Genomic DNA, 56,270 nt, shown 5'->3' with positions numbered 1-56,270 from the left:
GCCATGAGTCGGCGCACCTCACACCCGAGCTGGCCGCATTGGAACCGTTCCGGCCCGAACTCCCGGCCGGTCCGGCCGTGACCCCGGCACCGGTCGTCCGACCGGTCCCGGTCACCGACTGACGCTCTCATCTGCTCAGTCCTCGGTCGGCGTGACTTCTCGCGCCACGTCCCTACCCCGTCATGCCCGATTCCGGAAGGAGCCGCGTCATGCGTGCTCACCTGGCCCGTGTCGACGCGGTGCTCGTCCAAGCGCTCATCGCGGCGGCGCTGTCCTTCGCCCACCTGCACGACGTCGCCTCGGCCGCTGGGCAAGCCGGGTGGAAGGCATGGGCCTACCCCGTCTCCGTCGACCTCCTGCTCGTCGCCGCCTGGCGCCGACTGCGGTCAGGCGACGCGAAAGCATCCGGGTGGTGCTGGTTCGTGATCGCCCTCGCCGCCTCGCTCGGCGCCAACGTGGCCACCGCCGGTCTGCTCAACCTGCACCAGGTGCCGGCCTGGCTGCGCATCCTCGTCGCCGGATGGCCCGCGGTCGCCTTCCTCGGCGGGACGCTGCTCGCCCACACCACACACGAAACGGCCGAAGAGTCCACACCGGCTGCTCCGGAGCCGACCGCGACGGCCCCGGAGCCCGAACAACGACCGGCCGTCGCCCCTCGCCCGGTATCGGTCCCGGCCGCGCTCGTCGCTCACGCCCGCAAGGTCGCCGACGAACACCACGCCCGGACCGGATCGGCCATCGACACCTCAACCCTTCGCGCTCGGCTCGGCATCCCGGCACCACTGGCCGAAGCCATCGCCGCACAGCTCTGAGAGGAGCACACATGCCTGCCAACCGCCGATTCCGTCGAGTCATCCGCATCGGTCCCGTCCAGGTCGGCACGTACTACGACGGCCGGGGCCGCGAGAAGCACGCCGCCGTCTGCACAGCCCCGCGCTGCGGCTTCTCCGCCGACTACGACAGCCGCGCCGCCGCCGAACTGGCTGCCCGCACCCATCGCTGCCACGTCCGCTGATCCGCCCAGGGAGCTCCCGTGACCGTCTCGCTGCCGCTCGTCTTCGTCCTGGGCGTCATCGCTTGGGCCGCGATCAAGTTTCTCGGGGTCCGGCTTTGGGCCGCCGTCGTGATCGCGCTGTTCGGCTTCTTGCTCTCGCACACCTTCCTCGCTCCCGCCATCGAATCCGGCACCCGTTCCGGGGTCGGCGTCGTCAATGGCACCCACAAGTGACAAGGAGGTCCGCCGTGCTCCGCCCGAAGCTGCCCGACGTCCCGACTCTGCCGACGACAACCGTTACGCCTCAGCAGACGCAGGCTCCAGAATTCTCCGCCGGCCGCACGGTCGCTCCGTACGTGGGTGTCGGTGTCGGCGCGGTCGCCGCCGTGGTCGTGGTCGGAATCGTGCTCACCGCGCTCCTGGCGGCGGTCGCCGTTTCGGCCGTGTCCGTGGCGATCGCCGCCGTGGTCCTGCGCTCCCTCCTCAGCAGCGCGAACAAGCGCTGACCGGCCGCCGGGGCGGCAACAAGCCGCCAAGCATCCCGCCGCCCCGGGGCCGTCCCTCCCAACCGTCGCACCAGCCGAAAGGAACTGCCATCATCACCCGGCAGACTCCGCCCCCGCTGGCGGAACTCTCCATGTTGGCCTCCCTCGGCACCATGCCCGAGCTGGCCCACCAACTGTCCGGACGGGGCGGCTGCACCCACCCCGTCCGCCTCGACGGCCACCGCACTGAATACGCGGTGGACCAGACGACCGGTGAGATCGGCCGCGTCCTGCATCACCTGGACTCGTCGGCCCTGCCCGCCGGTCAGCTCCTCGTCCGCTGCAACAACCGTCGCGCCACCCGGTGCGCGGCCTGCGCCGAGACGTACCGCCGCGATACCTACCACCTGATCACCGCCGGACTCCGCGGTGGCAAAGGCACCCCGGAGAGGGTCGGCACGCACCCGCGTGTCTTCGCCACTTTCACCGCCCCGAGCTTCGGCCCGGTCCACAACCGACCCTCCGGCGGCCGGAACTGCCGTTGCGGCGTCCGGCACGAGGAAGGTGACGCTGTCCTGGGGACGCCACTGGACCCGGACTCCTACGACTACGAAGCGGCCGTGCTGTGGAACGCGCACGCTGGGGCGTTGTGGCGGCGCTTCTCGATCTATCTCCGCCGCGAGGTCGCCAAGCGGGCCGGCCTCACTCAGCGAGCATTCCGGCACCACGCCCGGATCTCCTTCGCGAAGGTGGCCGAGTACCAGAAGAGGGGTGCCGTCCACTTCCACGCAGTGATCCGCCTCGACGGCCCCGAGGGTGGCGACTCCGCTCCTCCCTCCTGGGCCACCGCCGAGCTGCTGACCGATGCCGTTCGGGCAGCTGCCACTACGGCGCGGGCCGGCGGCCCGGTGGTCGACGGGCGGCCTCATACCTTCGTCTTCGGCCGTCAGCTCGACGTCCGCACGATCCGATCCGCCGACTTCGACGACGGCCAGGAGCTGACCGAGCGGGCCGTAGCGGCGTACATCGCCAAGTACGCCACCAAGGGAGCAGAGACCGCGACCGGCACTCTGGACCGGCCTATCAAACTCCTGGCTGAGCTGGCGCAGGTCCAGATCAGCGAACACGCCCGGCGGATGATCCGAACCGCTTGGACCTTGGGCGCCCGTGCCGAGCTGGCAGAGCTCCGCCTGCGAGCCTGGGCTCACATGCTCGGCTTCCGCGGTCACTTCTCCACGAAGTCCCGCCGCTACTCCACCACCCTCGGCGCCCTCCGCGACGCCCGCGCCGACTGGCGCCGGGCCCAAGCTGCACCGCCCGTCCCGCAGGACGGTGAGACCACGCTCGTCCTCGCGCACTGGGTCTTCGCCGGCACCGGCCTGTCGAGCGCCGAAGCCTGGCTTGCCGAATCTCTCGAGCCCGCCCCCGGAACGGAAGGAGAACCGACATGGACGCCCGCCGCGACGAACTGATGACTGTTCGCCAAGTCCTGGCCGAGCTGGGCGGCGTTTCTCGGCGGACGTTTTACCGCTGGCGCGAGCTGGGACAGGGGCCGGCCGCGTTCAAGCTCCCCAACGGCGAGCTTCGGGTCTGGCGTAGTGACTTCGCCTCGTGGCTCCGACAGCTAGAGGAGGCTGCGTGAAGTCTCTCGACGTCAAGGTCTGGGGCGTACGTAAGCGGGACACCAAGACGCCGTCGTACGGAGTGCGCTGGTCTGTCGCGGGCAACGTCTTCTCGGACTCGTTCCGTACCAAGGCGCTCGCTGATCACTACCGAGCGAAGCTCATGAGTGCCATGCGGGGCGGCGAAGAATTCGATACGGAGACTGGTCTTCCGGCTTCGATGGAACAGAAGAAGTCGCCGTTGTCCTGGTACGACTTCGCCCTCAAGTACCTCGCGATGAAGTGGCCCCATGCTGCGCCCAATACGCGCGACGGCATCAACGAATCTCTTACGAGCGTGACTATGGAACTCCTCCTGGAGCGGCCAGGGCGGCCGTCCGACGAGGAGATCCGTAAGGCCTTACGCAACTGGGCCTTCGTGCTGCCAGGGCCCAACGAGCGGGAGGTCCCGGATAAAGTTCGGAACATTCTGCACTGGGTGGCAAAGGCCTGCCGACCGCTTGCGGATCTCGCTGAACCGGCAACGGCCCGTGCGGTGCTCGACGGGCTGAAGCTGAAGCTCGACGGCACTGCGGCGGCGGCCGAGACCGTGCGGCGGAAGCGACGGACTCTCGTCAACGCTGCGAACTATGCGGTTGACCTGGGGGAGCTGCGTGAGAATCCGATTACGGCGGTTCGCTGGCAGAAGCCGAAGGTCTCGAACCAGGTTGATCCGCGCGTTGTCGCCAACCCGGAGCAGGCTCGCAATCTCCTGGCAGCGGTGTCCTACGTGGGCGGCTACCGGCGTGCTCGCGGCCGGCGCCTCGTCGGGCTGTTCGCGGCGATGTACTTCGGTGGCTTGCGGCCCGCTGAGGCGGTCGGTCTGGTCGAGACTGACCTCGTCCTCCCCGAGCAGGGTTGGGGATCGGCGCTGCTCCACCGAACCCGTCCTTCGGTTGGCAAGCAGTGGACGGACTCGGGGGAGACCCACGACGACCGCGGGCTCAAGAATCGACCGACCGAGGACGTTCGGCGTGTGCCCATCCCGCCCCAGCTCGTCGCCGTGCTGCGCGAACACCTGGCCACGTTCGGCACGGCAGAAGACGGGCGGCTCTTCTTCAGTGAGAAGGGTTCGGTCGTCCCGTCCTCGACCTACTACCGCGTGTGGCAGGAGGCTCGTCTCCTGGCGCTTCCGCCGGCCGTCGCGGCCTCGCCGCTCGCGAGTAGGCCGTATGACCTTCGGCACTCGGCGCTGTCGACGTGGCTCAATGCCGGGGTGGATCCCACCGAGGTGGCCGAGCGCGCTGGCAACAGCGTTGAGGTCCTGCTGACCCGGTACGCGAAGTGCCTCGACGGACGGCAGGACGTCGCCAACCGGCGCATCGAGGACCTGCTTCGTGAGTACGAGTGAATTTCGCTTGAACGAGTCTGAGGCCCTTGGCACTGCCAGGGGCCTCGTCGTTTGTGCTACGCGTCAACGTGAACTGGCGCCCCGGGTGCGTTCTGCGGCGAGTAGGCGCTCAAGATTTCCCCTCGCGCTATTTAGCGCCGTCAGCATCTGCCTGCGAGTCTGCTCGAAGTGGGGGTCGACCTCTACGCCGAGATCATGTCGCAGGGTGACCCGTAGCAGCCACACACCATCGGACAGCGGGCCGCTGAACCACGCCTTCGCCCGCTTATAGGCTTCGTTGTGGTCAGGACTGCTAGGCAACTGCTTGACGACTGAGTACCCGACTCCAAGTGCCCTGTTTAGCTTCGAGGCTACTTCCAGGACGTCCTTCGTCAGCGCCATCTGCGCGTGAGAGTACTGGTCGGCCCAGGCTTCCTTGGCAGCGTCGAGAACCGCCGGGTCGCTGCTTTCACCGCGCTCGGCTGCCTGGACGGCGTCTCGGGCAGCGATACGGTACGCGCGCGCCGTCGTATTCAAATCGGCGTAGAGATCGCGCTTGGTTTGCAGTACCTGCTCGCGGCGTTCCCGTTCCCGTTCGCGATCAGCACGCTCGTCTTGCTCCCGGCTAGCGCGCTGGCTGAGCACTGCCCCACCCAGAGTTCCGCCTAGCGTTCCTCCGACGCTGATGAGCGTGACTGCAAGCGTGGTCACATCCACGAGGTCCCCCAACTCGTCCATTCGCTGACACACTGGCCGCTGGCTGCGACTGTAGAGAGCACGACATCCCGTCGGTCATGGTCGCCGTCCACGGCATGGTCTGAGGCCGGGACGAAGATAGCGAGGGGCAGGCCTGTCTGGCTTCAGCGGGTGGCTTCACCTGCGGCAACGCTCCAAGATCCCGTCCACGCCTCGTCCACAGACCCCGGCATACGGCCGCTCCGGGCCGCATACGGCTGCACATACGCGAAGACCCCGGCCTCAGCGTTTCCGCTGGTGACGGGGTCTTTGGGCACCTCATTCTGGGTGCCCCCGGCAGGATTCGAACCTGCGCACACGGCTCCGGAGGCCGTTGCTCTATCCCCTGAGCTACGGGGGCGTGTCGGGCGCTGAGCTTCTCGCTCGCGGCGACGTGTAGAACCCTAGCAGGTCTTCGGGGGTGATCAGGAACGGGTTTCCCGGGTGTGGCCGGGGTGGTTCCCTCGCAGGGGTGGAAGTGGGGAAAAGCCGGACGCGGTGGCCGGTCCGGACCTACCCTCGAGTTGTGCCAGGCGCTTCGGGTCGGGTGCTTGTTGTGGACGACAACAAGGTCATCCGGCAGCTGATCAGGGTCAACCTCGAGCTGGAGGGGCTTGAGGTCGTGACCGCGGCCGATGGTGCCGAGTGTCTCGATGTGGTTCATCAGGTGCGGCCCGATGTCGTGACCCTCGATGTCGTCATGCCCCGTCTCGACGGGCTCCGGACCGCCGCACGGCTTCGGGCCGACCCCCGGACGCATGATCTTCCTCTCGCCATCATCAGCGCGTGCACGCAGTACGAGGTCGAGAGCGGCCTCGACGTCGGCGTCGACGCCTTCCTCGCCAAGCCCTTCGAACCCGCCGAACTCGTCCGGCTCGTCAAGCACCTCATCGACCGCAGGCCCGAGGGCGGGGAGGAAGCGGGGGCGAGGAAGGGCGACAGTGGCGGTGGCGGTGGCGGTGACGGCGGCGGTGACGGCGACAGCGACGGTGGTGAGAGTGACGGGGATGGTCAGGGCGGCGGGGTAAGCGGAGATGTAGACGTTCCCAGCGGCGTCCCCTTCGGCGGATAAAGAACCTTCCCCCGGAACCTTCCCTCTCGGGCCCTTGAACCTTCTCTCTCGGCCCCCCGGAACCTTCTCCCTCGCCCCCGAACCTTCTCCCTCGCCCCCCGAACCTTCTCCTTCGGCAAGCTGCCTCCCCTTCGGTACACAGCCGGCACTCGGCCATGCAGCGTTCCCTTCGGCAGATCGTCGGCTGCCGCTCACCGCAGAGCGCCGCCCGCCACAAGCCCCCCTCCCCACAAGCCCCCCTCCCCAAAAGCTCCCATCTCGCCGCCAAAAACAGCTCCCCGTCCCGCCCCCCAAAAAAGCCCCCCATCTCACCCCCCAAAACCACCTCGCACACCCACCCCCCACCTCCCCTACGCTTGTCCCGTGACCCCCGTCGAGCTGTCCCGCACCGTGTTGTTCGCGGTGCGTCGTGCTGTCGAGCGGGGGGAGCTGCTGGTGAGCGTGCCGGAGCGGGTTGTGGTGACCGAGCCGGGGCCCGGGGGGTGTGGGGACTACGCCACGAACGTCGCTCTGCAGCTCGCCCGGCCCGCCGGGCAGACTCCGCAGCGGGTGGCCGGGATTCTGCGGGCCCATCTCGTCGAGGCGGACGGGATAGAGGACGTCGTCGTCACCGGGCCCGGGTTCCTCAACATCAGCCTCGGCGCGCAGGCCGACCCCGCCGTCGCGCTCGTGCGCGAGATCCGGGAGCGCGGGGCGGCGTACGGGCACGGTGACGCGCTCGCCGGGCAGGTCGTCGTGCTGCGCGTGCCGTTCGAGGCGCGGGCCGAGGTCGTCGCCGACGCCGTCGTACGGATCGTCGCGACCCAGGGCGGCCGGTGCGAGGTCGAGCACGGCGAGCCCGTGAACCTGCGGCCCGTTCCCGCTCCGGAGGATCCCGCGCCGCTCGGGGCCGACGCCGCCCAGTGGGCGCTGCTGCATCCCGCGCCGCACGACCGGCCCCGGATCACCGCCGACCACCTGGTGCAGCGGGAGAGCAATCCGCTGTTCCGGGTGCGTTACGCGCACGCCCGCATCCGGTCCGTCGCGCGGGGCGCCGGCCGTCTCGGGTTCGCCGCCGAGCCCGGACCCGTGGCGGACCGCGCCCTCCTCACCTCCCTCGCCGATCACCCCCGTGTCCTGACCGCGGCCGCCACCCATCGCGCCCCGGACCGGCTTGCCCGGCATCTCGTCACCGTCGCCGATGCCGTCCTGCCCTTCGTGCCGACCGTGCTTCCGCGCGGCGAGGAGAAACCCTCGGCCGCCCACCGTGCCCGGCTCGCCCTCGCCGAAGCCGCCGGGACGGTGCTGGCCGGTGGCCTGTCCCTGCTCGGCATCGACGCACCCGAACACCTCTGAGGGCCGAAGAAGACATGGGCCCCGGAGAGAGACAGAGAGTCTGAGAGTCACGTCATGAGCCGTTCCGCCCATCCCGCCGGGCCCCGTCACGCCGACGTCCTTCCCGAGGGGCACTACTCCGCCCCGCCCACCGACCTCAACGCCCTCGACCCCAAGGTGTGGGCCGAGACCGTCAGCCGGAACGAGGACGGCGTCCTCACCGTGGGCGGGATTCCGGCGACCCGGCTCGCCGAGGAGTTCGGTACGCCCGCCTACATCCTTGACGAGGCCGACTTCCGGGCCCGGGCGCGGGCCTGGCGGACCGCCTTCGGTGCCGACGCCGACGTGTTCTACGCCGGCAAGGCCTTCCTGTCCCGTGCCGTCGTGCGCTGGCTCGAGGAAGAGGGGCTCAACCTGGACGTCTGCTCCGGCGGGGAACTGGCCACCGCGCTGTCCGCCGGCATGCCCGGCGAGCGGATCGCCTTCCACGGCAACAACAAGTCGGTCGCGGAGATCACCCGGGCCGTGGAGGCCGGCGTCGGGCGGATCGTCCTCGACTCGTTCCAGGAGATCGTGCGCGTCGCCCACATCGCGCAGTCCCTCGGCAAGCGGCAGAAGGTCCAGATCCGGATCACCGTGGGCGTGGAGGCCCACACGCACGAGTTCATCGCCACCGCCCACGAGGACCAGAAGTTCGGGATCCCGCTGGCCGGCGGGCAGGCGGCGGAAGCCGTGCGGCGCGCCCTCCAGCTCGAAGGGCTCGAACTCATCGGCATCCACAGCCACATCGGCTCGCAGATCTTCGACATGTCCGGTTTCGAGGTCGCCGCCCATCGCGTGGTCGGGCTGCTGAAGGACATCCGGGACGAGCACGGCGTCGAGCTGCCCGAGATCGACCTCGGCGGCGGGCTCGGGATCGCGTACACGAGTGACGACGATCCCCGTGAGCCGCACGAGATCGCCAAGGCGCTGACCGAGATCGTCACGCGTGAGTGCGAGTCCGCCCGGCTGCGTACGCCCCGTATCTCCGTCGAGCCCGGGCGCGCCATCGTCGGGCCCACGGCCTTCACGCTCTACGAGGTCGGCACCGTCAAGCCGCTGGACGGGCTGCGGACGTACGTCTCCGTCGACGGCGGCATGTCGGACAACATCCGCACCGCGCTGTACGACGCCGAGTACAGCGTCGCTCTCGTCTCCCGGACGAGCGACGCCGAGCCGATGCTCGCCCGTGTCGTCGGCAAGCACTGCGAGAGCGGGGACATCGTGGTGAAGGACGCGTTCCTGCCCGCGGACCTGGCACCGGGCGACCTCCTGGCCGTGCCCGCCACCGGCGCCTACTGCCGCTCCATGGCCAGCAACTACAACCATGTGCTCCGGCCGCCGGTGGTCGCCGTGAAGGACGGCGAGGCCCGGGTGATCGTGCGGCGCGAGACGGAGGAGGACCTCCTGCGCCTCGACGTCGGGTGAGGGGCCGGCGCACCGCCGCTGAACAGCGGGAAACCGGGCCGGAAGATCTTCGGTCCACCCGTCCCGCCAGAATGAAATAGATGTCTCACGATCCGGACGAAGGGTAGAAACTCCCGTCCGGTGAGTGAGACTGGTCGAACCGTAGACGGTAAGAGGAAACGAGGTCGGATGATGCGTACGCGTCCGCTGAAGGTGGCGCTGCTGGGCTGTGGAGTGGTCGGCTCAGAGGTGGCGCGCATCATGACGACGCACGCCGACGACCTCGCCGCCAGGATCGGGGCCCCCGTCGAGCTCGCGGGCGTCGCGGTCCGGCGGCCCTCCAAGGTCCGCGAGGGCATCGACCCCGCGCTCGTCACCACCGACGCCACCGCGCTCGTCAAACGCGGGGACATCGACGTCGTGGTCGAGGTCATCGGTGGCATCGAGCCCGCCCGGACCCTCATCACCGCCGCCTTCGAGCACGGGGCGTCCGTGGTCTCCGCCAACAAGGCGCTGCTCGCCCAGGACGGCGCCGCCCTGCACGCCGTCGCCGAGGAGCACGGCCGGGACCTCTACTACGAGGCCGCCGTCGCCGGCGCCATCCCGCTGATCCGGCCGCTGCGCGAGTCCCTCGCCGGCGACAAGGTCAACCGGGTGCTCGGCATCGTCAACGGCACCACCAACTTCATCCTCGACAAGATGGACTCCACGGGTGCCGGGTACCAGGAGGCCCTGGACGAGGCCACCGCGCTCGGGTACGCGGAGGCCGACCCCACCGCCGACGTCGAGGGCTTCGACGCCGCCGCCAAGGCCGCCATCCTGGCCGGCATCGCCTTCCACACGCGGGTCCGCCTGGACGACGTCTACCGCGAGGGCATGACCGAGGTCACCGCGTCGGACTTCCGCTCGGCCACGGAGATGGGCTGCACCATCAAGTTGCTCGCCATCTGCGAGCGGGCCGCGGACGGCGGGTCGGTGACCGCCCGCGTGCATCCCGCCATGATCCCGCTGAGCCACCCGCTCGCCTCCGTGCGCGGCGCGTACAACGCCGTCTTCGTGGAGTCCGACGCGGCCGGGCAGCTCATGTTCTACGGCCCCGGCGCCGGCGGTTCCCCGACCGCCTCCGCCGTGCTCGGCGACCTGGTCGCCGTCTGCCGCAACCGGCTCAACGGCGCAACGGGGCCCGGTGAGTCGGCGTATGCCGCCCTGCCGGTCTCGCCCATGGGCGAGGTCGTCACCCGCTACCACATCAGCCTCGACGTCGCGGACAAACCGGGTGTACTCGCCCAGGTCGCGACCGTCTTCGCCGAGCACGGGGTGTCGATCGATACCGTTCGGCAGCAGGGCAAGGACGGCGAGGCCTCCCTCGTCGTCGTCACCCATCGCGCGTCCGACGCCTCCCTGTCCGGGACCGTCGAGGCGCTGCGCAAGCTCGACACCGTGCGGGGTGTCGCCAGCATCATGCGGGTTGAAGGAGAGTAACCAGCAATGACCCACCAGTGGCGCGGAATCATCGAGGAGTACCGGGACAGGCTGCCGGTATCCGACACCACGCCGGTCGTGACGCTCCGCGAGGGCGGCACGCCCCTCGTGCCCGCGCAGGTGCTCTCCGAGCGCACGGGCTGTGAGGTCCACCTCAAGGTGGAGGGAGCCAACCCCACCGGGTCCTTCAAGGACCGCGGCATGACCATGGCCATCTCCAAGGCCAAGGAGGAGGGTGCGAAGGCCGTGATCTGCGCCTCCACCGGCAACACCTCCGCCTCGGCGGCCGCCTACGCCGTCCGCGCGGGCATGGTCTCCGCCGTGCTCGTGCCGCAGGGCAAGATCGCCCTCGGCAAGATGGGCCAGGCCCTCGTGCACGGCGCGAAGATCCTCCAGGTCGACGGCAACTTCGACGACTGCCTCACCCTCGCCCGGGAGCTGTCCGACAACTACCCGGTGGCGCTGGTCAATTCGGTCAACCCGGTGCGTATCGAGGGTCAGAAGACCGCGGCCTTCGAGATCGTGGACATGCTGGGCGACGCGCCCGACATCCACGTCCTGCCGGTGGGCAACGCGGGCAACATCACGGCCTACTGGAAGGGCTACAAGGAGTACGCCGCCGACGGCATCGCCACCAGGACGCCTCGGATGTGGGGCTTCCAGGCCTCCGGCAGTGCCCCGATCGTGCGCGGCGAGGTCGTCAAGGACCCGTCGACCATCGCCACCGCGATCCGCATCGGCAACCCCGCCTCCTGGCAGTACGCGCTCGCCGCGCGGGACGAGTCCGGCGGTGCCATCGACGAGGTGACGGACCGTGAGATCCTGCGCGCCTACCGTCTGTTGGCCGCGCAGGAGGGCGTCTTCGTGGAGCCCGCCTCCGCCGCCTCCGTGGCCGGTCTGCTCAAGGCCGCCGAGCAGGGCAGGGTCGACCCGGGCCAGCGCATCGTGTGCACCGTCACCGGCAACGGTCTGAAGGACCCCGACTGGGCCGTCGCCGGCGCCCCGCAGCCGGTCACCGTGCCGGTCGACGCGGCCACCGCGGCCGAGCGCCTCGGCCTGGCCTGAGCAGGGCGAACCGTGGCAGGGTGCACGGGGGGCCTACGACACGCATCGTGCGCCTCCTGTGCGCCCTATGTCGCCACAGAACCTTCCTTCGATACGCTGTACTGAACCCGCCTACCGCATATGCCCCCGCGTGTGGGCACGGGCCGCGTCGTCTCCGCGACCCGACGGGTCTTCGTACGTCGTCGAATGTCCATCGAATCGGTCGGATGACATTCGAGTCCCTCGGATGTCATCGACAGTCACGCAGCTCAAGGAGAGTCTTCCAGCGATGGCCGGTCCAGCCTTCCGCGCCGCCGCCGTCCGGGTGCGCGTTCCCGCCACCAGCGCCAACCTCGGTCCGGGCTTCGACGCCCTGGGCCTCGCGCTGGGGCTGTACGACGACGTCGTCGTCCGGGTGGCCGACTCCGGGCTGCACATCGACATCGCGGGCGAGGGCGGTGAGACCCTGCCGCGTGACGAAAGCCACCTCCTCGTCCGCTCCCTGCGCACCGCCTTCGATCTGCTGGGCGGGCAGCCCCGCGGCCTGGAGATCGTCTGCGCCAACCGCATTCCGCACGGCCGTGGTCTGGGCTCCTCCTCCGCCGCCATCTGCGCCGGCATCGTCGCCGCCCGCGCGGTGACCATAGGCGGCGAGGCCCGCCTGGACGACGCCGCGCTGCTGGAGCTGGCCACCGAGATCGAGGGTCATCCGGACAACGTGGCGGCCTGTCTGCTCGGCGGTTTCACCCTGTCCTGGATGGAGGCCGGCGCCGCCCGGGCGATCAGGATGGAGCCCAACGATTCCATCGTTCCGGTGGTTTTCGTGCCCGGAAAGCCGGTACTGACCGAGACCGCGCGTGGCCTGCTCCCGCGCACCGTGCCGCATGTCGACGCCGCCGCCAACGCGGGCCGTGCCGCCCTGCTCGTCGAGGCCCTCACCCGGCGCCCCGAGCTGCTGCTGCCCGCCACCGAGGACCGTCTCCACCAGGAGTACCGCGCGCCGGCCATGCCGGAGAGCGCGGCGCTGGTGGAGCGGCTGCGGGCCGACGGGATCCCGGCCGTCATCTCGGGCGCCGGGCCCACCGTCATGGCCCTGGCAGACGTGGGCACCGCCGACAAGGTGGAGGCCCTGGCCGGCACCGACTGGGCCGCCAACCGGCTGAGCCTGGACGTCCAGGGAGCGAGCGTGCTGCCGCTTGCGACCTGACACACGGTTGCCGGATTTGGAGAGGGGGAATGTTTGTTGGATCCGGTAGTGTTAACCTCAAGTCTGCACCCGACCCCACCATGGCGAGGTGCTTCGTGTCCCCGTCCGGGACAGACATTCTTCCGGGAGCCTCCCACACCACTCCGTGTTCCGTGCGCCGTACCTGGGCAGTACGTCGTATGCGGGCACTGAGCGGGACACCGGGCACGCTCCGGAATCGGTGCTACCACGCCACGTGACACTGGGTGCCACGACTCGCGGAAGCGCCATCACCAGCAAATTCTCTTCCGCCGCGTTGGCGGACCACCGCCCCGGCACGGTTCAGAGACAGGACCGTAGCCGGACAGCACAACCGGTCGCCGAGCCAGACAGGCCGACGTCCGCTCCAGGGAAGGACCCTTCGTGAGCGACACCACCGATCTGATGGGCGCACGTGTCGAGGAGACCGCTGCCGCGCCCGCCACGGACGCCTCCGCGCCTGCCACCGGTGCCGGCTCCCGGCGGCGCCGCGGTACCGGCCTCGAGGGCATGGTGCTGGCCGAGCTGCAGCAGGTCGCCTCGGGCCTCGGCATCAGGGGCACCGCGCGCATGCGCAAGAGCCAGCTGATCGAGGTCATCAAGGAGGCCCAGGCCGCCGGGGGCGCCGCCCCCAAGGCCGAGGCCGCCACCGAGACCAAGCCCAAGCGCCGGACCACCTCGAAGGCCCGTACGGGCGAGGACGCGGAGAAGAAGGCCGAGGCCAAGAGCGAGGCCCCCGCCGAGAAGGCCGTGGCCCAGCAGCAGATCGAGATCCCCGGCCAGCCGGCCAGCGACGATGTCCCGACCGAGCGCCGTCGCCGGCGGGCCACCGCCGAGGCGGGCAGCCCGACCGCGACCGGTGCCGAGACCGTCGCCGCGGAGGCGAAGACCGAGACCAAGGCCGAGGCGCCCGCGCAGCAGGGCGAGGCCAAGGGCGACGCCGGTGACGGCGAGGGCCGTGGCCGCCGCGACCGCCGTGAGCGCGGGCGTGACCGTGACCGCGACCGCGACCGTGACCGCCGCGGCAAGGGCGACGACCAGCAGGGCGGCCAGGGCGGCCAGGGCGGCCAGCGGCAGCAGCAGGGCCAGCAGCAGGGCGGCGGCCGACAGGACCGCCAGCAGGACGACGACGACTTCGAGGGCGGCCGCCGGGGCCGTCGCGGCCGCTACCGCGACCGCCGTGGCCGCCGTGGCCGCGACGACATCGCCGAGCCGCAGCTGGCCGAGGACGACGTCCTGATCCCCGTCGCGGGCATCCTGGACATCCTGGACAACTACGCGTTCATCCGGACCTCCGGCTACCTGCCCGGCCCGAACGACGTGTACGTCTCCCTCGCCCAGGTCCGCAAGAACGGTCTGCGCAAGGGCGACCACATCACCGGTGCGGTCCGTCAGCCGAAGGAGGGCGAGCGCCGCGAGAAGTTCAACGCGCTGGTCCGCCTCGACTCCGTCAACGGCATGGCGCCCGAACACGGCCGTGGCCGCCCGGAGTTCAACAAGCTGACCCCGCTCTACCCGCAGGACCGGCTCCGCCTGGAGACCGACCCGGGCGTGCTGACCACCCGCATCATCGACCTCGTGTCGCCGATCGGTAAGGGCCAGCGCGGTCTGATCGTGGCCCCGCCGAAGACCGGCAAGACCATGATCATGCAGGCGATCGCCAACGCGATCACCCACAACAACCCCGAGTGCCACCTGATGGTCGTCCTCGTCGACGAGCGTCCGGAAGAGGTCACCGACATGCAGCGGTCGGTCAAGGGCGAGGTCATCTCCTCGACCTTCGACCGCCCGGCCGAGGACCACACCACGGTCGCCGAGCTGGCCATCGAGCGCGCCAAGCGCCTGGTGGAGCTGGGCCACGACGTCGTCGTGCTGCTCGACTCGATCACGCGTCTGGGCCGTGCGTACAACCTGGCGGCGCCGGCCTCCGGCCGCATCCTGTCCGGTGGTGTCGACTCGACCGCCCTGTACCCGCCGAAGCGGTTCTTCGGTGCGGCCCGCAACATCGAGGACGGCGGCTCGCTGACCATCCTCGCCACCGCCCTGGTGGACACCGGGTCCCGCATGGACGAGGTGATCTTCGAGGAGTTCAAGGGAACCGGCAACGCCGAGCTCAAGCTCGACCGGAAGCTCGCCGACAAGCGCATCTTCCCGGCGGTGGACGTCGACGCGTCCGGCACCCGTAAGGAAGAGATCCTGCTCGCCAGCGACGAACTCGCCATCGTCTGGAAGCTGCGCCGGGTGCTGCACGCCCTCGACCAGCAGCAGGCGGTCGAACTGCTCCTCGACAAGATGAAGCAGACGAAGTCGAACGCCGAGTTCCTGATGCAGATTCAGAAGACGACGCCGACGCCGGGCAACGGCGACTAGTCGGTAAGGACTCGGCAAGAAGCAGGGGCCGCCCCCCGTCACCAAGTGACGGGGGGCGGCCCTTTGGCGCTGAGAGGTATGGGACGCACCACGCGTCCCTCCCAGCTCACCTCTCCCGGGGGGAACTTCCTTGCCCACGCCCCAGCCCGGGCGGCACAGACGTCGAATACGTCTCGCCCTGCCCCTTGCCGCCGCCGGTGTCGCCGCCGCGGTCGCCGCCGCGGTCATGACGTCGTCGGCCGGCGCGGCCACCGCGCTGCCGAAGCCGACCACCGTGCCCGCGGTCGGCCAGCCCTCCCAGGCCACCCTGCAGCAGCGCATCGCGGGCGCCGCCGCCACCGACCCGAGCGACGCGTCGGAGAAGACCGGCAGCAGCCCCTCCGCGGTATCGCCGAAGATCATCGGCGGCAGCGAGACGACCGTGTCCGCGGCGCCCTGGATGGCCCAGCTCTGGTACTACGACGACAAGGGCACCAGCACCACCAGCGACGACATCGGCTTCTTCTGCGGCGGCTCGGTCGTCTCGCCGACGAAGATCCTCACCGCCGCGCACTGCGTCTGGGACGAGGAGCACAACAAGTCCTACGACTGGAAGGCCAACGGTGCCGTCGTCACCGGCACCGACCAGCTGCCCACCACCGACACCTCGGGCAACACCGACCTGCACGGTGGCCAGGCCACGGGCGTCCTGCGCCAGTGGAAGAACCCGTCCTACGACCCGGCCGCCATCAACAACGACATCGCCGTGCTCACCCTGGCCGTCCCGGTCAAGGCCACGCCGATCCGCATGGTCACCTCGGGCGACACCGCCTCCTACGCCGCCGGCACCAGCGCCAAGGTGTACGGCTGGGGCCGTACCAGCTCCACCAGCCAGGACATCTCCCAGACGCTGAAGACGGCCACGCTGCCGATCCAGTCGGACACCACCTGCGCCGGCTACTACCCGCACGACTTCGTCAAGGGCCACATGGTGTGCGCGGGCAAGCCCGCCACCGGCAGCGACTCCGGTACCACCTCCGCCTGCAACGGCGACTCGGGCGGCCCGCTCGTGGTGGGCGGCCGTATCGCCGGTGTCGTCTCCTGGGGCGTCGAGAACTGCGTGACGAAGGGCGCCTACAGCGTCTTCAGCAAGGTCTCCGCGTACGTCGGCGCGGTCTACCCGCAGATCGACGACAGCAACCTGAGCTACACCGACGGCAAGGCCGACCTCTTCGTGCGGGCCTCCTCCACGAAGACCGGCTACGAGAAGGACTCCAAGGGCACCTCGTTCGGCTCCCGGATCTCCTGGGGCGACTTCAGCGGTGTGAACCTGGTCCTGCAGGACGACCTCAACCGGGACGGCTACCAGGACCTGATCTACCGGGTCAGCTCCACCGGTGACGTGTACTGGGACCACGTCGTGCTCAACAGCTCGCGCACCCAGGGCACCTGGACCACGACGAAGCTCTTCACCGGCTGGAAGACCCGGACCCGGATCATCGCGCCGGGCGACGTCACCGGCGACTACCTGCCCGACGTCCTGTCCGTCGACTCCGGCGGCACGCTGTGGATCTACCCGGGCAAGGGCAACGGCACCTTCGGCTCGCGCGTCTCGGTCGGCACCGGCTGGAACCAGTACAACAGCGTGCGCGGCCACGGCGACTTCACCGGTGACGGCAAGGCCGACCTGCTCGCCCGCAAGTCCGGCAGCGACGACCTGTACCTCTACAAGGGCACCGGCAAGTCCGGTACCGGCGCCTTCTCCGCGCGGATCAAGGTGCGCAGCGGCTGGACCGGCTACAACGCCTTCGACGCGGTCGGCGACGTGAGCGGCGACGGCAAGGCCGACTTCCTGGCCCGCACCCCCGGCGGCACCCTTTACCTGTACAAGGGCACCGGAAAGGCCACAAGCGAGATCTTTGCCACAAGGGTCTCGGCCGGTACCGGCTTCCAGGCGTACGACATCTGGGGCTGAAACCGCAGGTGAGCACCGCTCACCCTGGACGAGACGGTCACGCACAGTGCCCACCGCCGCACGCGGTGGGCACTCTGCGTTGTGCAAGTCTGTCCCGAGTTCCCCGTCCGACCCGGCGGGGCGACGATGGAGCGGTGACGACCGCGCCTGACCCTGAAAGCAGGGGGTAACCGACCGTACGAGACCTAGGAGTGACGTGTCCGCCGAGAGCACGCCGGAGCCCGGCATACCGGAGCCGGCCGAGACCGGTCCCCGCCGCCGAGGCAAGGGCCGCCGCCGCAAGACCCGCAGCACGAGCCGCAAGGCCCTGCTTGTCACGGCCTGGACGGCCGCGGGCGTGGTCGTGCTGGCCGGCACCGGCTTCGGGTACGTCTACTTCAAGCTCAACGGCAATCTGAAGAGCGTCGACATCAACCAGGCCCTCGGCGCCGACCGGCCGCGGAAGGTCGACAACGGCTCCCAGAACATCCTGGTCCTCGGCTCGGACTCCCGCTCCGGCTCCAACAAGAAGCTCGGCGGCGGCACCGACGACGGCAACGCCCGCTCCGACACGGCGATGATCGTCCACGTGTACAAGGGCCACAAGCGGGCGAGCGTGGTCTCCGTCCCGCGTGACACCCTCATCGACCGCCCCACCTGCACCGACACGGGCGGCACCACGCATCCGGCAGCGTCCGGCGTGATGTTCAACTCCGCCTACTCCACCGGCGGCGCCGCCTGTGCCGTGAAGACGGTCGAGTCCATCACCGGCATCCGCATGGACCACTACCTCGAGGTCGACTTCGCCGGCTTCCAGAAGCTCGTCGACGACCTCGGCGGGGTCCCGGTCACCACGACCAAGGCCATCGACGACCCGCAGAGCCACCTGGACCTCAAGGCCGGCACCCACAACCTGGACGGGGAGCAGGCCCTCGGCCTGGTCCGCACCCGGCACGGCGTCGGCGACGGCTCCGACCTGGGCCGCATCCAGCTCCAGCAGGCCTTCGTCAAGGCCCTGATGAACCAGGTCAAGCACGTCGGCGTCTTCAGCAACCCCAAGAAGCTGTACGACCTCGCCGACACCGCCACCAAGGCCGTCACCGCCGACTCCGACCTCGGCTCGGTGAACTCCCTGGCCGACTTCGCCACCGGTCTGAAGGGGATCAGTTCGTCCCACATGAAGATGGTCACGATGCCGGTGCGGTACGACCCCGCCGACCCCAACCGGGTCCTGCTGCAGAAGAGCAAGGCCCAGCTGGTCTGGAACGCCCTGAGGAACGACCGTCCGATCCCCGGGGAGGCGACGGCCGGAACGGCCACCGGTGAGGCCAGGGGCGTGGTGAGCGGCTGAGGGGCGACCGCCCGATCACCGCCCGGAATAGAACACCCGCACCCCCGGTTTGGGTGGATGGCCCCAGTCCTGGCAGACTGGTACGTCGGCTCCGGTTCACGCCTTCGCATCCCGCGACGGCGACCCGGCGCCCTCCCGGAACCTAGGAGACACCTTGAAGCGCGACATCCACCCCGCGTACGTCGAGACGCAGGTCAGCTGCACCTGTGGCGCGTCGTTCACCACCCGTAGCACCATCGAGTCCGGCACCATCCGGGCCGAGGTCTGCTCCGAGTGCCACCCGTTCTACACGGGCAAGCAGAAGATCCTCGACACCGGTGGCCGTGTGGCCCGCTTCGAGGCCCGCTTCGGCAAGGCTGCCGCCGGCTCCAAGAAGTAGCGAGCCCCATTTCGCCGGTCCACGGTCGCGCCCCAGCGGGGTGTGCCCGGGACCGGCGTTTTTGGTCGCCCGCCAGCCGTTCACCCGCAGTACAGGAGCCGAAAGATGTTCGAGGCCGTCGAGGAACTCGTCGCCGAGCACGCCGACCTGGAGAAGAAGCTCGCCGATCCGTCGGTCCACGCCGACCAGGCGAACGCGCGCAAGCTGAACAAGCGCTACGCCGAGCTCACCCCGATCGTCGCCACGTACCGCTCCTGGAAGCAGACCGGCGACGACATCGAGACCGCGCGCGAGTTCGCCGCGGACGACCCCGACTTCGCGGCCGAGGTCAAGGAGCTCGAGAAGCAGCGCGAGGAGCTGACCGAGAAGCTGCGCCTCCTGCTCGTCCCGCGCGACCCGAGTGACGACAAGGACGTCATTCTGGAGATCAAGGCCGGCGCCGGCGGCGACGAGTCCGCGCTGTTCGCCGGTGACCTGCTGCGCATGTACCTGCGCTACGCCGAGCGCGTCGGCTGGAAGACCGAGATCATCGACGCCACCGAGTCCGAGCTGGGCGGCTACAAGGACGTCCAGGTGGCGGTCAAGGCCCGCGGCCAGCTCGAGCCGGGGCAGGGCGTGTGGGCCCGCCTGAAGTACGAGGGCGGCGTGCACCGCGTTCAGCGTGTGCCGGCCACCGAGTCCCAGGGCCGTATCCACACCTCGGCGGCCGGTGTCCTCGTCACGCCCGAGGCGGAGGAGGTCGACGTCGAGGTCAACCCGAACGACCTCCGCATCGACGTCTACCGCTCCTCCGGTCCGGGCGGCCAGTCGGTGAACACCACCGACTCCGCCGTGCGCATCACGCACATCCCGACCGGAGTCGTCGCCTCCTGCCAGAACGAGAAGAGCCAGCTGCAGAACAAGGAGCAGGCACTGCGTATCCTGCGCTCCAGGCTGCTCGCCATGGCGCAGGAGGAGGCCGAGCGGGAGGCCGCGGACGCCCGCCGCAGCCAGGTCCGCACCGTCGACCGCTCCGAGAAGATCCGCACCTACAACTTCCCGGAGAACCGCATCTCCGACCACCGGGTCGGCTTCAAGGCCTACAACCTGGACCAGGTCCTGGACGGCGACCTCGCCGCGGTGATCCAGGCCTGCGTCGACGCCGACTCGGCGGCGAAGCTGGCCGCCGCGTAAGAGGCACGTACGAGTTACCACGGAGGACTTGCGTGCAGCCATCACCCGGGGGACGCACCCCGAACCCCCGAAGCCTGCTGCTCGCCGAGGTGGCCCAGGCCACCCAGCGGCTGGCCGACGCCGGCGTGCCCTCTCCGCGCACCGACGCGGAGGAGCTCGCCGCGTTCGTGCACGGGGTGAAGCGGGGCGCGCTGCACACCGTGAAGGACTCCGACTTCGACGCCCGCTACTGGGAGGTCATCGCCCGCCGCGAGCAGCGCGAGCCCCTGCAGCACATCACCGGGCGGGCCTACTTCCGGTACCTGGAGCTCCAGGTGGGCCCGGGCGTCTTCGTGCCCCGGCCGGAGACCGAGTCCGTGGTCGGCTGGGCCATAGACGCCGTACGCGCCATGGACGTCGTCGGGCCCTGCATCGTCGACCTGTGCACCGGCTCCGGCGCCATCGCGCTCGCCCTCGCCCAGGAGGTCCCGCGCTCGCGTGTGCACGCCGTGGAGCTGTCCGAGGACGCCCTGGTGTGGACCCGCAAGAACGTGGCGGGCTCCAGGGTCGACCTGCGTCAGGGCGACGCCCTGACCGCCTTCCCGGACCTCGACGGACAGGTCGACCTGGTCATCTCCAACCCGCCGTACATCCCGCTCACCGAGTGGGAGTACGTCGCCCCGGAGGCCCGCGACTACGACCCGGAGCTGGCGCTGTTCTCCGGCGAGGACGGCCTCGACCTCATCCGCGGCATCGAGCGCACCGCGCACCGGCTGCTGCGCCCCGGCGGCGTCGTCGTCATCGAGCACGCCGACACCCAGGGCGGCCAGGTGCCGTGGATCTTCACCGAGGAGCGGGGCTGGGCCGACGCGGCCGACCACCCCGACCTCAACAACCGCCCCCGCTTCGCGACCGCCCGCAAGGCGCTGCCGTGAGCATCCCGACGACTTCCAGCCCGCAGCACGTGTACGAGGAGGCCAGCTAGACATGGCACGGCGATACGACACCAACGACGCGACCGACCGTGTGACGGGTCTGCGTGAGGCCGCGTCCGCCGTCCGCCGGGGCGAGCTGGTGGTCCTGCCGACCGACACGGTGTACGGCATCGGCGCCGACGCGTTCTCCTCGGAGGCGGTCGCCGACCTGCTCGCCGCCAAGGGCCGGGGCCGCAACATGCCCACGCCCGTGCTCATCGGCTCCCCGAACACGCTGCACGGCCTCGTCACGGACTTCTCCGAGCTGGCCTGGGAACTGGTCGACGCGTTCTGGCCGGGCGCCCTGACGCTGGTCGCCAAGCACCAGCCGTCCCTGCAGTGGGACCTCGGCGACACCCGCGGCACGGTCGCCGTGCGCATGCCGCTGCACCCGGTCGCCATCGAACTGCTGACCGAGGTCGGCCCCATGGCCGTGTCGTCCGCGAACCTGACCGGCCACCCGGCGCCGGAGAACTGCGACGCCGCCCAGGAGATGCTCGCCGACTCCGTCTCCGTCTACCTCGACGGCGGCCCCACCCCCGGCAACGTGCCGTCGTCCATCGTGGACGTCTCCGGCCGGGTTCCGGTGCTGCTGCGCGAGGGCGCGATCTCCCCGGACGAGCTGCGGAAGGTCGTACCCGACCTCGAGGTGGCGAATTGACGGCCCCTGAGGCGGGGCGTGGCATAGGCAACGGGGAACGCGCAGCGGAGATCACGACCACCTTCGTCGGGCTTCCGCGCGACACCTTCCGCATCCTCCACGTCAGTACCGGCAACGTGTGCCGCTCACCCATCACCGAGCGGCTGACCCGTCATTTCGTGGCGGAGCGGCTCGGCGTGCTCGGCGGCGGGCTGATCGTGGAGAGCGCCGGCACCTGGGGCCACGAGGGCGCGCCCATGGAGGCCAACGCGGAGGCCGTGCTGGCCGAGTTCGGCGCGGACACCTCCGGCTTCGTGGGCCGCGAACTGCTGGACGAGCACGTCATCATGGCCGACCTCGTCCTGACGGCCACCCGCGACCACCGCGCCCAGGTCATCTCCATGGGCCACTCGGCGGGCCTGCGCACCTTCACGCTCAAGGAGTTCACCCGGCTGGTCCGCGCCATAGACCCGACCACGCTGCCGCCCCTGGAGGACGGCGTGGTCGTGCGCGCCCGCGCCCTCGTCCGCGCGGCCGCGGCCCTGCGCGGCTGGCTGCTGGCCCCGACCGCCGAGGCCGACGAGGTGTACGACCCCTACGGCGCGCCCCTGACCTTCTTCCGGTCCATCGGGGACGAGATACGGGACGCGCTGGATCCGGTCGTCACCGCGCTGACCGGTCTGCCGGCCCGGATGTGAGGGGTCCCGGCACGGCCGTACGGCCCGTACCGACGCCGACCCGAAACGGACGAAACGACCGCGCGTCCCACCCACCCCGGGCCTACATTGGACCTACGTCACCGTCGACCGCCCGGAGCCCGTCATGTCGGTCACACCCGTCCTCGAGACCGATGTCCTGCGGCGGCAGGACCCGGAGCTGGCCGAGATCCTGCGGGCGGAACTGGAGCGGCAGTCGACGACGCTTCAGCTGATCGCCGCCGAGAACTTCACCTCGCCGGCCGTGCTCGCCGCCCTCGGCTCGCCGCTCGCCAACAAGTACGCCGAGGGCTATCCCGGGAACCGGTACCACGGCGGCTGCGAACTGGTCGACGTCGCCGAACGCCTCGCGGCCGACCGGGCCAAGGCACTCTTCGGCGCCGAACACGCCAATGTCCAGCCCCACTCGGGCTCTTCCGCCGTCCTGGCCGCCTACGCCGCCCTGCTGCGTCCCGGCGACACCGTGCTCGCCCTCGGGCTGCCCTACGGCGGCCATCTGACCCACGGTTCGCCCGCGAACTTCTCCGGCCGCTGGTTCGACTTCGTCGGGTACGGCGTCGACGCCGAGACCGGGCTCGTCGACCACGACCAGGTGCGCCACCTGGCGCGCAACCACCGGCCCAAGGCCGTCGTGTGCGGTTCGATCGCCTACCCCCGCCACCTCGACTACGCCTTCTTCCGCGAGGTCGCCGACGAGGTGGGCGCGTACCTCATCGCCGACGCCGCGCACCCGATCGGCCTGGTCGCCGGGGGAGCGGCACCCAGCCCGGTGCCGTACGCGGACATCGTGTGCGCCACCACCCACAAGGTGCTGCGCGGGCCGCGCGGCGGGATGATCCTGTGCGGGAGCGAGCTGGCCGAGCGGGTCGACCGGGCGGTGTTCCCGTTCACCCAGGGCGGTGCGCAGATGCACACCATCGCGGCCAAGGCCGTCGCGTTCGGCGAGGCGGCGACACCGGCGTTCGCGGCGTACGCCCACCAGGTGGTCACCAATGCGAGGGTGCTCGCCGGTCACCTGGCCGCCGAGGGGCTCGCCGTCACCACCGGCGGCACGGACACCCACCTGATCACCGCCGACCCGGCCCCGCTCGGCGTCGACGGGCGCGGCGCGCGCGGCCGGCTCGCCGCCGCCGGGATCGTCCTGGACTGCTGCGCGCTGCCGCACGGCGACGGGCGCGGGCTGCGCCTGGGTACGGCCGCGGTGACCACCCAGGGCATGGGGGAGCCGGAGATGGTCCGGATCGCCGCACTGATGGCCGCCGTCCTGCGCGGCGACAGGGATCCGGTCGGGACGCGCGACGAGGTGCGCGAGCTGGCCGGCAGATTTCCGCCGTATCCCGGCTGAGCGGGGGTAGACGCACTGCCGTACACCCCGGTGTGACCTGTGTGCACAGCCACACGTGCAACCATCGTCGCCACCCGGAAGTCCTCATCCATATGCGTCCATCGCTAGGGTGTGAGGCTGTGATGGCCAGCGAGACCTGTGGGGAAGCCCGTGCGTGAATACCTGCTGACGCTCTGTATCACGGCCGCGGTGACGTATCTGCTGACAGGGCCGGTACGCAAGTTCGCGATCGTGGCCGGAGCCATGCCGGAGATCCGGGCACGTGACGTGCACCGGGAGCCCACTCCGCGCCTCGGCGGTATCGCCATGTTCTTCGGCCTGTGCGCGGGCCTGCTGGTCGCGGACCACCTCACCAACCTCAACGAGGTCTTCGCCAAGTCCAACGAGCCGCGGGCGCTGCTCTCCGGGGCCGCCCTGATCTGGCTGATCGGCGTCCTGGACGACAAGTTCGAGATCGACGCCCTGATCAAGCTGGGCGGTCAGATGATCGCCGCGGGCGTGATGGTCATGCAGGGTCTGACCATCCTGTGGCTGCCGATCCCGGGCGTCGGGAACGTGGCGCTGACCCAGTGGCAGGGCACGCTCCTGACGGTGGCCCTGGTCGTCATCACGATCAACGCGGTGAACTTCGTGGACGGCCTGGACGGCCTGGCGGCGGGCATGGTCTGCATCGCGGCGGCCGCGTTCTTCCTGTACTCGTACCGGATCTGGTACTCGTACGGCATCGAGGCCGCGGCCCCCGCGACCCTCTTCGCGTCGATCCTGATGGGCATGTGCCTGGGCTTCCTGCCCCACAACATGCATCCCGCGCGGATCTTCATGGGCGACTCGGGCTCGATGCTGATCGGCCTGGTGCTGGCCGCGGGCGCCATCTCCATCACGGGCCAGGTGGACCCGGACGCCCTCGCGCTGTTCACGGGTTCGGAGAAAGCGGCGGTCCACCAGACGGTGCCCGTGTACATCCCGCTGCTGCTGCCGCTGACGATCATCGCCGTGCCGGCCGCGGACCTGGTCCTGGCGATCGTGCGCCGCACCTGGCGCGGACAGTCGCCGTTCGCCGCCGACCGCGGCCATCTGCACCACCGTCTGCTGGAGATCGGCCACTCGCACAGCCGGGCCGTGCTGATCATGTACTTCTGGTCGGCTCTGATCGGTTTCGGTGCGCTCGCCTACTCGGTGAACTCCGCGTCGATGTGGATCGTGCTGGGCGTGGTCTTCCTGAGCGCGGTGGGCCTGGTCCTGCTGCTGCTCCCGCGCTTCACCCCGCGCGCCCCGAGGTGGGCGGAGCGGTTCGTGCCGCCGCGCTACCGGCGGCGCGGACAGGCCGCGGAGGCGCCCGCCCTCGCGGAGTCCGCGGTGGAGCAGACTCCCGAGACCGAGGAGCGGGCCCCTGTCACGGCCGGTACGACGGGTGTCAACGGGGCGACCGCCATCGGTCCCCGTTCGCGTATCGGTAAGGGCCGCAAGGTAAGAATCTGACTAGAGCATTGCCATCTCGTGGGGGAGCAAACTCCCCCAATATCAGACAAGTGGGCGCGGTTTTTGCACAGACGCGCGCTGTCACTCTCATGTGTGACAGCAAGCACACCTACCAGGTAAAGACCTCATCAAATAGTTTGTGATACGGTTCACGAGAACCCGGGATGGAACCGAAGGACCGTAGTGCGACGGTCCATTGGTGTGAGGTCTCGATCACTCGGCCCGGGACTACGCTCGTCCATGACGACACCCTGCCCCCTGTGAAAGCGGAGTTGCCGCCATGCCGTCCAATGACGCCCGGAATCTTCTGCAGATCGCTGTGCCCTCAGCGGCCGCCGGCGTGATCGCCGTCGCCGTGAGCGCCGCGGTCGCCGGAGGCAAGGGTGCGCTCGGAGCGGCCGTCGGCACTGCGCTGGCCATCCTGTTCATGGGAATCGGCCTCTACGTGCTGCAGCGGACGGCAAAAACGCTCCCGCAGCTGTTCCAGGCCATGGGGCTGATGCTGTACATGGCTCAGCTGCTCCTGCTCTTCATCTTCGTCGCCGTCTTCAAGGGCACCTCTCTCTTCAATCCGAAGGCATTCGCCTTGTCGCTGGTCGTCACGACCGTCGTGTGGATGGCCGCGCAGGCGCGCGCCCACATGAAGGCCAAGATCTTCTACGTCGACCCGGACTCCGCGAAGAGTGAGAAGCACGAGAAGACGGGGCCGTCGTCGTGAGGGGTAGGGGCGGGATAAAGGCTTGTGAGATCTCCTGCTATCGTCCGGTGCCAACTGCGGCATCGCGGGCGCGGGCATCTGAGCTGACGCCTGCTCAATCGCGAGGCTCGATGCCCCTAAGCCGCCCCCACATCCGTAACACCAGTCCGGTGCCGCTCCGCGGCCGTGTGCCGCGCCGACACAACGAGGTTGCCGTACCCATGCGTCACGCCGAAGGAGCCCGCGGTGAGTGCTGACCAGACCCAGCTCGCCTTTGACTGGAGTTGTCGGATCATGTCCGACAACGGGTGTGGCTTCCCGGCTCCGGGCCTGCACTCCTTCCTCTTCAAGCCGATGGCCACGGTCGGCGGCTTCGAGTTCAACAAGGTGATGCTGCTCGCGCTCGTCGCCTCCGTGGTCGTCGTCGCGTTCTTCTGGGCCGCGTTCGGCAGGGCCAGGGTGGTCCCGGGCAAGCTGCAGATGGTCGGCGAGGCCGGCTACGACTTCGTGCGCCGCGGCATCGTCTACGAGACCCTCGGCAAGCGCGAGGGCGAGAAGTGGGTACCGCTCATGGTCTCCCTCTTCTTCTTCATCTGGATCATGAACATCTGGTCCGTGATCCCGCTGGCGCAGTTCCCGGTCGCGTCGGTCTTCTCCTACCCGCTCGTGCTGGCCCTGCTGGTCTGGGTCCTGTGGGTCGGCCTGACCTTCAAGCGCCACGGCTTCGTCGGCTTCTTCAAGAACGTCACGGGCTACGACAGGTCGCTCGGTGCGGTGCTGCCGCTGGTCATGGTCATCGAGTTCTTCTCGAACCTGCTGGTCCGCCCGTTCACGCACGCGGTGCGACTCTTCGCCAACATGTTCGCCGGTCACCTGATGCTGGTGATGTTCACCGTCGCCTCCTGGTACCTGCTGAACAGCTGGATGATCCCGGCCGCCGGTGTCTCCTTCGTGATGACCATGGCCATGATCTGCTTCGAGCTTTTCGTCCAGGCCGTCCAGGCGTACGTCTTCGTCCTCCTGGCCTGCTCGTACGTTCAGGGCGCTCTCGCCGAGCACCACTGAGCCCCACCCCCCCCGGTCGTCCGGTGGCCAACCCCCACCGGTCCGTAAAGAGAAGGAAGATTCAGCATGGCTGCCACTGAGACCCTCGCCGCTGTCTCCGGTTCCATCGGTTCTGTCGGTTACGGCCTCTCGGCCATCGGCCCCGGCATCGGCGTCGGCATCATCTTCGGCAACGGCACCCAGGCCCTCGCCCGTCAGCCCGAGGCGGCCGGTCTGATCCGCGCCAACCAGATCCTGGGCTTCGCCTTCTGTGAGGCGCTCGCCCTCATCGGCATCGTCATGCCGTTCGTGTTCGGTGCCAAGTAAGACCTCCGTACCGACACGTATCGACGAAAGGCACTGATGTGATCGCCAACCTGGCACAGCTGGCGGCCGAGGAGACCGAGCAGAACCCGCTCATCCCGGCCGGCCCCGAGCTGCTCGTCGGCACCATCGCCTTCGCCATCGTGTTCTTCTTCTTCTGGAAGAAGCTGCTTCCGAACATCAACAAGGTTCTGGAGGAGCGCCGCGCGGCGATCGAAGGCGGTATCGAAGAGGCCGACGCCATGAAGGTCGAGGCCCAGAGCGTCCTTGAGCAGTACAAGGCTCAGCTCGCCGAAGCCCGGCACGAGGCCGCGCGCCTGCGCCAGGAGGCGCAGGAGCAGGGTGCCGCGCTCATCGCCGAGATGCGTGCCGAGGGCCAGCGGCAGCGCGAGGAGATCGTCACCGCCGGTCACTCCCAGATCGACGCCGACCGCAAGGCCGCCGCGTCCGCTCTGCGTCAGGACGTCGGCAAGCTCGCCACCGAACTGGCCGGCAAGCTCGTCGGCGAGTCCCTCGAGGACCACGCCCGCCAGAGCCGTGTGATCGACCGCTTCCTCGACGAGCTCGAGGAGAAGGCCGAGGCGACCCGATGACGGGTATGCACGGAGCGAGCCGCGAGGCCCTGGCAGCCGGACGTGAGCGTCTCGACGCGCTGACGGACTCCACGTCCGTGGACGCCGCCGTGCTCGCCGAGGAGCTGGCGGCCGTCACCGCGCTGCTCGACCGCGAGGCCGGCCTGCGCCGGGTCCTCACCGACCCGGCGCAGCCCGGAGAGGCCAAGGCGGAGCTGGTCCAGCGCCTGATCGGCGGCCAGGTGAGCGGCACGGCCGCCGACCTGGTGTCCGGCCTGGCCCGCGCCCGCTGGTCGCAGCCCCGCGACCTGGTCGACGCGCTCGAGGAACTGGCGGACATCGCCGACCTCACCGCCGCGGAGAAGACGGGCACGCTCGACGACGTCGAGGACGAGCTGTTCCGGTTCGGCCGGATCGTGTCCTCCAACACCGAGCTGCGTGCCGCGCTGACCGACCGCGCCGCGAGCACCTCGGCCAAGGTCGAGCTGCTGCACCGGCTCCTCGGCGGCCGGGCCAAGCCCGCCACCGAGCGTCTGGTGGCCCGCCTCGTCACCGCGCCGCGTGGACGTAGCCTGGAAGCGGGACTGGAGTCCCTGTCCAAGCTCGCCGCCGAGCGCCGGGACCGTCTGGTGGCGACCGTCACCTCCGCGGTGCCGCTGAGCGACCCGCAGAAGCGACGCCTGGGCGATGCCCTGGCGAAGCTCTACGGCCGCCGGATGCACCTCAACCTGGACGTGGACCCCGAGGTGATCGGCGGTATCCGGGTGCAGGTCGGTGACGAGGTCATCAACGGCTCCCTCGCGGACCGGCTGGACGACGCCGCCCGCCGCATGGCGAGCTAGCAACTCAAGAAGTACGTACTGATGACGGCCCTGGTTGGGCCGTGCAGAGGATTCACCTCCTGATGGGGGGAGTCCCCATCCCCCCAAAGTGAAACTTCGGGCCCAACAAGGAGAGCAGGGAACCCAGATGGCGGAGCTCACGATCCGGCCGGAGGAGATCCGGGACGCGCTGGAGAACTTCGTCCAGTCGTACAAGCCGGACGCGGCCTCGCGCGAGGAGGTCGGTACGGTCACCCTTGCCGGCGACGGCATCGCGAAGGTCGAGGGCCTCCCCTCGGCCATGGCCAACGAACTGCTGAAGTTCGAGGACGGCACCCTCGGCCTCGCCCTCAACCTCGAGGAGCGCGAGATCGGTGCCATCGTCCTCGGCGAGTTCAGCGGCATCGAGGAGGGTCAGCCGGTCACCCGTACCGGTGAGGTCCTCTCCGTCGCGGTCGGCGAGGGCTACCTCGGCCGCGTCGTCGACCCGCTCGGCAACCCGATCGACGGCCTCGGCGAGATCGAGACGTCCGGCCGCCGTGCCCTCGAGCTGCAGGCCCCCACGGTCATGCAGCGCAAGTCGGTGCACGAGCCGATGGAGACGGGCTACAAGGCCGTCGACGCGATGACCCCGATCGGCCGTGGTCAGCGTCAGCTGATCATCGGTGACCGCCAGACCGGCAAGACCGCGCTGGCCGTGGACACGATCATCAACCAGCGCGACAACTGGCGCTCGGGCGACCCGAAGAAGCAGGTCCGCTGCATCTACGTCGCCATCGGCCAGAAGGGCTCCACCATCGCCGGCGTGCGCCGCGCGCTGGAGGAGAACGGCGCCCTGGAGTACACCACCATCGTCGCCGCCCCGGCGTCCGACCCGGCCGGCTTCAAGTACCTGGCGCCGTACACCGGTTCGGCCATCGGCCAGCAGTGGATGTACGAGGGCAAGCACGTCCTGATCATCTTCGACGACCTGTCGAAGCAGGCCGACGCCTACCGCGCCGTGTCGCTGCTGCTGCGCCGCCCGCCGGGCCGTGAGGCCTACCCGGGTGACGTCTTCTACCTGCACTCCCGTCTGCTGGAGCGCTGCGCCAAGCTCTCCGACGACATGGGTGCCGGTTCGATGACCGGTCTGCCGATCGTCGAGACCAAGGCCAACGACGTCTCGGCGTTCATCCCGACCAACGTCATCTCCATCACCGACGGCCAGTGCTTCCTGGAGTCGGACCTGTTCAACGCCGGTCAGCGTCCCGCGCTGAACGTCGGTATCTCCGTCTCCCGAGTCGGTGGTTCCGCGCAGCACAAGGCGATGCGCCAGGTCTCCGGCCGCCTCCGTGTCGACCTCGCCCAGTTCCGTGAGCTGGAGGCGTTCGCCGCCTTCGGTTCCGACCTGGACGCGGCCTCGAAGTCGCAGCTGGAGCGCGGTTCGCGCATGGTCGAGCTGCTGAAGCAGGACCAGTACCAGCCGATGGCCACCGAGGACCAGGTCGTCTCCGTCTGGGCCGGCACCAACGGCCGTATGGACGACGTCCCGGTCGCCGACATCCGCCGCTTCGAGCGCGAGCTGCTGGACTACCTGCACCGCAAGGAGGCGGGTCTGCTCACCTCCATCCGCGAGGGCGCCAAGATGTCGAACGACACGATCCAGGCGATCGACGACGCGGTGGCGGAGTTCAAGAAGCAGTTCGAGACCTCGGACGGCAAGCTGCTCGGCGAGGACACTCCGGCCGCTGCCGCCAAGTGACGTAAGGAAGGGACCTGACTCATGGGAGCCCAGCTCCGGGTCTACAAGCGTCGCATCCGATCCGTCACCGCGACCAAGAAGATCACCAAGGCGATGGAAATGATCGCCGCCTCGCGCGTCGTCAAGGCGCAGCGCAAGGTGGCGGCCTCCACGCCGTACGCGACCGAGCTGACGCGCGCGGTCACGGCGGTCGGTACGGGTTCGAACACCAAGCACCCGCTCACCACGGAGACGGAGAACCCGGCTCGTGCCGCGGTCCTGCTCCTCACGAGCGACCGCGGTCTGGCCGGCGCCTTCAACTCCAACGCCATCAAGGCGGCGGAGCAGCTGACCGAGCGCCTGGAGCGCGAGGGCAAGCAGGTCGACACGTACATCGTCGGCCGGCGCGGTGTCGCCCACTACAACTTCCGTGAGCGCAAGATCGCGGAGTCGTTCACGGGCTTCACCGACGAGCCGTCGTACGCGGACGCCAAGAAGGTGGCGGCGCCGCTGATCGAAGCGATCGAGAAGGACACGGCCGAGGGTGGTGTGGACGAGCTCCACATCGTCTTCACCGAGTTCGTCTCGATGATGACGCAGACGGCGCTCGACGCACGGCTGCTTCCGCTGCGCCTCGAAGAGGTCGCCGAGGAGGCCTCGCCCAAGGGCGAGATCCTCCCGCTGTACGACTTCGAGCCCTCGGCGGAGGACGTCCTCGACGCCCTGCTGCCGCGCTACGTGGAGAGCCGCATCTACAACGCGCTGCTCCAGTCGGCCGCTTCGAAGCACGCCGCCACGCGGCGCGCGATGAAGTCGGCCACCGACAACGCGGGCGAGCTGATCAACACGCTCTCCCGTCTTGCCAACGCGGCCCGCCAGGCCGAAATCACCCAGGAAATCAGCGAGATCGTCGGTGGCGCCAGCGCCCTGGCCGACGCGACCGCGGGGAGTGACCGATAAATGACCACCACTGTTGAGACCGCGACGGCTACGGGCCGCGTCGCCCGGGTCATCGGCCCGGTCGTCGACGTGGAGTTCCCCGTCGACGCGATGCCGGAGATCTACAACGCGCTTCACGTCGAGGTGGCCGACCCGGCCAACGCCGGCGAGAAGAAGACGCTGACCCTGGAGGTCGCCCAGCACCTGGGTGACGGCCTGGTCCGCACGATCTCCATGCAGCCCACCGACGGTCTGGTCCGCCAGGCCTCGGTCGTCGACACCGGCAACTCCATCACGGTGCCCGTCGGTGACTTCACCAAGGGCAAGGTGTTCAACACCCTCGGTGAGGTGCTGAATGTCGACGAGCAGTACGAGGGCGAGCGCTGGGGCATCCACCGCAAGGCCCCGAACTTCGACGAGCTCGAGTCGAAGACCGAGATGTTCGAGACCGGCGTCAAGGTCATCGACCTGCTCACCCCGTACGTCAAGGGCGGCAAGATCGGCCTGTTCGGCGGTGCCGGCGTCGGCAAGACGGTGCTCATCCAGGAGATGATCTACCGTGTCGCCAACAACCACGACGGTGTCTCCGTGTTCGCCGGTGTCGGTGAGCGCACACGTGAGGGCAACGACCTGATCGAGGAGATGTCGGACTCCGGCGTCATCGACAAGACCGCGCTGGTCTTCGGTCAGATGGACGAGCCCCCGGGCACCCGTCTGCGCGTCGCGCTGGCCGGCCTCACCATGGCCGAGTACTTCCGTGACGTCCAGAAGCAGGACGTGCTGTTCTTCATCGACAACATCTTCCGCTTCACGCAGGCCGGTTCCGAGGTCTCCACGCTGCTCGGCCGTATGCCGTCCGCGGTGGGTTACCAGCCGAACCTTGCCGACGAGATGGGCCTCCTGCAGGAGCGCATCACCTCGACCCGTGGTCACTCGATCACCTCGATGCAGGCGATCTACGTCCCCGCGGACGACCTGACCGACCCGGCCCCGGCCACCACCTTCGCCCACCTCGACGCGACGACGGTTCTCTCCCGTCCGATCTCCGAGAAGGGCATCTACCCGGCCGTGGACCCGCTGGACTCCACGTCCCGGATCCTGGACCCGCGCTACATCGCCGCGGATCACTACAACGCGGCCATGCGCGTGAAGACGATCCTGCAGAAGTACAAGGACCTCCAGGACATCATCGCGATCCTCGGTATCGACGAGCTGGGCGAGGAGGACAAGCTCGTCGTCCACCGTGCCCGTCGTGTGGAGCGCTTCCTGTCCCAGAACACCCACGTCGCCAAGCAGTTCACCGGCGTGGACGGTTCGGACGTGCCGCTCGACGAGTCGATCGCCGCGTTCAACGCGATCTGCGACGGTGAGTACGACCACTTCCCCGAGCAGGCGTTCTTCATGTGCGGTGGCATCGAGGACCTCAAGGCCAACGCCAAGGAGCTGGGCGTCTCCTGAGCCTCGCGCTCGTGTGAGGGGGCGGGCGCGTCCTGCCCCCTCATCCACGCCCTCTAGAATTGACCCCAACACCCGGCACTACCGCCGGGTGGTGACCCGAGGAGCCACCCTTGGCTGCTGAGCTGCACGTCGAGCTGGTCGCCGCCGACCGCCAGGTCTGGTCCGGCGAGGCCACCCTGGTCGTCGCGCGCACCACGTCCGGCGACATCGGCGTCATGCCCGGTCACCAGCCGCTGCTCGGTGTGCTGGAGTCGGGCCCGGTGACCATCCGTACGAGTGAAGGTGGAACGGTCGTCGCCGCGGTGCACGGCGGTTTCATCTCGTTCGCGGACAACAAGCTGTCCCTGCTGGCAGAGGTCGCCGAGTTGTCGGACGAGATCGATGTCCAGCGCACGGAGCGCGAGCTCGAGCGCGCGAAGGCGGAGGACGACGCGGAGGCCGAGCGCCGCGCGGACGTCCGTCTGCGGGCCGCGACGGCGGCCCGTTGATCCACCGCCCCGTGTGATGACGTCACTCAGCCGCGGTCGGCCCGGAGCAATCCGGTGCCGACCGCGGCTGAGGCAGATGTGGGTGTCTTTTCCGTTCCATTACCTAGTTCGAGCCTAGTTCCACTACCTGGGAGACGAGGAGGTCGGTGCCGATGGTCCTCGCTCTGACTGTGTGCGGGATCGTGATCGCGCTCGTGGTGGTGGGACTGTTCCTGTTCGGGCTGCGCCGCAGACTGATCCAGCGTTCCGGCGGCACCTTCGACTGTTCCCTGCGCTGGGACGTCCCCGAGAAACCGGACGCCGGCGGCAAGGGCTGGAGCTACGGGGTCGCCCGCTACAACGGCGACCGCATCGAGTGGTACCGGGTCTTCTCCTACGCCCCCCGCCCCCGCCGCACGCTGGAGCGTGCCGCGATCGAGGTGGCCGGACGCCGGCTGCCCGAGGGCGAGGAGGAGCTGGCGCTGCTCTCCGACGCGGTGGTCCTCGCCTGTACCCACCGGGGCACGCGCCTCGAACTCGCGATGAGCGAAGACGCGCTGACCGGATTCCTCGCGTGGCTGGAAGCAGCCCCGCCCGGACAGCGAGTGAATGTGGCGTAGCCACATTCACTCGCTGGGTGGGGGTCCCCCCGGACGAAGTCTGGGGGAGCGTCAACGTCGCTTGAGGCTTGTTGCCTCTTCGAACCGTCCTACGACAGTCCGCTGTTGATGGCGCTCACCAGCTCGCCGTTGCTGGTGTCACCGCTGAACTCCCAGAAGAACGCACCGCCCAGGCCCTGGTTCTTGGCCCATGCCATCTTGCCGGCGATGGTGGAGGGGGTGTCGTACGACCACCAGTTGCTGCCGCAGTGCGCGTACGCCGTGCCCGCGACGGTGCCGGTGGCCGGGCAGGACGACTTCAGGACCTTGTAGTCCTCGATGCCCTGCTCGTAGGTGCCCGCCGCCGGGCCCGTCGCGGTGCCGCCCGGGGCGTCCTGGGTGACGCCGGTCCAGCCGCGGCCGTAGAAGCCGATGCCGATGAGCAGCTTGCTCGCGGGGACGCCGATCGCCTTGTACTTGGCCATCGCGTCGGCGGTGGTGAAGCCCGCCTTCGGGATGCCGCTGTACGAGGTGAGCGGGGAGTGCGGAGCCGTCGGGCCCTGGGCGTCCCAGGCCCCGAAGAAGTCGTACGTCATCACGTTGTACCAGTCGACGGAGGCGGCGGCGCCCGCGTAGTCCGCGGCCTCGATCTTGCCGCCGGAGGAGCCGTCGGCGGTGACCGCCGCCGTGACGAGGGCCTTGGAGCCGAACTTGGCGCGCAGCGCGGACATCACGTTCTTGAAGGCCGCCGCCCCGCTGGTGTCGCAGGACAGACCGCAGGCGTTCGGGTACTCCCAGTCGATGTCGATGCCGTCGAAGACGTCGGCCCAGCGCGGGTCCTCGACCAGGTTGTAGCAGGACTGGGCGAAGGCGGTCGGGTTGGCCGCCGCCTGCCCGAAGCCGCCGGACCAGGTCCAGCCGCCGAAGGACCAGATCACCTTGATGTTCGGGTACTTGGCCTTCAACTCGCGCAGCTGGTTGAAGTTGCCGCGCAGCGGCTGGTCCCAGGTGTCGGCCACGCCGCTCACCGACTGGTCGGCGGTGAACGCCTTGTCGTAGTCGGCGTAGGAGTCGCCGATGGCGCACTGGCCGTTGGTGACGTTGCCGAAGGCGTAGTTGATGTGGGTGATCTTCGAGGCGGAGCCGGACGTCACCAGGTTCTTGACGTTGTAGTTCCGGCCGTAGATGCCCCACTCGGTGAAGTAGCCGAGCTTGACCTTGTCGCCGGTGGGCGGGGGAGTGGTGCCGCCGCCGGTGGTGTGGACCGCGACCGCGCCGCTGACCGGCCCGGTCTGGTCGGCGGTGTCCCGGGCCTGCACGGTGTAGGAGTAGTCGGTGCCGGCGGTGAGGCCGGAGTCCGTGTACGAGGTCGTCGTCACGGTGCCGACGACCTTGCCGTCGCGCAGCACGTCGTAGTTCTTGACGCCCTTGTCGTCCGTGGCCGCGCTCCAGGAGAGTTTCACCGAGGTGTCGGTGATGCCGGAGGCGGTCGGGGTGCCGGGTGCGGAGGGCGCCGCGTCACCCGGCGTCGTCGTACCGTCACAACTGTCGCCGTTGAGCTTGCAGTTCGACGGGGAGCCGGGACCCGCGCCGTTGAAGCCGAAGGAGACGGAGGCGCCGGGGGCGATGCTGCCGTTGTAGGACTTGTTCTTGGCGGTCCAGTGGGTGCCGGAGTTCGTGACGTCCGCGTCCCACGCGGAGGTGACGGACGTACCGGAGGGGAAGTCCCACTCGACGGTCCAGGAACTGATGGCGCTGGTACCGGTGTTCTTCACGGTCCACTGGCCGCCGAAGCCGGTGCCCCAGTCGCTGGTCTTGGTGAAGCTCGCCGTCGCGTCGGCCGCGGCCTGGGCGGGGCTCGCGAGACCGACCAGGCCGGCCAGGGGAAGCAACAGGGTCGCGAACCCTGCCGCGGCTCTGTGTCTGAAGCGCATGCTGCGCCTCCCTCTTCATCGGGGGTGTCAGGGGCATGACTGAGCCTTCACGCCCACGGTGCCGCGAGAATAGAAAGGTCTGGACCACAGGTCAATAGGTCTGGACCACTTGCCCTCGTGGCCTACTTGATCCCCAACTCCTGCGCGAGCACGGCCGCTTGAACGCGGCTGCGCAGCTCCAGCTTCGCCAGTAGTCGGCTGACGTGTGTCTTGACCGTGCCCTCCGCCATCCGCAGCCGTTCGCCGATCTCGGCGTTGGACAGCCCCTCGCCGATGCACGACAGCACCTCGCGCTCGCGCCGGGTGAGACCGTCCAGCACGGCCGGGTCGGCCGCCGGCTCGCGCACCGGCCGCGCCGCGAACTCGGCGATCAGCCGCCGGGTGACGGCCGGGGCGACGACCCCCTCGCCGCGCGCCACCGTACGCACCGCCTCCAGCAGATCCCGGGCCTCGGTGTTCTTCAGCAGAAACCCGGCCGCCCCCGCCCGCAGCGCGCCGAACACGTACTCGTCCAGGTCGAAGGTGGTCAGCACGAGGACGTCCGCGAGCCGCTCGGCCACGATCTGACGGGTCGCGGACACCCCGTCGAGCCGGGGCATCTGGACGTCCATCAGGACCAGATCCGGCCGCAGGGTCCGGGCCAGCGCCACCGCCCGCTCGCCGTCCGGCGCCTCGCCCACCACGTCGATGTCGGGCGCACTGCGGAGAATCAGGACCAGTCCGGCGCGTACGGCGGACTGGTCCTCAGCGACGAGGACGCGGATCATGCGGGGTCTCCTTCGGTGAGCGGAAAGGCGGCCCGTACCGTCCAGAGGGAGCCGCGCGGACCGGCCTCGAACCGACCCCCGAGCAGGGCGGCCCGCTCCCGCATCCCGGCGAGACCGGAGCCGGAGCCGGGGGCGCGGGGAGCGTCGCCGGGCCGGTAGGGACTGGTCACCCGCACGTGCAGGGTGCCGTTCTCCTGACGCAGGGCGATGTGGACACGCCCCCGCGCCGCATGCTTCAGGGCGTTGGTCAGCGACTCCTGCACGATCCGGTAGGCCGCCAGCTCGACCGGGGCCGGCACGCTGTCGTGGCCGGCGTCCACAGTGACGTCCAGGCCGTTGGCGCGGGCGCCCTCGACCAGGGCACCGATGCCGTCCAGGGTGGGGGACGCGGCGGGCTCGCGGTCGCCGGAGCCGTCCCGCAGGATCCCGATCAACCGCCGCATCTCGGCCAGCCCCTCGACGCTGTTCTGCCGGATGACACCGAGGGCCTCCCTGGAGGTCCTCGCGTCGTCCAGGGAGAGCGCGGCCGTGGAGTGGATGGCGATCGCGGACAGGTGGTTGGCGACCATGTCGTGCAACTCCCGGGCGACCCGCGCCCGTTCCGCGGCGACCGCCTGCGTGCGGTCCATCTCGGCCAGCAGCGCGGTCTGTTCGGCACGCAGCCGGGCCGCCTCGGCCGCGTCGCGGTGGTCGCGCACCACCCATCCGGTGGTGGCCGGCGCGAAGGCGACCACCCCGACGGCGACCCCGATCAGCAGGGCGTGCGGATCCCGCCACAGGGCCGCCGGTACGACGCCGCCGAGGACCGTCAGCATCCCGGTGATCCAGGGGATGCGGCGGGCGGAGCCGGGGCTGCCGTACAGGACGGCCGCGTAGACCAGGTCGGTGTACATCACGACGGTGACGATGCTGCCCATGGTCACCGTGTCCAGGGTCAGCGCGGCGGTGCCGACCAGCAGAGCGGTGCGCGGCCGGATGCGGCGCAGCGGTTCACAGGCGGCGGTCACCGCCATCGGCACCAGCGGAGCCCATGGGGCGTGCCACAGTACCAGGGTGTCGGCACCCACGCGCGCGTGGATGCCGAGCGCCCACAGCAGCACCCCGCCGAGCAGCCCGCCCACGGCGATGCGCAGGTCGTCGCGGTGCGGGCGGGGGATTGCGAGGGCCATGACCCCATCCAACACGGCTCACCGCCAGTGCGCCTGGGCCCTGGGAAGGGTCCCGGACTGCGACTTTCGATTACGGCGAGTTCGTCTGCGGCGACGACGAAAGCGGTGCGCACGACGGCGAGGCTGGAGCCGTGACCGAAAGGAGCGAACCGTGACCGTCGGGTTGATCGTCGCCTGTGAGGTGGCCTTCTGGGTGCTGCTGGCCGCCGGGCTGGCCTTCCGCTACCTGTGGCGCATGCCCCGAACGGGCCTCGCGCTGCTGCTGTGCGAGCCGCTGCTGGAAGTGGTGCTGTTCGCGGTCACCGCCGTCGACCTCAGGAACGGCGCGGAACCCGACTGGCGGCACGGGCTCGCCGCGGTCTACATCGGCTTCACCGTCGGCCTCGGTCACTCCACGATCAAGTGGGCGGACGCCCGAGTCGCCCACCGCTTCGCCGGCGGCCCGCCGCCCGTGAGACCCCCGAAGTACGGCACGGCCCGCGCCGTCCACGAATGGAAGGTCGCGGGCCGCTGGATCCTCGCCGCGCTCGTCGCCACGGCCCTGCTGCAGGGCGCGGTGTGGTACGTCGGCGCCGACGGCGGGACCGGCTCGCTGCGGGCGTGGCAGCAACGCATGCTGTGGGTGATCGCCATCAACGTGATCATCGCCGCGAGCTACACCCTGTTCCCCAAGCGCCGCAGCTGACGCTCCGCTCAGGCACCCGCAGGGCCGGCTGCCTCTGCCGCGTTCGCCGCCCGGTACCCGCGGCACGTCCCCGGTGTTCTTGTTCGCCGTCCTCGCGAGGATGCTGCATCCTCCGGGGGCGACCCCCGGACCCCCGGCCGCGGAGGGCGACTCACTCGCGTTTGCCGCCCGGCTCCCGAAGGACTCCGCCGGCGTTCGCGGTGCCGGCCAGGACGCCGCGTTCTCCGGGTGCGACGCCGGGTCCCGCCCGGGCAGGGGCGTCTCACCCGGGTTCGCTGCCTGGCACCCGCAGGGCCGGCTGCTTCACCCGGGTTCGCCGCCCGGTACCCGCAGGGCCGGCTGCTTCACCCGGGTTCGCCGCCCGGTACCCGCAGGGCCGGCTGCTTCACCCGGGTTCGCTGCTCGGTACCCGCAGGGCCGGCTGCTTCAGCCGCGTTCGCCGCCCGGTACCCACAGCACGTCCCCGGTCTTCTTGTTCGCCGTCCTCGCGAGGATGAACAGGAGGTCGGAGAGGCGGTTGAGGTACGTCGCGGTGAGGGGGTTCATGTGGTCGCCGTGGGTCTCCAGGGCCGCCCAGGTGGAGCGCTCGGCCCGGCGGACCACCGTGCACGCCTGGTGCAGCAGGGCCGCGCCGGGCGTGCCGCCGGGCAGGATGAAGGAGCGCAGCTTCTCCAGCCGCTCGTTGAAGCGGTCGCAGTCCGCCTCCAGCCGGTCGACGTAGAACTGCTCCACCCGCAGCGGCGGGAACTGTGGGTTCTCCACCACCGGCGTCGACAGGTCCGCGCCCACGTCGAACAGGTCGTTCTGGACGCGGGTGAGGACCGTGACGACCTCTTCGTCCAGACCGCCCAGCGCGATGGCGGTGCCGATCACCGCGTTGGCCTCGTTGGCGTCGGCGTACGCCGAGATCCTGAGGTCGGTCTTGGCGACCCGGCTCATGTCGCCGAGGGCGGTGGTGCCCTGGTCGCCGGTCCTGGTGTAGATGCGCGTCAGATTGACCATACGGCCAGCCTAGTTACGCTCCGGCCGTCCGGAACACGCGTGTGCCGACTGTCACGGACACTCCCGCGAAGCCGAGGGCCACGAGAACGCCGTACAGCATCGGCGTACTCGTGTACTGGCCGACGTACGCGGCGCGCACCGCGTCCACCAGATAGCGGAACGGGACGAAGTGCGACAGCACGTCCAGCCAGGTGGGCGCCAGCGTCATCGGCAGCATCAGGCCGGACAGCAGCATCGACGGCATGGACAGCGCGTTGATGAGCGGCCCGAACTCCTGCGGGGTGCGGACCTTCATGCCCAGCGCGTACGACAGCGAGGCCAGCGACAGCGTGAGCAGGGCGACGAACGCGAAGCCGATGAGGATGCCCGGCAGCGGTGCGCGCAGCCCCATCGCCACCGCCGCGAGCACCAGCAGCACCGCCTGCAGGACGAACACCGTGGCGTCCCGCAGCACCCGGCCGAGGAGGAGGGCGAGACGGCTGACCGGGGTCACGCGCATCCGCTCCACTACCCCCTGGGCGTTCTCCATGATGATCGTGAAGCCCGCGAACAACGCGCCGAAGAGGCCGAGTTGGAGCAGCAGTCCGGGCACCAGCACCTGCCAGGAGCTGCCCCGCCCGCCCAGCGGCAGATCCGTGAGCAGCGGGCCGAAGAATACGAGATAGAGCAGCGGCGTCAGCACCCCGAAGAGCAGGGCGAAGCGGGAGCGCAGGGACTGGCGGAGATAGCGGCCGTAGACCAGGGCCGTGTCGTGTACGAGCATCTGTGTCGTCCTATACGGCTACGGGGGCGGGGTCGGCCGTGGCGGGGCCGCGGCCGGTGACGGCGAGGAAGGTGTCCTGGAGGGTGGCGTCGACCGAGCCGCCGTGCTCCAGCTTGAGCGCGCTCGGCGTGCCCTCGGCCACGACGACACCACGGTCGACGATCACCAGCCGGTCGGCGAGGGCGTCGGCCTCGTCCAGGTAGTGGGTGGTCAGGAAGACGGTCGTGCCGTGCTCGTCGCGCAGCCGGCGGACCAGGTCCCACAGGTCGGCGCGGCTGCCGGGGTCGAGGCCGGTCGTCGGCTCGTCCAGGAACAGCACCTTCGGGCGGTGGGTGAGCGCCATCGCGATGTCCAGGCGCCGGCGCTGGCCGCCGGAGAGTGCGGCCGTCCTCCGGTCGAGCAGACCGGTCAGGTCCAGGTCCCGGGCGAGTTCCGCGGCGCGCTCGACCGCCTCGGCCTTGGACAGGCGGTACATACGGCCCTGGGTGACCAGTTCCTCAGCCACGGTGATCTGCGGGTCGACGCCACCGGACTGGGCGACGTACCCGCAGACCCGGCGCACCGCGGCAGGATCGTTCGCCAGATCGTGCCCGGCGATGGTCGCCGCGCCGCCGGTGGGCCTGAGCAGGGTGGTGAGCATCCGCAGGGTGGTCGTCTTGCCGGCGCCGTTGGGGCCGAGGAAGCCGAGGATCTCGCCCTCGCGGACGGCGAGGTCGACGCACCGTACGGCTTCCACGGGACCGGACTTCGTCTGGAAGGTGCGGGCCAGGCCGGCCGCGCTGATGACTGCTGCCATGCCCCCAGAAAAACAGAGTCGCTGAAAATTTGCAATGAGCCCAAGTTTTCACCGGCACCAGCGAAGTTAGGATGCGGACATGGCTGAGGGGCTCAGGGAGCGAAAGAAACGGCAGACCAGGCAGTACATCTCGGATGTCGCCACGGGGCTGTTCATCGAGCGCGGGTTCGACGCGGTCACGGTCGCGGAGATCGCCGACGCCGCCAACGTCTCCGTGAACACCGTCTACAACTACTTCCCCGCCAAGGAGGACCTCTTCTTCGACCGCTCCGCCGGCATGGTCGACCGGCTCGCGCGCTGGGTGCGCGGCCGTCACGACGGTGAGTCCGCCGCCGCCGCGGTCCTGCGCGAGCTGCGCGAGGAGGTCGAGGCGGTCTCGCCCCGGCTCGGCCTGATCCCCGGTTACGCGAGCTTCATGCGGGTCGTCGAGGAGGCACCCGCCCTGCGCTCCCGGCTGTGGGCCATCGCCCAGGATGTGCAGGCCAACCTGGAGGGCGTGCTGCGCGAGGAGGCGGGGGCCGCCGCCGAAGACGAACTGCCCGGCCTGATGGCAGGTCAGATCTCCTGGGCGCACAGTTCGGTCATGGCGGTCATCTCCCGCGAGATGGTCAAGGGGCGCGAACCGCGCGAAGTGTCACGAGAGGTACTGGTCCTCCTGGACGACATCGAGGACCTGTTGAGCGAAGAGGTCCTCAACTACGCCGTCCGGGGCGCGGTCTAGGGGGGGGTGACCGCGGCTCGGCAGGCCCGCCCGCGAAATCGGCGGAGCGGCGCCGCACCGTCATCGCTCGTCCGTTCCCCTCTCGTACCGTCTCCCGAGGGGAAGGGGCTTCGTTGCGCGGGACGAGGGACGGCACGCCTTCGAACTGGCGAACACTGGCCCGCGGGCATGCAATTGGGACGTGACCGGTGTCTCACGCGCTGAGACAGTGACACGCATTACTTACCGTCCTCAAGAGGGCACACGAGCGCTATGGTCCGCCGAAGAGGCAGACGTCAACAGTGTTCAGGGAGTCGGAGTGGCACGGAAGCTCGCCGTCATCGGGGCCGGTCTCATGGGGTCCGGCATTGCCCAGGTCGCCGCGCAGGCGGGCTGGGACGTCGTTCTGCGTGACGTCACCGACGAGGCGCTGAAGCGTGGCACCGACGGCATCAAGGCCTCGTACGACAAGTTCGTGAGCAAGGGGAGGATGGAGGCGCAGGACGCCGAAGCCTCCCTGGCCCGTATCACCGCGACCACCGACCTGGACGCCGCCGCCGACGCCGACATCGTCGTGGAGGCCGTCTTCGAGAAGCTGGAGGTCAAGCACGAGATCTTCCGCGCGCTCGACAAGCTCGTGCGCGAGGACGCCGTGCTCGCCTCCAACACCTCCGCCATCCCGATCACCAAGATCGCGGCGGCCACCGACCGCCCCGAGCGGGTCGTCGGTGTGCACTTCTTCTCGCCGGTGCCGATGATGCAGCTCGTCGAGCTCGTGCGCGGCTACAAGACCAGCGACGAAACCCTCGCCACCGCGCGGGAGTTCGCCGAGTCCGTCGGCAAGACCTGCATCGTCGTCAACCGGGATGTCGCCGGGTTCGTCACCACCCGGCTCATCTCCGCCCTCGTCGTCGAGGCGACCAAGCTCTACGAGTCCGGCGTCGCGACCGCCGAGGACATCGACCTCGCCTGCAAGCTGGGCTTCGGTCACGCCATGGGCCCGCTGGCCACCGCGGACCTGACCGGCGTGGACATCCTGCTGCACGCCACCGGCAACATCTACACCGAGTCGCAGGACGAGAAGTTCGCCCCGCCGGAGCTGATGCGCCGGATGGTGGACGCCGGTGACATCGGGCGTAAGAGCGGGCAGGGCTTCTACAAGTACTGACCCGTACACGACCGGACACACGCCCCAGGAGTTTCACTCCTGGGGGTGAATTCGGTATCGGTTCGCTTACAAACAGCAACCACTCTGCCGCTCAGGCAGTCAGACGTTGCACAACATGAGCACCGTCACGGAGTACGCCACACCGCACTCAACGGGGAGCGCATATGTACATCAGGGGCGACCACGCCGAGCTGGTCGTCGGGGGCCGCCTCGACGTCCGCAGCGCGGCGGACGCCCGTACGGCCCTGCACTCGGCCGTCGACGACGGAGTCGGCGACCTGGTGCTCGACCTGTCCGAACTGGACTCCTGGGACGCCACCGGACTCGGGGTGATCATGGGTGCCCACCGGCGGGCCGGCCGTTGCGGCCGCCGCCTCGTGCTGCGTGGTGTCCCGCAGCAGATGCAACGCCTGCTGGTGGCCACCCGGCTGCACCGCATCCTCGCCATCGAGGGCGGCATCGCCGTGGAGTCCGTGCCTCGGGTGTAAGGCGACGATCGGGTGTGAACCGGGCGACGGGGGAGACACGGACGCAGACGTCGAACCGCACGTCGAGGGCAATCCTCACCGGACTGTGACGTCTCGGGCCGCGCGCCACCCCACCCTGTCGTAGATACTGTGCGAGGGTTTAGGGTTCGGTCGCCCGCTGCCTCATGAACCCTCGAGCGGGACCGGACCAGAAGCGACAGCGCGGTGTGCAACAGGCCGGGAGGGGCCGGTATTGAGTGCACACGACGCTTTTGGGGGGCAGGAGCCTATGGACCCGATCACTCCGGGACCCGAGGAGCACGGCCAGGCGCACAGCCGCCGCCCGCCCCGGGAATCCCTCACCTCCGACTTCGGTCAGAGCGCACCCGCGCTCGCCCGCACGGTGCAGCTCGTCTCCGGCGACTTCCTGCTGACCGTCAACCCCGTCGACGGCAGCGAGATAGAACCCTGCCCACCCCATGAGCGGCCCGGCCGGCCCCGCAAGCGCGGCGCCGCCGAGCGCACCGAGACGGAGCGCGCCGCCCGGCCTCCCGTTCCGCCGGGCCCGGCGCAGCCCGTACTCGCCCTCCTGGAACGCCAGGACGAGCGCGAAAGTCTGGTGCGCCTGCTGGCCCGCGGCCGTTCCGTGCGCCTCACGGGCCCCGGCGGCTCCGGCCGTACCGCCCTGCTCGACCTGGTCGCCGAGGACTGCCTGGACCTCGCCCCCGACGGCGTCGTCCGGCTGACCGGCTTCCACCGCACGGCCACCGACCTGCTGAACGACCTCTTCCACGCCGTGTACGACGCTCCGCGGCACCGGCCGGAACGGGAGCAACTGCTCGAACTGGTCGGCGAGATCGGCGCGGTCGTCGTCGTGGACGACCTGGAGTTCGGCGGCGCCGCGCTCGACGAGCTGCTCGACGCCACCCCCGAGTGCGCCTTCCTGCTCGGTGCCACCCCGGACGTCCCCGCGCCCTCCGCCGAATCCGAGGTCGAGGACGTCTTCCTCAGCGGCCTCGACCGCGCGGCCGGTGTGGAGATCCTGGAGCGTGCCGTCGGCCGCGTCCTCACCGAGGAGGAGGCCAACTGGGCCGGTGACCTGTGGTTCGAGTCCGAGGGGCTGCCCCTGCGGTTCGTCCAGGCCGGTGCCCTGCTGCGGCAGCGCGAGCAGCTGCGGGCCAGCACCGGCGCGGTGGACGAGTACGGCGTCTTCGAGGACGTACGGTCCCCCGTCGACGCGGTGCTGGAGGCCGGCGAGGGCGACCGGGTGCCCCTGCCCTCCCTCGGCGAGGCGGCCGCGCCCGCTCCGCTGCTCGCCTCCCGGCTCAGCGCCTCCGCCCGTGCCGCCCTCCGCTTCGCCGTCGCCCTCGGCGGTGAGGTGCCGCACCAGGCGCATCTGCCCGCGCTGGTCGGCGACACCCACGCGGACGCGGCGCTCGGTGAACTCGCGGGCTGTGGACTGGTCTCCCCGGTCGGTTCCCGCTACCGTCTTGCGGCCGGTGTGCTGGCGCAGCTGGAGGCGGCCGACTACGACGCCGACGCTCCCGCCCGGGCCCTCGCCGCGGCCGAGCACTACGCCTGGTGGGCCGGGCACCCTTCGGTGACGCCCGAGCGGGTGTGCGCCGAGGCCGACGCGGTCCTCGCCGCGCTCGCCGCGGTGGTGCCGTCCACGGTGCCGCCCGCCGAGGGTGAGGAGAGCGTCGCGGTACGGCTCGCCCGTACGGCCTCGCCCGCCTTCGCCGCGGGGCTGCACTGGAGCGCCTGGGAGCGCACGCTGCGGTCCGGCTCCGAGGCCTCCACGCTGTCCGGCGAGGTCCCCGAACAGGCCTACTTCCACCATGAGTTGGGGATTCTCGCGCTCTGTGGCGGACGGCTCGACCGGGCCCGGGCCGAGCTGGAGGCCTCGGGCGGTCTGCGCGGGGCGCTCGCCGACAAGCGGGGCACGGTGGCCGGCCGGCGCGCCCTGGCGCTGGTCGCCGACCTGTCGGGCGAGGCGCCCGGGTCGATGGCGATGGCGGGCGAGGAGGTGCCGGACGCACGGCACGAGGAGTCCGCGTCGCCTCCCGGCGGCGTGCCGGCCTACCTGCCCTACGGCTCCACCGGCGAGACCCTGGTCACGCACCAGCCCCCGGCGGGCAAGTCGGCGGGCGGCATCCGCCGTCTGGCCCGCCGCAACATGGTGGCGGCCGGCTCCGGCGCTCTGCTCGCCGTGGTGCTCGGCACGGTCGTGACCCTTGGGATGACGTCCAACGACAACGCGGACCGGAACCCGGCCGGCAAGGTCGACGTCAACCCGTCGGCGAGTCAGGGCCTGGACGACGGCAGCCTGGGCGCCGACCCGAAGCAGGACACCGGCGACAGCGAAAGCACGGGTGCGCCCAGCAGCAGCCCGACCGACCCGGGCCCCGACGGCACGTACGGCACTTCGGACGATCCGACACCGCCGGCGACGAAGCCTTCGGCCAAGCCGACCGGCACGAAGGGGTCGGGCGGCGGGGGCGCCACTCCGAAGCCGTCCAGGACGACGAAGAAGCCGAGTTCACCGACTCCGACGAAGACTCCGTCGAGTCCGCCGAGCAGTCCTTCGCCCAGTCCCGACCCGTCGGTCTCGGTGTCTCCGTCCACCAGCCCGTCGTCGTCCCCGGCGACGTCCACGTCGGCGAGCGGACCGGCCGCGTCGAGCAGCTCGGCGGGCGCACCGGACACCGGCGGCTTCGGCGCGGTGATGTAGCGGGCGGGAGGCCGGACCGGCGGAGCGCCTGGCGGCGCACCCATCCGCTGCCACGGCGATCAGCCCGTGCGGCGGTCGGCACCGGTGCCGAACCGCCCACCCCGGTTCGGCACCGCCGGCGCGCGGGATCGTGGTTGCGCGCCGCCGCGGCGGAACGAGGCGGCCGGACCGGCGGAGCGCCTGGTGGGGCATTTCTCCGCCGCCAGGGCGATCAGCCGGTGCGGCGGTCGGCGCCGGTGCCGGATCCGGCTGAGCCCGGTTCGGCACGGCAGGTCCGCGGGAGTGTGGTTGCGGGCCGGGCGCGGCGGAACGAGGCGGCCGGACCGGCGGAGCGGGGAGCGTCTGTTCAGAACAGTCGCAGCTTGTCGTCCTCGATGCCGCGGAGGGCGTCGTAGTCCAGGATCTGGCAGTTGATGCCGCGGTCCGTGGCGAGGACGCGGGCCTGGGGCTTGATCTCCTGGGCGGCGAAGACGCCGCGGACCGGGGAGAGGTGCGGGTCGCGGTTCAACAGTTCCAGGTAGCGGGTGAGTTGCTCGACGCCGTCGATCTCGCCGCGCCGCTTGATCTCGACCGCGACCGTCTGCCCGTCCGCGTCCCGGCACAGGATGTCCACCGGGCCGATCGCGGTCATGTACTCGCGGCGGATCAGGGTGTAGCCGTCGCCCAGCGTCTCGATGCGGTCGGCGAGCAGCTCCTGCAGGTGCGCCTCCACGCCGTCCTTGATCAGACCCGGATCCACGCCCAGTTCGTGCGAGGAGTCGTGGAGGATCTCCTCCATCGTGATGATCAGTTTCTCGCCCGCCTTGTTGACGACGGTCCAGACGCCCTCGTCCTCGCCCGTGCCCTCCTTCAGAGTGCAGGGCGGCGACATCCAGTTGAGGGGCTTGTAGGCCCGGTCGTCCGCGTGGATGGAGACGCTGCCGTCCGCCTTGACCAGGATCAGGCGGGGCGCCGAGGGCAGGTGGGCGGTGAGCCGGCCGGCGTAGTCGACCGAGCATCGGGCAATGACGAGACGCATGGTCGGCAACGCTACTCGACACACGCGGGTGCACGCGATTCGCCCTCCTCCCGGCCACCTCCGCCGTCAGTGCCGCCCCGCTGGGCCACCCCTTTCATCCTGGAAACTCTTGTTCATCCCTGGCCGATTGTGCGCGCAAAGGGACCGTTCCATATACGCAATCTGCTGGTGTGGTCACCGACCGTTGCCTACCGTAGGGAACGGGAGGTCGCGACGCGTGTACTGAGCGTGTTCGAAATCGCGAACTTCCTTATCTGTCCGGCAACCCCTGCTCGCCGGGGGTGCGAGAGGAGAACCCATGTCGCTCGACGTCTCACCGGCCCTACTCGAACAGGCCGAGCGAGGCGAGGTCGACGAAGCAGCATTCGTCGACTGCGTCCGGACCTCCCTGCCCTATGCGTGGGAGATGATCAGCTCCCTGGTGGCCCAGCTGAAGGTCGACGGCGGTCCCTTCGCCGACAACCAGACGCCCCCGCCGGACGAGCAGGCGCGCGGTCAGCTGCTGCGCGCGCTCGCGAGTGACGCCATACGCGGCGCGCTGCAGCGGCACTTCGGGGTGCGGCTGGCCTTCCAGAACTGCCACCGGGTGGCGGTGTTCCCGCTGGACGCCTCGGTCGACGAGACGCTGGCCCGCTTCACCTCGGTACGCAGCCAGTTGCTGAACCAGTCGCCGGAGCTTCGGGACTGCTGACGCGCGGTTCCCGGGCTGCCGACGCAGTGAGCCGCTTGCTTGCCGCTCCACCCGCGGGAGGTGCATTCAGTACTGGGGCGGCAAGCCCCCCTGCGGCAGCGCCGAAGCCCCCCGTGCCGCAAGGGAGTCCGCGGCGGGTCAGCGCAGTTGGGGCAGCACCTCGGTGCCGAGCCGCCGCAGGTTCTCCTCCGTCGCAGCGAGATCGCCCGAGCCCTCGACGAGCAGGGCGAAGCGGGAGATGCCGGTGCGCTCCGAGGTGGCCGCGAGCCGGTCGGCGGCGAGCCTCGGGGTGCCCACCGGGTGCAGCCCGCAGAGCAGTTCGGTGTAGGCGAGCGGGTCGCGCATGGAGCGTGCCCGGCCGTCGACCGTGACGTGGGCGTCCAGGCCCTGCTTGAGCCAGCCGGGCATCGCCTTCAGCAGCGTCTCCGCGGCGTCGGTGCGCCGGTCCGCGATCTGGCAGACGCCGGCCGAGACATGCGCCGCACCCACGATCTCGTCGGCCGGCCGGCCCGCGGCCCGCGCGAACTGCCGCCAGAGGGTGACGATCTCGGCCTTTTCCTCGTCCCCGATGTGCATCCCGAGCAGCATCGGCAGCCCGCGCTCGGCGGCCAGCCGTACGCTCGCCGGCGAGGTGCAGGCGACGACGACCTCGGGTCCGGGTGTCTCCGTCAGTGCCTCCGAGGGGCGGGGCACGACCGGGACCTCACGGAAGGAGAATCGTTCACCCGAGGCGGACACCGACGGTTCGCGCAGCCAGCGCACCAGCAGATCGAGTGATTCCGGGAACCCGTGCTCGTACGCGTCCAGGCCCGCGCCGAAGACCTCCAGGTCCACCCACGGTCCGCCGCGCCCGACGCCCAGCGTGAACCGCCCGCCGCTCGTCAGGTGCAGCAGCGCGGCCTGTTCGCCGAGGGCGACCGGGTGCGCGGTGGGCAGTACGCTGACCGCCGTACCGACCCGGATGCGCCGGGTGCGGCCGAGCAGCAGGGCGGCCAGCGTGACCGCGGACGGACAGGTGCCGTACGGGACGAAGTGGTGCTCTGCCAGCCACACCGCGTCCAGGCCGGCCTCCTCGGTGACTTCCGCCGAGCGGACCGCCCGGTACAGGGCCTCGCCCTGGCCCTGGCCCGGGAACTGGGCCGCCAGCACAAAACTTCCTACGTGCATCGCATTTCCTGCTTCCTTGGCTCCGACCGGAGCTCCCCCACCCGGCATAACCGTCTGACACGTGCCGAGGACACGGCCTGGCGGGGAGATTTGCGGATTGTCTGCAGAATGGGCCGCCCCGGAGGGGGACTTGTACGGGTTGGTGCCCTCTGCGTACCCCTCTGGGGGCCGCGTAGGCTGGATGCAGCCGTGCTTCCTGTATAGCCCCGAGAGGTGTCCCGTGTCCCCGCGTCGCAACCGACCGAAGGCAGCCGGATCGTCCGGCCGGAGCGCCGAGGACGACCGGGCCGGCCGGTACGGCGGCTGGCAGTCCACCGAGAGCTGGCAGGGCGAGGAGTGGAGCGTGCGCCATGTCGCCGGGGCGAGCGCGGAGGGCAAGACCTACCGGTGCCCGGGCTGCGACCAGATGATCTCCTCCGGTGTCCCGCACGTGGTGGCCTGGCCGGAGCACGCGGGCGTCGACGACCGCCGCCACTGGCACAAGGCGTGCTGGAACGCGAAGGACCGCCGCACCACCAGGGTGCAGCGGTCCCGCAACGCGCCTAAGTTCTGAGCCTCTTAGACGTCCCGGCTCTGCAGCAGCGCGTAGGCGCCCGCGTACGCGGCAGCCGTCACGCCCAGGATGATCCACAGCGGGTCCCAGCCCGTCGGTCCCGACTGGCTCAGGGTGTTGTCGTAGAAGACGCCCATCTGGCTCGGGATCGAGTACTCCAGCAGCGCCCGCTGCACCTTCTCCAGCGACTGGGCGTTCATGAAGAGGGCGATCACCAGCGGGGCCAGCACCGCGCCGATCATGATCGTGATGGCGCCCGCCGAGTGCCGGATGATCGAGCCGACCAGCAGCGAGAGCAGCCCGAGCAGCGCGATGTAGAGGCTGATGCCGACCGTGGCCTTCAGCCATTCCCCGCTGGACGGGGTGCGCGCGCCGTTGCCGTCCAGCATGGACGACTGCAGCATCGCCACGAACGAGACGGTGGCCAGCGTCACCACGAAGGCGAGGACGAAGAACACGATCGACTTGGCGGCCAGCACCCGGCCCCGGCTCGGGCACGCGGTCATCGTCGTACGGATCATGCCCGTGCCGTACTCGGACGCCGTGGTGAGCACGCCGAGCGTGATGATGCACATCATGCCGATCAGCAGGCCGAAGAAGCCGAGGGTCAGCGGGCTCTGGCCGCCCATGTCGCCGGAGCCCCGGACCGCGACACCGGCCATCAGGCCGATGCCGACCACGAGCAGGATGAACACGCCGAGCGTCCACATCGTCGAACGCACCGACTTGATCTTCGTCCACTCCGAGGCGAGCGCGTGCCCGAGGTGGGTGCGCACGATCGGGATGGGCGAGCTGTAGCCGGGGTACGGGCCGCCGGGCGCCGCCTGCCAGTCGGGCGCGGCTGCCGGTGCCTGCGGCATCGGGGGCTGGTGGGTGCTCATCGGGCGTCCTCGGGCTGGGTCTGGTCGGCGGCGGGGGCCGTGGGAGCGGGCTGGGACGGTTCTGCGGCCGGGGCCGGGGGAGCGGCCACCGGCGGCTGCGCCTGGGCGGCCGGTGCTGCGTACGGGTTGGGGGCTCCCGCGCCGGGAGCGCCGTACGCGCCCGCCGGGGCGCCGCCGTACGGCCCCGAGGGAGGCGCCGGCATCTCGAACGGCCGGCCGCCCTGCTGGGGCGGCGGCGGGGCGTACCAGCCCGGCTGGCCCTGGCCGGGCACCGGCATGGGCGGCTGGGCGCCGGGCGGCAGCGGCTGCTGCAGGCCCGCCTTCTGGTCGATGGTCGAGCGGTAGTCGACGGCGCCCTGCGTCATCCGCATGTACGCCTCCTCCAGCGAGGCCTGGTGCGGCGACAGTTCCCACAACCGGACGCCCGCCTCGTGCGCGAGGTCGCTGATGCGGGGCAGCGGCAGGCCGGTCACGCGCAGCGCGCCGTCCTGCTCCGGCAGGACGTGGCCGCCCGCCTCGGCGAGCGCGGAGGAGAGCTTCTCGCGCAGCTGGGGCTCGGTGTCGGGGGTGCGCACGCGCGCGAAGTCGGCCGAGTTGGTCGAGATGAAGTCCTTCACGCTCATGTCGGCGAGCAGCTGTCCGCGCCCGATCACGATGAGGTGGTCGGCGGTCAGCGCCATCTCGCTCATCAGGTGCGAGGAGACGAAGACCGTACGGCCCTCGGCAGCGAGGGCCTTCATCAGGTTGCGGACCCAGAGGATGCCCTCGGGGTCGAGGCCGTTGACCGGCTCGTCGAAGAGCAGCACCTGGGGGTCGCCGAGCAGGGCGGCGGCGATGCCGAGCCGCTGGCCCATGCCGAGCGAGAAGCCCTTGGATCGTTTCTTCGCCACCTCCTGCAGGCCGACGACCCCGAGCACCTCGTCCACCCGGCGGGCCGGGATGCCCGACAGCTGGGCGAGGCTGAGGAGGTGGTTGCGCGCGGCCCGGCCGCCGTGCACGGCCTTGGCGTCGAGCAGCGCGCCTACCTGGCGGGGGGCGTTGGGCAGCTTGCGGTACGGGTAGCCGCCGATGGTCACCGTGCCGGACGTCGGGTTGTCCAGCCCGAGGATCATCCGCATGGTCGTCGACTTGCCAGAGCCGTTCGGCCCGAGGAAGCCGGTCACGGCCCCCGGCCGCACCTGGAAGGAAAGGTTGTACACGGCGGTCTTGTCGCCGTAGCGCTTGGTCAGGCCTACAGCCTCGATCATGCTCCGCACCCATCGAAAGGTTCAGGACAGCGGGGCACACGCCCCCGTAAGGGTTAGGAGGATATCCGGGCGCTGACGGTTCCGCTCAAGAGAATGCAAAGCCAGAGCATCACCGAGCGTGTGCACAAGGCTCACTGGGCGTCCCGCCGTCTGAGCAGGAGGTAGCCGCCCGCGACCGCCGCGACCACCCACAGCACCATGATGCCGAGCCCGCCCCAGGGGCCGTAGGGCGTGTCGTCGCCGACCGTCGGCACCACCTGCATGATCCGGCTGCCGGCCTGGTCGGGCAGGAAGCGGCCGACCTTCTTCGTGGCGTCGACGTTGCCGAGGATGTTGGAGATCAGGAAGAAGAACGGCATCAGGATGCCGAGCGAGAGCATCGGCGAGCGCAGCATCGCGGCGACGCCCATGGAGAACACCGCGATGAGGGCCATGTAGAGGCCGCCGCCGATGACCGCGCGCAGCACGCCGGGTTCGCCGAGCCGGGTGCCGAGGGGGCCGAGCATCGCCTGCCCGAGGAAGAAGGCGGCGAAGCCGGTGACCATGCCGACCGCCAGGGCGAGCGCGCCGGCCACCGCGATCTTGCTGAACAGGAAGGTGCCGCGCCGCGGCACGGCCGCCAGCGAGACGCGGATCATGCCGGTGCTGTACTCGTTGGAGACGACGAGCACCCCGAACACGATCATGGCGAGCTGGCCCAGGGTCATGCCGGCGAAGCTGACGACCGTCGGGTCGAAGGAGAGCCGCTCCGTCACGGGCATGTTGTCGAACTGGCTCCTGGACAGCGCGGAGATGAGCATGCCGAGCGCGAGCGTGACCACCACGGCCAGCGACAGCGTCCACACCGTGGACGCGACGGACCGGATCTTGGTCCACTCGGACCGGATCACCTGGACGGCCGCCATGGCTCTCAGGCCCCCTTCCAGCCGGCGCCCCACTCCTGGGGGGCGGGCGCGGGTGCGGCGTGCGCGTGGTACTCCACCGACTCCGCCGTCAGCCGCATGAACGCCTCCTCCAGCGAGGCCTGCTGCGGGCTCAGCTCGTGCAGCACGACCCCGTGCCGGGCGGCCAGCTCCCCGATCCGCTCGGACTTGCCGCCCTCCACCTCCAGCGCACCGGCGCCCGCCTCCACGACGGTGATGCCGGACTCGCGCAGCACGTCCAGCAGCCGCTCGCGCTGCGGGGAGCGGATCCGGACATAACTGCGCGAGTGCTGCCGGATGAAGTCGGCCATGGAGGTGTCGGCGAGCAGCCGGCCCTGCCCGATCACCACCAGGTGATCGGCGGTCAGTGCCATCTCGCTCATCAGATGGCTCGAGACGAACACGGTCCGCCCCTGCGCGGCGAGCGACTTCATCAGGTTCCGGATCCAGTGGATGCCCTCGGGGTCGAGCCCGTTGACCGGCTCGTCGAACATCAGGATCTTCGGATCCCCGAGCAGCGCGCCCGCGATCCCGAGCCGCTGCCCCATCCCGTACGAGAACCCCTTGGCCTTCTTCCGCGCCACCGGCGTGAGCCCGACGGTGTCGAGCACCTCGTCCACCCGCAGCCGGGGGATCCCGTTGCTCTGCGCCAGGCACAGGAGGTGGTTGTAGGCGCTCCGCCCGCCGTGCACGGCCTTCGCGTCCAGCAGCGCCCCGACGTACGTCAGCGGGTCCTTGAGCTGGGCGTAGTGCACGCCGTCGATCCGGACGTCACCGGCGGTGGGCCGGTCGAGGCCGAGGATCATCCGCATGGTCGTGGACTTCCCGGCACCGTTCGGCCCCAGAAACCCCGTCACGATGCCCGGGCGCACGGCGAAGCTGAGATGGTCCACCGCGACCTTCTCGCCGTACCGCTTGGTCAGCCCCTCGAGCTCGATCACGCGGCCACGCTATGACCGGTCCGGGGAGGCTGCCACCGGGGCGGCCCGCGGGTGGCCGGGACGCCGTACCCGCCGCCGCGTTATGCTCCAGCCCCCTGATCACCGGGGGCGGTGCCGGGGAGCGCCGGAAAACAGAACACGGGCGGGGGCGGCAGTGGTTGAGGACAGCAGACCGCGCACGGGGCGGGGCGCGGTGCGGGCGGGGCTTGCGATCGTGGCGGCCGGGGCCGCGGCCGGGCTCGCGGTGGAGTTCCATGTGCTCGGGTGGTCGTCCATTCCCGGCAACTCCTGCGGCGGCAGGTACGACTCCTGCCCGGACGGCACCGCACCCACCATCGTTCTCGCGTTCGCGCTGACCTTCGTCGGCTACATCTCCCTCCTCGTCACCATCGGCAGGTTCACCGACCGGCGTCCCGGCAAGGCGGTGCCCGCCGTCCTCGCCGTGGCGGGCGTGCTGCTCGCGCTGTGGCCCGGCCGGCAGGCGTACCTGTGGATGCGCGGGCCGGTGCTCGACAGCGCCTGGGAGACCGGACGGGACCGGCCGTCGACCGCACGGGCCCAGGGCGTGTGGACCGTCGGCGCGGACGCGTCGACCGTGGTCCGCGTGCGCACCGACGCGCTCGTCGCCTACGACTCCCACGACGGGGACCGCCGCTGGATGCTCCGCGCCCCCGTGCGCGAGTCGGTCTGCGGGATGAGCGACCGGGTCGTCGACGGCATCGGCCTGGTCGCCTTCGCGCGCTACCGGAAGCCCTGCGACACGGTGTGGGGCGTCGACACCCGCACCGGACGCAAGGTCTGGGAGCAGCCCGTCAAGGGCGTCGCCGGGTTCACCTCCGGCAGCGACGGCCTGCTCGCGGCCGACGGGGACGTGGCCCTCGCGCTCACCGACGACGGCGTCCGGGCGTACGGCCTCGCCGACGGCCGCCCGCGCTGGCACGCCGATCTGATCGGGAAGAGCCGCGGCGGCGAGACGTGCGCGCCGAACGTCGCCTCCGCGACCGGCGGTGTCACACGCGTCGTCGTCACCTGCGCGACGGGGGACGGCGGCAGCGGACGACTGGTGACCCTGGACAACGCCACCGGCAAGCGGCGCGCCGGCCTGGACCTGCCCATCGAGAGCCCCGCCGACACGGTCATGGTGCTCTGCGCCGACCCCTTCACCCTCCTGCTGAAGGAGAGCGACAAGCGGGGCGTCGCCGCCGTCCTGGCCTACCCCGACCACGAAGGCGACCCGGTGCGGATCCCCCTCACCGGCGACGACGAGGACCTGACGCCCCTTCCGGGCAACTACGAGACCTTCACGGCGCGGCCCGCGCTGTGGGCGACCGTCAGCGGGGACACGCTCGTCGTCGCCGGCGCCGAGCCGGGTGCCTCGGCCCCCGACCGGGTCTCGGGCTACGCGCTGCGCGACGGCCGGCACCTGTGGCACGTCGACGTGAACGAGGTCGCCGCACTGGCCCCGGCCGGACGCGACCGGGTGGCGGTGCTCGGGGACGGCCGGCTGTGGACGCTCGAGGCGGCCCATGGGCACCGCATCGGTGAGGACGACGGCACGACGGTGCGCACGGACAAGTACGCCACCGGCGGCCAGCTGCTGCGCGCCGGCGACACCTGGGTCGTCGTCAACGGCGACGGCACACAGGAACCGCCCCTCCTGGGACTGCGCTAGCCCGCCCGCGCGGCACCCCGCGCACACCGAAGGGGGCGGTGGGACCAGGTCCCACCGCCCCCTTCGGCGTCGTGCGACTACCCGTGGCTACCGGGACTGCTGCGCCGGAACGCCCCGGGAGATCGGCTCGTCCTCGGCGGGGGAGCCGGCCGCGGCCACCGCGGCACCGGTCAGCGTGGCGAGCATCTCGCGGACGTTCGTCAGCTGGGCGTTGATCGAGTCGCGGCGGTTGGTGAGGGCGGCCAGCTCGCGCTCGGATTCCGAGCGGATGCGGTCGGCCTTGGCGTTGGCGTCGGCCACGATGTCCTCGGCCTGGCGCTGGGCCGTCTCCACCGTCTGGCGGGCGCGGCGCTCGGCGTCGGTGCGCAGCTTCTCCGCCTCCAGACGGAGCTGCTCGGCGCGGTGCTCGATCTCGGCGAGGCGCTTCTCGGCCTTCTGCTGACGCGAGGCCAGGTCGCGCTCGGACTGCTCGCGACGCTTGGCGAGGTTCGTCTCGAAGTCGGCGGCGGCCTGCGCGGCCTTGGCGCGGGTCTCCTCGAAGAGGGCGTCCGCCTCCTCGCGCTTGGACTGCGCGTCCTTCTGCGCGTCGGCGCGCAGCTGGGAGGCCTCACTCTTGGCCTTCTCGACGATCCGGACGCCCTCGTCCTCGGCCTTGGCCTTGCGCTCGGCCGCGAAGGACTCGGCGTCGTTGCGGACCTGCTGGGCCGCCGACTCGGCGAGCTCGCGGTGCTGCTCGGCAGCGCGCCGGGCCTCGTCCCGCAGGTCCTTCGCCTCTTCCTCGGCGAGGCGCAGGATCTTCTCGACCCGTGCGCCGAGCCCCGCGTACGACGGTTCCGCGTCGGTGATCTGTGCCTGGGCGTTCTGCGTCTCGAGATGGAGCTCCTCGATGCGCTTCTCCAGGGAGGTGATGCGAGAGAGAGCGCTGTCACGGTCGGAGACGAGCTTGGAGATACGTTCGTCCACCTGAGCGCGGTCGTACCCACGCCGCACAAGCTCGAAGCCGTAGGGGGAAGTGTCGCTCATGGGGTTCCTGTCGAAAGAGACCGGTGAGGTGATAGGTGGAATCCTAGGGGCCGAAGCGGTGTGTCATCGAGCGGATACGTGTTTGATCTGGAGAATGACACCTCTTTTGGGTGGCTGACCGTCGGACGGCTTGCCAAGGACCAGGGCAAAGCCCCCCAGAAGACACCCGAACCCCCCTCGTCCGCTAGCTGTCCGACGACTTGC

General features: G+C 70.3%; 56 protein-coding genes, 1 tRNA gene and 1 pseudogene (2 of these 58 running past the window's edge). 42 read left to right on the top strand and 16 right to left on the bottom strand.

Annotated elements, in window-relative coordinates; genetic code table 11:
- The 8 genes and pseudogenes from AC07CM_RS32450 to AC07CM_RS32415 all read left to right on the top strand — a co-directional run.
- A pseudogene (locus tag AC07CM_RS32450) lies at positions 1–122 on the top strand (FtsK/SpoIIIE domain-containing protein); its annotated part reaches 1,084 nt to the left of the window's first position; the annotation flags it as partial.
- A gap of 87 nt (positions 123–209) precedes the next feature.
- A complete protein-coding gene (locus AC07CM_RS32445) occupies positions 210–812 on the top strand; it encodes a DUF2637 domain-containing protein (protein WP_471842511.1) in 603 nt (200 codons plus the stop codon).
- A gap of 11 nt (positions 813–823) precedes the next feature.
- Entirely contained in the window at positions 824–1,015 is a 192-nt protein-coding gene (locus tag AC07CM_RS32440) for a mobile element transfer protein (RefSeq protein WP_190178638.1), read from the top strand.
- Positions 1,016–1,033: 18 nt separating this feature from the next.
- Entirely contained in the window at positions 1,034–1,228 is a 195-nt protein-coding gene (locus AC07CM_RS32435) for a hypothetical protein (protein WP_468891433.1), read from the top strand.
- A 14-nt stretch (positions 1,229–1,242) separates the two neighbouring features.
- A complete protein-coding gene (locus AC07CM_RS32430) occupies positions 1,243–1,500 on the top strand; it encodes a SpdD protein (protein ID WP_478880034.1) in 258 nt (85 codons plus the stop codon).
- A gap of 131 nt (positions 1,501–1,631) precedes the next feature.
- Positions 1,632–2,951, top strand: a complete 1,320-nt coding sequence (locus AC07CM_RS32425; RefSeq protein ID WP_478880033.1) for a replication initiator — start codon at positions 1,632–1,634, stop codon at positions 2,949–2,951.
- The gene (locus AC07CM_RS32420) at positions 2,927–3,121 is read left to right on the top strand and encodes a helix-turn-helix transcriptional regulator (protein WP_125214118.1); all 195 of its coding nucleotides are present in this window, start codon (positions 2,927–2,929) and stop codon (positions 3,119–3,121) included. Before AC07CM_RS32425 ends, AC07CM_RS32420 begins: the two co-directional genes overlap by 25 nt.
- On the top strand, positions 3,118–4,491 hold the full coding sequence (locus AC07CM_RS32415) for a tyrosine-type recombinase/integrase (RefSeq protein ID WP_478880032.1): 1,374 nt from the start codon (positions 3,118–3,120) through the stop codon (positions 4,489–4,491). The genes AC07CM_RS32420 and AC07CM_RS32415 overlap by 4 nt, the downstream gene beginning before the upstream one ends.
- A 63-nt stretch (positions 4,492–4,554) precedes the next feature.
- On the opposite strand, the gene AC07CM_RS32410 is transcribed toward AC07CM_RS32415, so the two are convergent.
- Together AC07CM_RS32410 and AC07CM_RS32405 are read right to left on the bottom strand one after the other, a co-directional pair.
- Positions 4,555–5,208 carry a hypothetical protein gene (locus AC07CM_RS32410; RefSeq protein WP_478880031.1) on the bottom strand — a complete coding sequence of 218 codons (654 nt, stop codon included), beginning with the start codon at positions 5,206–5,208 and terminating at the stop codon, positions 4,555–4,557.
- A 286-nt stretch (positions 5,209–5,494) separates the two neighbouring features.
- A tRNA-Arg gene (locus AC07CM_RS32405) sits at positions 5,495–5,566 on the bottom strand.
- Positions 5,567–5,677: 111 nt separating this feature from the next.
- Here AC07CM_RS32405 and AC07CM_RS32400 point away from each other — a divergent pair.
- The 26 genes from AC07CM_RS32400 to AC07CM_RS32275 all read left to right on the top strand — a co-directional run bounded on the left by AC07CM_RS32400 (position 5,678) and on the right by AC07CM_RS32275 (position 33,789).
- Positions 5,678–6,277 (top strand): response regulator, encoded by a 600-nt coding sequence (locus AC07CM_RS32400; protein WP_478880030.1) that lies wholly within the window; start codon positions 5,678–5,680, stop codon positions 6,275–6,277.
- Between the two features lie 363 nt (positions 6,278–6,640).
- Positions 6,641–7,612 carry an ArgS-related anticodon-binding protein NrtL gene (gene nrtL, locus AC07CM_RS32395; protein WP_478880029.1) on the top strand — a complete coding sequence of 324 codons (972 nt, stop codon included), beginning with the start codon at positions 6,641–6,643 and terminating at the stop codon, positions 7,610–7,612.
- 54 nt (positions 7,613–7,666) lie between these two features.
- Positions 7,667–9,058: a diaminopimelate decarboxylase gene (gene lysA, locus AC07CM_RS32390; protein WP_478880028.1), complete on the top strand. Its 1,392-nt coding sequence runs from the start codon at positions 7,667–7,669 to the stop codon at positions 9,056–9,058.
- A gap of 171 nt (positions 9,059–9,229) precedes the next feature.
- The gene (locus AC07CM_RS32385; RefSeq protein ID WP_478880061.1) at positions 9,230–10,519 is read left to right on the top strand and encodes a homoserine dehydrogenase; all 1,290 of its coding nucleotides are present in this window, start codon (positions 9,230–9,232) and stop codon (positions 10,517–10,519) included.
- Between the two features lie 6 nt (positions 10,520–10,525).
- Entirely contained in the window at positions 10,526–11,584 is a 1,059-nt protein-coding gene (gene thrC, locus AC07CM_RS32380) for a threonine synthase (protein WP_478880027.1), read from the top strand.
- 268 nt (positions 11,585–11,852) lie between these two features.
- Positions 11,853–12,770: a homoserine kinase gene (thrB, locus tag AC07CM_RS32375; RefSeq protein ID WP_478880026.1), complete on the top strand. Its 918-nt coding sequence runs from the start codon at positions 11,853–11,855 to the stop codon at positions 12,768–12,770.
- A gap of 402 nt (positions 12,771–13,172) precedes the next feature.
- Positions 13,173–15,158, top strand: a complete 1,986-nt coding sequence (gene rho, locus AC07CM_RS32370) for a transcription termination factor Rho (protein ID WP_478880025.1) — start codon at positions 13,173–13,175, stop codon at positions 15,156–15,158.
- 226 nt (positions 15,159–15,384) lie between these two features.
- Positions 15,385–17,112, top strand: coding sequence for a trypsin-like serine protease (locus AC07CM_RS32365; RefSeq protein ID WP_478880060.1), 1,728 nt, complete (start codon positions 15,385–15,387; stop codon positions 17,110–17,112).
- A 196-nt stretch (positions 17,113–17,308) separates the two neighbouring features.
- On the top strand, positions 17,309–18,442 hold the full coding sequence (locus AC07CM_RS32360) for an LCP family protein (protein WP_478880024.1): 1,134 nt from the start codon (positions 17,309–17,311) through the stop codon (positions 18,440–18,442).
- 154 nt (positions 18,443–18,596) lie between these two features.
- On the top strand, positions 18,597–18,821 hold the full coding sequence (gene rpmE / locus AC07CM_RS32355) for a 50S ribosomal protein L31 (RefSeq protein ID WP_014675000.1): 225 nt from the start codon (positions 18,597–18,599) through the stop codon (positions 18,819–18,821).
- 105 nt (positions 18,822–18,926) lie between these two features.
- The gene (gene prfA / locus AC07CM_RS32350; protein WP_478880023.1) at positions 18,927–19,994 is read left to right on the top strand and encodes a peptide chain release factor 1; all 1,068 of its coding nucleotides are present in this window, start codon (positions 18,927–18,929) and stop codon (positions 19,992–19,994) included.
- A 74-nt stretch (positions 19,995–20,068) separates the two neighbouring features.
- Entirely contained in the window at positions 20,069–20,908 is an 840-nt protein-coding gene (gene prmC, locus AC07CM_RS32345) for a peptide chain release factor N(5)-glutamine methyltransferase (RefSeq protein ID WP_478880059.1), read from the top strand.
- Positions 20,909–20,960: 52 nt separating this feature from the next.
- Positions 20,961–21,608: an L-threonylcarbamoyladenylate synthase gene (locus AC07CM_RS32340; protein WP_478880022.1), complete on the top strand. Its 648-nt coding sequence runs from the start codon at positions 20,961–20,963 to the stop codon at positions 21,606–21,608.
- Entirely contained in the window at positions 21,605–22,285 is a 681-nt protein-coding gene (locus AC07CM_RS32335) for an arsenate reductase/protein-tyrosine-phosphatase family protein (RefSeq protein WP_478880021.1), read from the top strand. The genes AC07CM_RS32340 and AC07CM_RS32335 overlap by 4 nt, the downstream gene beginning before the upstream one ends.
- A 124-nt stretch (positions 22,286–22,409) precedes the next feature.
- Complete coding sequence (locus AC07CM_RS32330; RefSeq protein ID WP_478880020.1) at positions 22,410–23,648, top strand: serine hydroxymethyltransferase; 1,239 nt, start codon at positions 22,410–22,412, stop codon at positions 23,646–23,648.
- 150 nt (positions 23,649–23,798) lie between these two features.
- Complete coding sequence (locus tag AC07CM_RS32325) at positions 23,799–25,127, top strand: MraY family glycosyltransferase (RefSeq protein ID WP_478880019.1); 1,329 nt, start codon at positions 23,799–23,801, stop codon at positions 25,125–25,127.
- A 280-nt stretch (positions 25,128–25,407) separates the two neighbouring features.
- Complete coding sequence (locus AC07CM_RS32320) at positions 25,408–25,845, top strand: hypothetical protein (RefSeq protein ID WP_478880018.1); 438 nt, start codon at positions 25,408–25,410, stop codon at positions 25,843–25,845.
- Between the two features lie 273 nt (positions 25,846–26,118).
- A complete protein-coding gene (atpB, locus tag AC07CM_RS32315; RefSeq protein ID WP_478880058.1) occupies positions 26,119–26,889 on the top strand; it encodes a F0F1 ATP synthase subunit A in 771 nt (256 codons plus the stop codon).
- 66 nt (positions 26,890–26,955) lie between these two features.
- Positions 26,956–27,195, top strand: coding sequence for an ATP synthase subunit c family protein (locus AC07CM_RS32310; RefSeq protein WP_404023886.1), 240 nt, complete (start codon positions 26,956–26,958; stop codon positions 27,193–27,195).
- 38 nt (positions 27,196–27,233) lie between these two features.
- The gene (locus tag AC07CM_RS32305) at positions 27,234–27,785 is read left to right on the top strand and encodes a F0F1 ATP synthase subunit B (RefSeq protein WP_478880017.1); all 552 of its coding nucleotides are present in this window, start codon (positions 27,234–27,236) and stop codon (positions 27,783–27,785) included.
- 5 nt (positions 27,786–27,790) lie between these two features.
- Complete coding sequence (locus tag AC07CM_RS32300; RefSeq protein WP_478880057.1) at positions 27,791–28,606, top strand: F0F1 ATP synthase subunit delta; 816 nt, start codon at positions 27,791–27,793, stop codon at positions 28,604–28,606.
- Between the two features lie 127 nt (positions 28,607–28,733).
- Entirely contained in the window at positions 28,734–30,326 is a 1,593-nt protein-coding gene (gene atpA / locus AC07CM_RS32295) for a F0F1 ATP synthase subunit alpha (protein WP_478880016.1), read from the top strand.
- Positions 30,327–30,347: 21 nt separating this feature from the next.
- Positions 30,348–31,265 (top strand): F0F1 ATP synthase subunit gamma, encoded by a 918-nt coding sequence (locus AC07CM_RS32290; RefSeq protein ID WP_478880015.1) that lies wholly within the window; start codon positions 30,348–30,350, stop codon positions 31,263–31,265.
- A complete protein-coding gene (gene atpD / locus AC07CM_RS32285) occupies positions 31,266–32,702 on the top strand; it encodes a F0F1 ATP synthase subunit beta (RefSeq protein WP_478880014.1) in 1,437 nt (478 codons plus the stop codon).
- 110 nt (positions 32,703–32,812) lie between these two features.
- Positions 32,813–33,190, top strand: a complete 378-nt coding sequence (locus tag AC07CM_RS32280) for a F0F1 ATP synthase subunit epsilon (RefSeq protein WP_355984806.1) — start codon at positions 32,813–32,815, stop codon at positions 33,188–33,190.
- A gap of 152 nt (positions 33,191–33,342) precedes the next feature.
- Positions 33,343–33,789 carry a DUF2550 domain-containing protein gene (locus AC07CM_RS32275; protein ID WP_478880013.1) on the top strand — a complete coding sequence of 149 codons (447 nt, stop codon included), beginning with the start codon at positions 33,343–33,345 and terminating at the stop codon, positions 33,787–33,789.
- A gap of 89 nt (positions 33,790–33,878) precedes the next feature.
- Here the strand turns inward: AC07CM_RS32275 and AC07CM_RS32270 are convergent, their stop codons facing one another.
- The 3 genes from AC07CM_RS32270 to AC07CM_RS32260 form a co-directional block, all read right to left on the bottom strand.
- Positions 33,879–35,702 (bottom strand): glycosyl hydrolase family 18 protein, encoded by a 1,824-nt coding sequence (locus AC07CM_RS32270; RefSeq protein WP_478880012.1) that lies wholly within the window; start codon positions 35,700–35,702, stop codon positions 33,879–33,881.
- A gap of 122 nt (positions 35,703–35,824) precedes the next feature.
- On the bottom strand, positions 35,825–36,469 hold the full coding sequence (locus AC07CM_RS32265) for a response regulator (protein WP_478880011.1): 645 nt from the start codon (positions 36,467–36,469) through the stop codon (positions 35,825–35,827).
- Positions 36,466–37,638, bottom strand: coding sequence for a sensor histidine kinase (locus AC07CM_RS32260; RefSeq protein ID WP_478880010.1), 1,173 nt, complete (start codon positions 37,636–37,638; stop codon positions 36,466–36,468). The genes AC07CM_RS32265 and AC07CM_RS32260 overlap by 4 nt, the downstream gene beginning before the upstream one ends.
- Positions 37,639–37,789: 151 nt before the next feature.
- Here AC07CM_RS32260 and AC07CM_RS32255 point away from each other — a divergent pair, with 151 nt between their 5' ends.
- Entirely contained in the window at positions 37,790–38,323 is a 534-nt protein-coding gene (locus AC07CM_RS32255; protein ID WP_478880009.1) for a hypothetical protein, read from the top strand.
- A 426-nt stretch (positions 38,324–38,749) separates the two neighbouring features.
- On the opposite strand, the gene AC07CM_RS32250 is transcribed toward AC07CM_RS32255, so the two are convergent.
- The 3 genes from AC07CM_RS32250 to AC07CM_RS32240 are packed head-to-tail and all read right to left on the bottom strand — an operon-like array spanning position 38,750 to position 40,884.
- Positions 38,750–39,325: a cob(I)yrinic acid a,c-diamide adenosyltransferase gene (locus AC07CM_RS32250; protein ID WP_478880008.1), complete on the bottom strand. Its 576-nt coding sequence runs from the start codon at positions 39,323–39,325 to the stop codon at positions 38,750–38,752.
- 13 nt (positions 39,326–39,338) lie between these two features.
- Positions 39,339–40,088, bottom strand: a complete 750-nt coding sequence (locus tag AC07CM_RS32245) for an ABC transporter permease (RefSeq protein ID WP_478880007.1) — start codon at positions 40,086–40,088, stop codon at positions 39,339–39,341.
- Between the two features lie 10 nt (positions 40,089–40,098).
- Entirely contained in the window at positions 40,099–40,884 is a 786-nt protein-coding gene (locus AC07CM_RS32240) for an ABC transporter ATP-binding protein (RefSeq protein ID WP_478880006.1), read from the bottom strand.
- A 79-nt stretch (positions 40,885–40,963) separates the two neighbouring features.
- Between AC07CM_RS32240 and AC07CM_RS32235 the strand changes: the two genes are divergently transcribed.
- From AC07CM_RS32235 to AC07CM_RS32220, 4 genes are all read left to right on the top strand, one after another.
- Complete coding sequence (locus AC07CM_RS32235) at positions 40,964–41,605, top strand: TetR/AcrR family transcriptional regulator (RefSeq protein WP_478880005.1); 642 nt, start codon at positions 40,964–40,966, stop codon at positions 41,603–41,605.
- A 298-nt stretch (positions 41,606–41,903) separates the two neighbouring features.
- The gene (locus tag AC07CM_RS32230; RefSeq protein WP_478880004.1) at positions 41,904–42,752 is read left to right on the top strand and encodes a 3-hydroxyacyl-CoA dehydrogenase family protein; all 849 of its coding nucleotides are present in this window, start codon (positions 41,904–41,906) and stop codon (positions 42,750–42,752) included.
- A gap of 164 nt (positions 42,753–42,916) precedes the next feature.
- Positions 42,917–43,240, top strand: coding sequence for an STAS domain-containing protein (locus tag AC07CM_RS32225; RefSeq protein ID WP_478880003.1), 324 nt, complete (start codon positions 42,917–42,919; stop codon positions 43,238–43,240).
- 268 nt (positions 43,241–43,508) lie between these two features.
- Positions 43,509–45,950: an ATP-binding protein gene (locus AC07CM_RS32220; protein ID WP_478880002.1), complete on the top strand. Its 2,442-nt coding sequence runs from the start codon at positions 43,509–43,511 to the stop codon at positions 45,948–45,950.
- A gap of 346 nt (positions 45,951–46,296) precedes the next feature.
- Here AC07CM_RS32220 and nucS read toward each other — a convergent pair whose 3' ends face one another.
- A complete protein-coding gene (nucS, locus tag AC07CM_RS32215) occupies positions 46,297–46,968 on the bottom strand; it encodes an endonuclease NucS (RefSeq protein ID WP_478880001.1) in 672 nt (223 codons plus the stop codon).
- Positions 46,969–47,266: 298 nt separating this feature from the next.
- Between nucS and AC07CM_RS32210 the strand changes: the two genes are divergently transcribed.
- A complete protein-coding gene (locus tag AC07CM_RS32210; RefSeq protein WP_030656147.1) occupies positions 47,267–47,659 on the top strand; it encodes an SCO5389 family protein in 393 nt (130 codons plus the stop codon).
- A 138-nt stretch (positions 47,660–47,797) separates the two neighbouring features.
- On the opposite strand, the gene AC07CM_RS32205 is transcribed toward AC07CM_RS32210, so the two are convergent.
- On the bottom strand, positions 47,798–48,826 hold the full coding sequence (locus tag AC07CM_RS32205) for an LLM class flavin-dependent oxidoreductase (protein ID WP_478880000.1): 1,029 nt from the start codon (positions 48,824–48,826) through the stop codon (positions 47,798–47,800).
- A 220-nt stretch (positions 48,827–49,046) separates the two neighbouring features.
- Here AC07CM_RS32205 and AC07CM_RS32200 point away from each other — a divergent pair, with 220 nt between their 5' ends.
- A complete protein-coding gene (locus tag AC07CM_RS32200; RefSeq protein WP_478879999.1) occupies positions 49,047–49,379 on the top strand; it encodes an ATP/GTP-binding protein in 333 nt (110 codons plus the stop codon).
- Between the two features lie 5 nt (positions 49,380–49,384).
- Here AC07CM_RS32200 and AC07CM_RS32195 read toward each other — a convergent pair whose 3' ends face one another.
- The 4 genes from AC07CM_RS32195 to AC07CM_RS32180 all read right to left on the bottom strand — a co-directional run bounded on the left by AC07CM_RS32195 (position 49,385) and on the right by AC07CM_RS32180 (position 53,371).
- Entirely contained in the window at positions 49,385–50,260 is an 876-nt protein-coding gene (locus AC07CM_RS32195; RefSeq protein ID WP_478879998.1) for an ABC transporter permease, read from the bottom strand.
- A complete protein-coding gene (locus AC07CM_RS32190) occupies positions 50,257–51,507 on the bottom strand; it encodes an ABC transporter ATP-binding protein (protein WP_478879997.1) in 1,251 nt (416 codons plus the stop codon). Before AC07CM_RS32190 ends, AC07CM_RS32195 begins: the two co-directional genes overlap by 4 nt.
- A 131-nt stretch (positions 51,508–51,638) precedes the next feature.
- Positions 51,639–52,412, bottom strand: a complete 774-nt coding sequence (locus AC07CM_RS32185; protein ID WP_478879996.1) for an ABC transporter permease — start codon at positions 52,410–52,412, stop codon at positions 51,639–51,641.
- A gap of 5 nt (positions 52,413–52,417) precedes the next feature.
- Complete coding sequence (locus tag AC07CM_RS32180) at positions 52,418–53,371, bottom strand: ABC transporter ATP-binding protein (RefSeq protein WP_478879995.1); 954 nt, start codon at positions 53,369–53,371, stop codon at positions 52,418–52,420.
- A 154-nt stretch (positions 53,372–53,525) separates the two neighbouring features.
- On the opposite strand from AC07CM_RS32180, the gene AC07CM_RS32175 reads away from it, so the two are divergent.
- Complete coding sequence (locus AC07CM_RS32175; RefSeq protein ID WP_478879994.1) at positions 53,526–55,043, top strand: outer membrane protein assembly factor BamB family protein; 1,518 nt, start codon at positions 53,526–53,528, stop codon at positions 55,041–55,043.
- 87 nt (positions 55,044–55,130) lie between these two features.
- Here AC07CM_RS32175 and AC07CM_RS32170 read toward each other — a convergent pair whose 3' ends face one another.
- Both AC07CM_RS32170 and scy read right to left on the bottom strand, forming a co-directional pair.
- On the bottom strand, positions 55,131–56,066 hold the full coding sequence (locus tag AC07CM_RS32170; RefSeq protein WP_478879993.1) for a cellulose-binding protein: 936 nt from the start codon (positions 56,064–56,066) through the stop codon (positions 55,131–55,133).
- Between the two features lie 184 nt (positions 56,067–56,250).
- Positions 56,251–56,270: the final stretch of a polarized growth protein Scy gene (scy, locus tag AC07CM_RS32165; protein WP_478879992.1), read on the bottom strand. It continues 3,829 nt past the right edge of the window; the window shows 20 of its 3,849 coding nt (coding positions 3,830–3,849); its start codon lies beyond the right edge, outside the window — the gene reads right to left on this strand; its stop codon occupies positions 56,251–56,253.

This window comes from Streptomyces sp. NPDC044061 (assembly GCF_056434305.1).
This window is presented reverse-complemented; position numbering and strand designations above follow the sequence as displayed.

What these genes read in the sequence shown, in the direction of transcription:
- atpA (WP_478880016.1), top strand. Translation starts at nt 28,734, where the DNA reads ATGGCGGAGCTCACGATCCGGCCGGAGGAGATCCGGGACGCGCTGGAG.
- AC07CM_RS32185 (WP_478879996.1), bottom strand. Translation starts at nt 52,412, where the DNA reads ATGGCGGCCGTCCAGGTGATCCGGTCCGAGTGGACCAAGATCCGGTCC.
- AC07CM_RS32260 (WP_478880010.1), bottom strand. Translation starts at nt 37,638, where the DNA reads ATGGCCCTCGCAATCCCCCGCCCGCACCGCGACGACCTGCGCATCGCC.
- AC07CM_RS32290 (WP_478880015.1), top strand. Translation starts at nt 30,348, where the DNA reads ATGGGAGCCCAGCTCCGGGTCTACAAGCGTCGCATCCGATCCGTCACC.
- AC07CM_RS32265 (WP_478880011.1), bottom strand. Translation starts at nt 36,469, where the DNA reads ATGATCCGCGTCCTCGTCGCTGAGGACCAGTCCGCCGTACGCGCCGGA.
- AC07CM_RS32190 (WP_478879997.1), bottom strand. Translation starts at nt 51,507, where the DNA reads ATGATCGAGGCTGTAGGCCTGACCAAGCGCTACGGCGACAAGACCGCC.
- AC07CM_RS32410 (WP_478880031.1), bottom strand. Translation starts at nt 5,208, where the DNA reads ATGGACGAGTTGGGGGACCTCGTGGATGTGACCACGCTTGCAGTCACG.
- nucS (WP_478880001.1), bottom strand. Translation starts at nt 46,968, where the DNA reads ATGCGTCTCGTCATTGCCCGATGCTCGGTCGACTACGCCGGCCGGCTC.
- AC07CM_RS32420 (WP_125214118.1), top strand. Translation starts at nt 2,927, where the DNA reads ATGGACGCCCGCCGCGACGAACTGATGACTGTTCGCCAAGTCCTGGCC.
- AC07CM_RS32205 (WP_478880000.1), bottom strand. Translation starts at nt 48,826, where the DNA reads ATGCACGTAGGAAGTTTTGTGCTGGCGGCCCAGTTCCCGGGCCAGGGC.
- AC07CM_RS32310 (WP_404023886.1), top strand. Translation starts at nt 26,956, where the DNA reads ATGGCTGCCACTGAGACCCTCGCCGCTGTCTCCGGTTCCATCGGTTCT.
- lysA (WP_478880028.1), top strand. Translation starts at nt 7,667, where the DNA reads ATGAGCCGTTCCGCCCATCCCGCCGGGCCCCGTCACGCCGACGTCCTT.
- atpD (WP_478880014.1), top strand. Translation starts at nt 31,266, where the DNA reads ATGACCACCACTGTTGAGACCGCGACGGCTACGGGCCGCGTCGCCCGG.
- AC07CM_RS32245 (WP_478880007.1), bottom strand. Translation starts at nt 40,088, where the DNA reads ATGCTCGTACACGACACGGCCCTGGTCTACGGCCGCTATCTCCGCCAG.
- AC07CM_RS32240 (WP_478880006.1), bottom strand. Translation starts at nt 40,884, where the DNA reads ATGGCAGCAGTCATCAGCGCGGCCGGCCTGGCCCGCACCTTCCAGACG.
- AC07CM_RS32425 (WP_478880033.1), top strand. Translation starts at nt 1,632, where the DNA reads ATGTTGGCCTCCCTCGGCACCATGCCCGAGCTGGCCCACCAACTGTCC.
- AC07CM_RS32220 (WP_478880002.1), top strand. Translation starts at nt 43,509, where the DNA reads ATGGACCCGATCACTCCGGGACCCGAGGAGCACGGCCAGGCGCACAGC.
- AC07CM_RS32270 (WP_478880012.1), bottom strand. Translation starts at nt 35,702, where the DNA reads ATGCGCTTCAGACACAGAGCCGCGGCAGGGTTCGCGACCCTGTTGCTT.
- AC07CM_RS32210 (WP_030656147.1), top strand. Translation starts at nt 47,267, where the DNA reads ATGTCGCTCGACGTCTCACCGGCCCTACTCGAACAGGCCGAGCGAGGC.
- AC07CM_RS32195 (WP_478879998.1), bottom strand. Translation starts at nt 50,260, where the DNA reads ATGAGCACCCACCAGCCCCCGATGCCGCAGGCACCGGCAGCCGCGCCC.
- AC07CM_RS32170 (WP_478879993.1), bottom strand. Translation starts at nt 56,066, where the DNA reads ATGAGCGACACTTCCCCCTACGGCTTCGAGCTTGTGCGGCGTGGGTAC.
- thrC (WP_478880027.1), top strand. Translation starts at nt 10,526, where the DNA reads ATGACCCACCAGTGGCGCGGAATCATCGAGGAGTACCGGGACAGGCTG.
- AC07CM_RS32330 (WP_478880020.1), top strand. Translation starts at nt 22,410, where the DNA reads ATGTCGGTCACACCCGTCCTCGAGACCGATGTCCTGCGGCGGCAGGAC.
- AC07CM_RS32365 (WP_478880060.1), top strand. Translation starts at nt 15,385, where the DNA reads ATGACGTCGTCGGCCGGCGCGGCCACCGCGCTGCCGAAGCCGACCACC.
- AC07CM_RS32440 (WP_190178638.1), top strand. Translation starts at nt 824, where the DNA reads ATGCCTGCCAACCGCCGATTCCGTCGAGTCATCCGCATCGGTCCCGTC.
- AC07CM_RS32275 (WP_478880013.1), top strand. Translation starts at nt 33,343, where the DNA reads ATGGTCCTCGCTCTGACTGTGTGCGGGATCGTGATCGCGCTCGTGGTG.
- AC07CM_RS32225 (WP_478880003.1), top strand. Translation starts at nt 42,917, where the DNA reads ATGTACATCAGGGGCGACCACGCCGAGCTGGTCGTCGGGGGCCGCCTC.
- AC07CM_RS32250 (WP_478880008.1), bottom strand. Translation starts at nt 39,325, where the DNA reads ATGGTCAATCTGACGCGCATCTACACCAGGACCGGCGACCAGGGCACC.
- AC07CM_RS32385 (WP_478880061.1), top strand. Translation starts at nt 9,230, where the DNA reads ATGCGTACGCGTCCGCTGAAGGTGGCGCTGCTGGGCTGTGGAGTGGTC.
- AC07CM_RS32300 (WP_478880057.1), top strand. Translation starts at nt 27,791, where the DNA reads ATGCACGGAGCGAGCCGCGAGGCCCTGGCAGCCGGACGTGAGCGTCTC.
- AC07CM_RS32340 (WP_478880022.1), top strand. Translation starts at nt 20,961, where the DNA reads ATGGCACGGCGATACGACACCAACGACGCGACCGACCGTGTGACGGGT.
- atpB (WP_478880058.1), top strand. Translation starts at nt 26,119, where the DNA reads ATGTCCGACAACGGGTGTGGCTTCCCGGCTCCGGGCCTGCACTCCTTC.
- AC07CM_RS32445 (WP_471842511.1), top strand. Translation starts at nt 210, where the DNA reads ATGCGTGCTCACCTGGCCCGTGTCGACGCGGTGCTCGTCCAAGCGCTC.
- prfA (WP_478880023.1), top strand. Translation starts at nt 18,927, where the DNA reads ATGTTCGAGGCCGTCGAGGAACTCGTCGCCGAGCACGCCGACCTGGAG.
- AC07CM_RS32235 (WP_478880005.1), top strand. Translation starts at nt 40,964, where the DNA reads ATGGCTGAGGGGCTCAGGGAGCGAAAGAAACGGCAGACCAGGCAGTAC.
- thrB (WP_478880026.1), top strand. Translation starts at nt 11,853, where the DNA reads ATGGCCGGTCCAGCCTTCCGCGCCGCCGCCGTCCGGGTGCGCGTTCCC.
- AC07CM_RS32320 (WP_478880018.1), top strand. Translation starts at nt 25,408, where the DNA reads ATGCCGTCCAATGACGCCCGGAATCTTCTGCAGATCGCTGTGCCCTCA.